Raw genomic sequence first — 55,862 nt, 5'->3', positions numbered from 1 at the left:
CCGCGTCGCCAGCTGCTGCAGCACCCCGTCCAGCGACTTGCCGCCGGTCGTTGCCCCGCGCAGCGCCGAGGTCAGCGCCGCCCCGAAGGCGTTCGCCTTGCCCGACAGGTCCCCCAGCGCCTTGTCGAACGCGGTGGTGTCCGCCTCGACCGCCACCGTCAGCGTCTCGTCGGCCATGGCTCACCTCGCCTCATCGGGAAATTGTTGCATCAGCGACGCCAGCCCGGCCCGCCCGATCGGCACGGGTCGCGCCGGCAGGAAGGGCGCGATCGCCCAGGCGAACTCGCGCGGCGTCATCCGCCAGAAGTCGGAGGGCGCCAGCCGCAGCACGCCGAGCCCGACCGCGATCACCGCGTCCCAGGGAAACGCCCCGCCATCCTCATCCGGCGCTATTTTCATGGAAGCGCCGGCGCGCCGCCGTCGCCGAAGGCCGCGCCGAGAAGATCGGCCACCACCCTCGCGGCACCGGCCGTGCCGCCCTCGATCCGCATCGCCGCCACCTCCGCCGCGCTCGCGCTCTCGCCGCCGCCGCGCAGGCCCGCCGCGATGATCAGGATCAGGTCTCGCGCCGCGAGCCGGCCAGAGCCGAAGCGCTGCACCAGCGCCGCGACATCCTCCACCGCGAACGCATCCTCGAGTTCGGCCAGCGCCCCGAGCGTCAGGCAGAGCACGCGCTCGCGCCCGTCGATCAGGGCGCCCACCTCGCCGCGCCGCCGGTTCGCCATCACAGCGCCACGAAGGCGAGCGCGCCCGCCGATTCCAGCGTCACCTCGAAGCTGACCTCGCCATTGTGCTCGCCGGCATATTCGAGTGCGGTCAGCTGGAACGGCCCGGTGATCCGGCCGAAATCCGGGATCACCGCCTGGAAGGCCGCGATCCGCGCCTCGAAGAAGATCTGCCGCACCGCCGCGTCGGACGCCGCGTCCTTGAAGATCCCGGCCCCCGACAGTGCCGCGCGCTGCACACCGGCGCCGCCGAGCAGTTCGCGCCATCGCCCGGCGCTCTCGGCATCGGTCACGTCCACCGTCTCGGTGTTGAAAGCGATCCGCCGTGTCCGCAGCCCCGCCACCGTCTCGAACGTGCCGCTGCCCGCCGCGTCGAGCCTCAGCAAAAGATCCTTGCCCCTCTGCGCCGCCATCTCAGCTTCTCCCAAAGAAAAAGGCGGCCCCGGGGGACCGCCTGTTGTCAGTGCTAATGTCTATTGTCGGAGCTAATGTCTGTCGTCGATGCTGTTGTCTGTCGTCTGTGCTGGAATTTCGGCCGCGGCCGATCGGCCTAGTCGGTTTCTGCTTACGCCACCGGCTCGGTCACCGCCCGGAACCGCAGGATCCCGTGATAGGTCGTCGACTCCGGCTCCTGCCGCGCCTCGGCGAACTGCAGCTGCAGGTTCACCAGCGTGTGGCCGGAAACCGGCAGGTGCGCATCGTGCAGCCTGTTGGTGACCTGGTTCATGATCTCGTAGGTCTCGGCCTTGCCGCCGCCCTTGCCCCAGACATGCAGCGTCAGCAGGTGTTCGGCGCCGTCCTCCGTGCCGGTCGACCAGTCGACCACGGTCGTGCGGCCGAAGGTCAGGTACGGAAACCGCGCCTTTTCCGGAATATGATCGAAGACTTTTGGCCCGCCGAGCAGCGCGGTCAGCGCCGGATCACCGGTCAGGGTCTGGAAAATGGTCGTCTGCAACTCGGCGCTCGCCTGCATCATGGTCAGAAACCTCCGGCATCACCCATCGTGTTGCATCAAAATATGCTGTGAGGCCTCTCGAAAGTCGATGCGCCCGAGCGTTAATTTTCGTCAATCTTTCCGGAGGCAGTCTCGGCCGCCGCTTCAGCCCCGCCGCGGGCGACAGGGTGCAGCAGCGCCGGCAGCATCGAGGTTCCCGGCAACCGGCCGATCCCCCCGCCGCCGCCCATGCCAGCACCGCCCCCACCGTCGATGCCGGCGCCGACGGATGCCCGCGCCGCGGCCCGCCGCATCGCCGCCCGCAGCCGTGGCTCGGGCAGCCGCACCCGCACGACGACCCTCACGTTTCCTCCCGGCAGCGACAGACGAGATAGCGCCCGCTCTCGTCGGGATCGCGGACATCCTCGACCACCAGCTGCCGCGGCCCGATCGCAAACGCCATCCCCCGCTCCACGTCGCCCCGCGCCCGGCAGGTCACCCGGTGCGTCACCGCGACATCGTTCTGTCCGAAGCGCTGCTGGCGATCGGCAGAGATCGGCTCGACATGCACCGAGACCTCCGCCACCTCGTGCCAGGCGGCCACCGCGCCACCGCTGTCGTCCGGCACGAGCTCTGCCGCCTGCAACACGGCGCGCCGGCGCAGGAGGCCGGGATCGATGAAGCTCAGCGCCATCAGAGCCGCACCTGCCGGAACGGCTGCAGCAGTGCGCGGGCCGAGGGCGGCACCAGCCCCGGCTGCATCGCCACCGGCACAGCCGCCCGCAGCTCGTAGGAGACCGCGACGATCCGCCGGATCGCCAGCTGCAGGTTCTCCGGCACCTCGCCCGGCGCGAAACCGGCCTCGATCTCGATCTCCACCCCGTTCGCGGCGGCCGCCACGACGCGGCGCGACACCCGCACCGCCTCGACGCCCAGCGCCCGCTCGATCACCGCCTCCTCCGGCCCGAAAGCCGTGGCAACGCCCGAAGCGTCATAGGCGACGATCGCCGACACCTCGTGCAGCGGATGCCGCTCCACCTCGATCCAGCCGTCGCGCGGCACGGGATCGACGGCGAGCCGGAACGGCCGCCGCACCAGCACCAGCCGCGTCTCCGCCTCGATGGTCTCGCGCGCGGCCTTCGCCAGGGCGGCGATCAGCCCGTCCTCGTCGTCCCGCTCGATGCGGCAGAAGGTCTTCAGATCGGCGATGCTCACCGGCTCCGCCAGCACGCCCCCGAGGTCGATCAACGTCATCACCTGCATCCTTCCTGAAATTCGAATGGTGTCGAAATGCGAAAGGCCGGACGTTTCCGCCCGGCCTTTCCTGTCGTCTGTTCCTGTCGTCTGTTCCTGTCGTCTGTTCCCGGTCGCCCGGGGCGCCGCCGGCACCTGTCGCCGGCGCCGCTTCCGGCTATGCGGCGAAGGCCAGCAGCTTCACCGCGTCGAAATCCTGCACCCCGCCGCCAACCCGCTTGGTGGTGTAGAAGAGGACGTAGGGCTTGGCCGAATAGGGGTCGCGCAGCACCCGCACGCCCTGGCGGTCGACGATAAGGTAGAAGCGCTGGAAGTCGCCGAAGGCGATCGCCTTGGAGCCCGCCGCGATGTCCGGCATGTCCTCGGCCTCGACCATCGGAAAGCCCATCAGCGTCGCCTTGGCGCCGGCACCGGCCGGCGGTAGCCAGAGATAGTTGCCGTCGGCGTCCTTCAGCTTTCGCACCGCACTCTGCGTGCGCCGGTTCATCACGAAACTGCCGTTCTGGCGGTAGCCGGCCTTCACGGCGTAGACGAGGTCGATCAGCGCATCGGCGCCGAGCCCCGGCAGGAAGCCGCCCGCCTGGCCGGTCGAGATGGCGCCGACCTTGCCCCAGACCCAGGCGTTCTCCGCCACCGTGTCGTAGGTCATGAAGCCTTTCGGCCGGGCGACCCCGTTGCCGGTGACGAAGGCCGAGGACTCCTGCGCGGCAAACGCCTGCTCGACCTCCTCGCCGATCCAGCGGTCGATGTCGACGGCGCTGTCGTCGAGCAGCGCGTTGGTCGCCGCCGGCATGGCGTAGAGCTCCATCGTCGGGAAGCTCAGTTCGGCCAGTGTCGGCGCCGCGGTGCCCGGGCGAATGTCGGTCTCGGCCACCCAGCCGGTCTGGGCGCCGGACACCGCGAACGGCTTCTTCAGCACCGAGGACGACACGGTGCGGACGCTCGCGATGGCGCGGATCGGCGAGATCGCCGCCAGCCGCCGGCCGATCTCGGTCTCCGTCTCCGCCGGCACCAGAAAGCCGCCATCGGCGCCGGTGACGCCCGACATCGCCTTCTCCTCGAGGCGCCGCACCTGCCGCTCGTCGCCGCCGCGGATATAGGCCTCGAACGCCGTCTTGTGCTCGCTCGGCCGCGCCTCGTGCCCCTCGCCGCCGCCGCCGCCGAGGGCCGGCCGCATCTGCTTCAGCACCAGCCGCTCCAGCCGCCGCTCCTGCTCGTCGAGCGCCCGGCCGATGCGGTCGACCTTCTCCTCGCTGACGACGTCCGCCGTCATCCGCCGCTCGATCTCCGACAGGCGTCCGTCGTTCGCCTCGCGAAATCCTTCGAACGCCTGCATGAACTGATCGAAGGCCTGGCCGACCTCCCCTGTCGCGGGCCCCATCTCCGTCTGAGCCTTGATCTCCGGTGCGCTCATGGTCTGCGGCATGTCTTCTCCTCCTTGGGTTGAAAACGTGTCTTTCGGCGGAGCGGGTCTCAGGGCCCGACCGCGATCTTTTGCGCGCCGTCGCGCAGCCGCAGCGCCAGGGGAGCCAGAGGCGCGGCCCCGTTGCCGACCGCCCGCACCCGGGCGCCTTGCTGCATCGGAAAGGTGACGACCGAGATCTCCCAGAGGTCGATCTCCACCAGCCGCCGCCTGGCGCCACCCGGCGCCGTCTCCCGCGCCGCCCGCGTCGTCCGGAAGCCGATCGACAGCCCGTCCACCGCCCCGGCCGCGATCAGCTGGAAAGCCTCGCGCCCGCCGCGCGTCTCCATCGCCAGCCGGCCCTCGACCAGCAGCCCCCGCGCATCCTCGGCGACGCGGGTCCAGACCCCGATCGGCCGCCCCGGCTCATGCTGCCAGAGCATCCGGATGCCGGCCGCGCCGCGCCGCGCCAGCGAGGCGGCGAACGCCCCCGGCAGGATGCGGTCGCCGGCGAGGTCCACCTGGTGGAACAGCGCGGCATAGCCCCGCACGGTCCCGGCCGCCGCCGCCGCGCTGTCGTCCCGCGCCACCGCAGGCACCGACGCCATCGCGCCGCTCGGCCGCCCGCCGAAGGCCCGGCCCATCCCACCGTTTGTGCGAAGGCCGACGCCCGGCGCGCCGACGGCCTTGGTCTGCCCCGCCACCAGCGCGGCCGCCTTCGTCTGCAGCGGCGCCGGCCGGCCGGCGGCAAGCTTCGTCTGCAGCGGCGCCGGTCGGCCGGCGGCAAGGCTCGCTGTCGCCGTGCCGGGCCGTGCCGCCGCCGTCTCCGGCGGCCGGGCGGCGCGCGTCTCCGGTTCGCCCTGTCGCGGTCCCGCGGGGCTTGCCATGCTCAGCCCTCCCCGCCGGCGGCGGCCCCGCCCTTGCCGGGCATCATCTGCGCCGCGAGGCGCGCGAGGATCCCCAGCGCCCACCAGGCGCAGAGGCTTGCCGCCGCCGAGCCCATCATGATCCGCTCGCCCGCCGACAGCGCCTCGTCGAGGCCGAGCCAGGCGGCGAGCGCAAGGCCCGCCGGCGCGCCGAAGACGAGGCCGGTGACGACGCCGATCATGAAGCGCGCCCCCGCCTCGCGCCGCCCGTGCGGCAGGAGGTAGGCGACCGAGATCGCCGACCCCGCCGCCGCCCCCGCAAGCTTTGCCACCCACACCGCCGCCGCGGTGATCGGTTCTACCGTCATGGCCGGTCTCCCCTTTGCTCGTCTGCCCAATGCCACCCGTCACCGCGGCCCGTAGCCGACGGCCGCACGCTTCTCGTCGTCGCTGAGGAAGTCCGCAGCGCTCACCCGCGCCCAGCGTGCCTCGCGCTCGGCGCTAAGGCCCTCGATGCGGTCGGCGTCGAAGGCGAGGCGCAGTTCCGGCTCACCGAAATGCCCGCCCAGCCAGTCGCCGATCGCGCCGGCGAGCCGCGCCAGCAGCGGCAGCACCGTCAGCCGGAAGAAGGCGCGGTTGGCCTCGGCATAGTTCGAATAGGTGTTGTCTCCGGGGATCCCGAGCAGCATCGGCGGCACGCCGAAGGCCAGCGCGATCTCGCGCGCCGCCTGGTTCTTCGCCTCGATGAAGTCCATGTCCTTCGGCGACAGGCCCATCGCCTTCCAGTCGAGCCCGCCTTCCAGCAGCATCGGCCGCCCGGCCCGCGCCGCCCCGGTATAGCCGCCCTCGAGTTCGGCCTTCAGCCGGTCGAACTGGTCCGGCGAAAGGTTGCCGGCCTCGCCCGGCTGGTAGACCAGCGCACCGGAGGGCCGCGCGGAATTGTCGAGCAGCGCCTTGTTCCAGCGGGCCGCCGCATTGTGCAGGTCGAGCGCGCTGCGGGCCGCCGACAGCGGCGCAAAGCCGTTGGCATCCGCCAGCGGGTGGAAGAGCTTCAGGTGCAGCACCCGCCCCGGCCGCTCCCTCCCGCCGTTTTCCGCTCCGCCGCCGTCCGCCCCGCCGCTGTCCGGCACCTGCGGGTCGAGGCCGATGCTCGCCGACCCGCCCTCGGCCGCGATCCGCCGGACATAGCTGCCGATGCGGTACTCGTAGGCCTCCGGCCAGCCGTCGCTCCCCTCCACCACCCGCACCCGGTCGGGTCTCAGCGCAAAGAGGGCGCGCGGCCGGTCGACCACGGACACTTCGAGAAAACCGTCGCCGGCGAGCAGAAGATGCCCGCACAGCGTCTCGATCAGCCCGGTCCCGTCCTGCATCCCGTTCGGCCGCCGCAGCAGCGCCAGCAGCGGATGCGCCTCGATCTCCCGGGTTCCGTCGTAAAGCAGCAGCGGGATCGCCGCGGCGTTCTCGGCGATCAGCCGGATCGAGCGGTAGACCACCGGGTTCTGCATGAAGCCGGCCTTCGCCAGGCCCTGGTAGCTCTGCTCCCCGAAAGCCCCGTCGGAGGCGTCGGTGAACACCAGCGTGCCGCCGCCGATGCTCTTGCCCTCGGCCGGCCGCGAAAGGGCCGCCGGCGGGTTCGTCAAGGCGCGCGTCATCATCCCCGCGAGCGTCGATCGCAGTCCCATGTCGGTCTCCCCGTGATGTCGGAATTGTCGAAGGCGCCGCAGCGCTTACCTAAAGCCCGCGCACCCGCGGCACTTGTTGCTGCAGCCCGCGCACCCGCGGCACCTGTTGCTAGAGCCCGCGCACCCGCGGCTCGGCGACCGGCGCGAGCAGCGCCGTCACCGCCCAGACCAGCGCGTCCAGCCGGTCGGGCGAGCGCCCGTTCGACAGCCCGTCCGGCCCGAAATCGCACATCTCGTCTTCCAGCGCCGCGAAGCTCCCGGCGTGCCGGACGCGGCCTTGCTCGTAGAGGGCGGCCACCGGCTCGGCCCGCACCCATTTGCCGCGCGTCGCCCGGACGCTGCGCACCGGCACTGCCGGCGAGACGGCGCGGATCACCGCCTCCACCATGTCGCCGCCCTGGTTCACCTCGGCGACGATCCGGTCGGCCTCCAGCCGCTCGTAGAGCGCCACCGCCGCCGCCGCCCATTCATGCGGCTTGGCGCCTTGCCGGCTGGCATCGGCGAGCACGTAGATCGTCCCGTCCGCCGCCCGGCCGGCGGCGACGATGCCGCAGGCGTCCGAGTTCTTCGACGCCGTCGCCGGCGGGTCGACGCCGACGACGATGCGCTGCAGCGGCGGAGCCGCCCGTACCCGCAGCCGGTCGATCGCCGCGCGGTCGAACAGCGCGTCCTCGCGGGCCGCGATGCACTCGCCCTCCAGCTCCTGCCGCGCCAGCCGCGAGCCGCCGTAGCGGGCCGCCATCGCCTCGACGAAACCGGCCCCGAGGTTCCCCGCATTCTCCGCCGTCCGCATCCGCGTCGCGACTGTCATCGACTTCAGCAGGATAGGCCGCGCCCCCACCGCTCCGATCTCCCCCCTTGAGGGGAAGATGGCCGGCAAGCCGGATACAGGATGGCCAGAGGGGGGTGCCTCACACGATACTCCGACCAACCCCCCACCAATCCCGCCCCCCAGCACCCCGGCCTCGACCAGCAACCGCTTCAACAGCGGCACCGGCCGCGGCGTCGTCGTGAACAGCGCCCGCGCCTGGTCGCCGAGCCGCAAGCCCATCTGCAGATTGTCGAAACAGGCCTCGGGATGTTTCCATTTCGCCAGCTCGTCGCCCCAGGCCGCATCGAACTGGTAGCCGCGCAGCGCCTCGGGATCCTCCGAGGAGAACACCTGCGCCACCGCGCCATTGCCGAACACCAGCCGCCGCCGCGTCGATTCATAGACCGGGCGGACACCGCCGACATTCGCCCGAAGCCCGCTCTCGCCCTCGATCATCACCTCGCGGGCATCGCCCAGCGTCTCCGCCACCAGAGCGATCCGGCCGTAAGGCTTTGCACCGGCATGCCCCTCGACCAGCGCCCGCACCCATTCCGCTCCCGCCCGCGTCTTGCCCGAGCCACGCCCGCCGATCAGCAGCCATTGCCGCCATTCACCCGCCGGCGGCAATTGCTCCGGCCGGGCAAGGCTCGCCCATCCCGGCATCGCCGCCGCAAGGACCGCCGGCGGGCAGTCCGCCATCGCCGCCCCGACGGCCGCCCAGAACGCCTCGTCATCCAGCGTCATCGCGGTGCCTTCCACCCGGCCCGTCAGGCCGTTTCCCGGGCTGCGGCCCCAGCGGACTGACCGAGATCCTCCCCCGCGAACCGCCCCTCGCCGTCGAACAGCATCGGCCCGCCCCGCCGCCGCGCGTCCAGCGACTGAAGCCGGCGCAGCATTTCGGCCCGCAGCCGTGCGGTCTCGCCGTCTCCGTCCTCGCCGCCGCGCGCCTCCAACACCTCCAGGCGCTTCAGCTCCAGCAGCTTCTCCAGCGTCCGCGTCATCTGCCCGACCGCCTCGATCCGCCCCTTGGCGCCGCCGGGCGGCCCGTCCCCGCACGCACACTCCGCCTCCAGCGCCGCCATCTCGCCCGTCAGCACCGCCAGCAACCGCTCCGACAAGGACGAACCCGCCATCTCCGCCATTCCCGCACCCTCCGGACATGAAAAAGGCGGCCGGACCAAAAGCCCGCCGCCACACTTTTCCGACTGTACCCGAAAGCTACCCGACCACCGTCACGCTGTCAAGGCATATTTTCTTATAGAGGATCTTTTTCTTACGCCATCGATACGGGCAGCGCAGCGGCCTGTTGGCGGAAGCTTCTACCGCCGCCCCTCCCCCGGATCGTCCCCCGGCCAGTCCGCCAGATGCTCCTCGAAATCCTCCATCTCCATCCCGTCCTCGGAGATCGTCCTGTCGCGGACGGAGATGCCGGCATGGTGCACCGTCTCCGGATCGCCGGAGACGAGGTGGTGCCACCAGTAGAGGTCGCGGCCCTCGCGCACGAGGCGGTAGGCGCAGGTCGGCGGTAGCCAGGCGATCTTCCTGACCGCCTCGACGTCGAGGCCGATGCAGTCGGGCACGGTGGCGCGGCGGTTCTCGTAGTCCGAACAGCGACAGCTGTGGCCGTCGAGCAGCGTGCAGGCGACATTGGTCCAGGCGATCTCGCCGGTGTCCCAGTCCTCCAGCTTGTTGAGGCAGCAGCGCCCGCAGCCGTCGCAGAGGCTCTCCCATTCCTGTGGGGTCAAGGCCTCGAGGGTGGTATCCTTCCAGAACGGTTTGTTGCCGAAATCACGCATGGGGAATTTCGTTCATAAGCTCAAGGTCTTCTTGTTGTCGCCGCATAATCCGGCCACTTAATCTCATCGAAGGGACTGCGGTGCTAGAGCCTTCCGAAAGACGGCTCCGGCCGCTGGAGAACAGGTCGAACGTGCCATCATCGTCACCCAAGACCCCGAAACGCTGGAACCCGTCGCGGCTGATCGAGCTCGACGCGTGGATCGATTCCAGCCTGTGGCGGTTTTTCCACGCCTTTTCCGCGATCTGGGAAAGCATTACCATCTTCTCCCGGCGGTTTCGCGCCACCGGCTTCAAGCGCTTTCTCGTCGAGCTGTCCTGCGAGGGGCTGACTCTCGGCCTTGCCGGCATGGTGCTGATGCTCGTCCTCGCCCAGCCGGCGATGAAGCTCACGGTCGACGGCTTGCCGCTCGAAACCGACTATTCCGTGTTGTTCCTCGACCGGCACGGCAATGAGATCGGCCGGCGCGGCGTGCTGCGCTCGGACGCCATCCCGATCGACGAGATGCCCGACCAGTTCGTCAAGGCGGTGCTGGCCACCGAGGACCGGCGCTTTTTCGACCATTGGGGCATCGACTTCTTCGGCCTCGCGCGGGCGCTGAGCGAGAATGCCCGGGCCGGCGGCGTTGTCCAGGGCGGCTCGACGCTGACCCAGCAGCTCGCGAAAAACCTGTTCCTGTCGAACGAGCGCACCATCGACCGCAAGATCAACGAGGCCTTCCTGTCGCTCTGGCTGGAATCCAATCTCACCAAGCGCGAAATCCTCGGCATGTATCTCGACCGCGCCTATATGGGCGGCGGCAGCTTTGGCGCGGCGGGGGCGGCCGAGTTCTATTTTGCGAAAAACATCCGCGAGGTCAGCCTTGCCGAGGCGGCGATGCTCGCCGGACTGTTCAAGGCCCCGGCAAAATATGCCCCCCACATCAATCTCCCGGCGGCCCGCGCCCGCGCCAACGAAGTCCTGTCCAACATGGTGCAGGCCGGCTTCATGACCGAGGGCCAGGTCGTCGCCGCCCGCCGCCAGCCGGCCACCGCCGTCGACCGCTCGGCCATCACCTCGCCCGACTATTTCCTCGACTTCGCCTTTGCCGAGGTGCAGCGCATCGCCGAGAAGATCCCGCACCGCAACTTCGTCGCCCGCACCTCGTTCGACGCCGGCCTGCAGCAGCTCGCCGACGAGTCCGTCGAGTACCACCTGCAGCAGTTCGGCAAGCCTTATGGCGTCGACGAGGCGGCGATGGTGGTGCTCGACGACGAGGGCGGCGTGCGCGCCATGGTCGGTGGTCGCGATTACGGCCTGTCGCAGTTCAACCGCGCCACCAAGGCACTCCGCCAGCCCGGCTCCTCGTTCAAGGGCTACGTCTACGCCGCGGCGATGGAGAACGGCTATAAGCCGCTGGACGTCATCTCGGACGGCCCGATCACCGTCGGCAACTGGTCGCCGCAGAACTACGGCCGCTCGTTTGCCGGCCGGGTGACGCTGGAGGATGCGATCGCCCGCTCGATCAACACCGTGCCGGTCCGGCTCAGCCAGAAGATCGGCATGGCCAAGGTTACCGCCCTGGCCAAGGCGATGGGCGTCGAGAGCCCCTTGCGCGGCGACAAGACCATGGCGCTCGGCACCTCCGAGGTCACCGTTCTCGACCAGGCGACCGGCTATGCCGTCTTCCCCGCCGGCGGCATGGATTCGCACCGCCATGCCATCCTGTCGCTCGCCGATGGCAGCGGCGACATCCTGTGGGATGCGAACCGCGACATGCCCCCCCGCCACCGCGTCCTGTCCGAGCAGGCGGCCAAGTCGATGAACGAGATGCTGGTGCAGGTGCCGATCAAGGGCACCGCCCGCAAGGCGCAGCTGACCATGACGCGCGCCGCCGGCAAGACCGGCACTACGCAAGGCTACCGTGACGCCTGGTTCGTCGGCTACACCGGCAACTTCACCGCCGCCGTCTGGTTCGGCAATGACAGTTTCCGCCCGACCAACAAGCTGACCGGCGGCTCGCTGCCGGTGCAGACCTGGCACCGCTTCATGGAGGCGGCGCACCAGGGCATCGAGCTGAAGCCGATCCCCTACATCGCCGACCCGCTGCCGGCGCCGTCCACCGCAAAGGTCGCCGCGGTCCCCGATGCCGCCCCGCGGCCGGTGCGCCCGCTATCGCTGAACAATGCCGCGCAGAAGCTGCTGCTCGACCTCGGACGCCAGTTCGAGACGGCCCCGCCGCTCGGGCCGGAAAAGGTCGCCGCCAACCGCCCGGCCGGTCCCGCGCCATCGCCGCAGTAAGCGCCGCACCCCGCCGGCGCCGCGGCGCTCCGGCTGGCGGCTTCGGGCTTGCCAGCGGCGGCGGGAAGTGAAATGAGCCGCATCGGCCCGCCCTGGAACGAGACCGTATGCGCTTCCTGATCCTTCTCGCCGTGTCGATCGCGATCGCCCTCGGCCTCGGCACCTGGAGCGCCAACTGGGCGCTGGGGGAAGCCGCCGATTTCGGCGCCGTCGAGGTCGGCCCGTGGCGCGCCAACCCGCTCGCCGGCTCGGTCGATGCAGATCCCTATTCCAAGGCCCGCCTCGCCCGCATCGGCAACCTGACGCTCGGCATCGGCGAGGGCATCCTGTTCCGCGCCACGCGCGACAGCGGCGGCGAGGTGCTTAGGCGCGAATGCAGCTATGTCCTGGCCGGCCAGACGCCGCCCGCCCGCATCTGGACGCTCGCCGCCTTCGCGCCGGCCGGGCAGCTGGTGCCGGCGGGCGAGAACCGTCCGGGCTGGCTGAGCTCGCGCGGCCTGATGCGGGCGGAGGACAACAGCGTCGGCATCGCGATCTCCCCGGTCGCGCAACCCGGCAACTGGCTCGCCGTCACCGGGCGCGGCGCCTATGTGCTGGCGCTGACGCTCTACGACACCCCCGCCAGTTCCTCGAGCGGCCTTGGCCAGCTCGACATGCCGAGCCTCGTGCGCGGAGACTGCCTCGATGGTTAGAGTGCTCTTCGCCCTTATAGCCGGCCTCATCGGGGCGGCGGCGGTCCACATCGCGGCGATCTTCGCCATCCCGGAGCTCGCCGAGAACAACGCCTGGGGCCGGCTGGCGCGGATTGCCGAGATCAACCTCGTGGCCCGCATCGACTCGCTGAGTGGCGAGGCAGCGGCCTCCACCGACAAGCCCGGCGTGCACGACTTCGCCTTCATCGACCCGAGCTTCGTCACCGCCGCCTGCCGCTTCTCTCTGGCCGAGGGTCCGGTCCGGCTCCTCGCGAACGGCCGGATCGATTTTTGGTCGGCCTCGATCTATTCGCGTTCGGGTGACAATCTCTACTCGATCAACGATCGCTCGGCCGTCGAGGGCCAGTTCAATCTCCTGGTGGCGACGCCCGAGCAGCTGACAGAGGCGGGAACCTCCGACGAGCGCGACGAGACCGCCATCCCCGTCGGCGTCGACATCGACGAGGGCTATCTGACGCTGCGCATCCTGGTCGACGAGGAGAGCAAGCGGCCGGAAGTGGACGCCTTCGTCCGTTCGCTCACCTGCGATCCCGTGCCGCCACCGAGCGACGAATAATGGGTTGGAATGTCTGCCTCCGGGCGGGTCGCCCGCGGCGACAGGATCAGGCTTGAAGCTGCTCGAGCAGGTCACCCGCCGCCTTGGCGCCGCCGGTCATCGGCTCGCGGCGGATGCACGGCAGGATCACCACCTCGGCGGTCGCGCCGGCTCGGCGTGACGGGGTCGCCATCGGCGGGCGCTCCGGAAAGCGAAGTACGGTTGCCATTGCCACGAACCCTTGCCTGCCCCTGACGAATGCTCGTCAGCCTCTGACCTCCGGCAGACTATGAGCAGCCTACCTTTCGCGGAGCTAACGCTACGTCGCCTCCGCACAACCCGCTGCCGGCCGGGTGTTTGCGCAGTTCCCAGGCCACATGGCTCCAGGCAATTGCGATGGTTCCCCAACCTTCCGGTGTCCCGTCATCGCGCCGAAACCCTCGGGAAAGCGATCATGCTTAACAGCTTGCTAAGACATCTTAGCTAATTGTTTGCATCTGACGTTCTGACCAGCCCACCGGAGTCCCATGAAGGACGAGAGCCCGCGCATCTTCCGCAATCTTGAAAAGACCGCCGGACGGGACGGCTTTGACACGATCGTCGGTGCGGCCGTGGCTTCCTACGGCTCGCTGCGCCTGCCGAACGACACGCAGGTGCGTGATTTCGGCCGTCTCGTCGATCCGCTGTGGACGAAGATCACCCCCGAGACCCGTCGCTCCGTGGCCGCCGCGCTGTCCAACAGCAGCCGCGTTCCCCGGGCGATCGTCGCCCGTCTCGTCGCCGAACCCATCGAGATTTCCGCCCCCTTCCTGATGTCCAGCCCGGTGCTGGAGCCCGCCGACCTCGACGTCCTCAGGGCAAGTTCCGACACCCGCATGCAGAAGATCGTCGAGGGCCGCAATCCGATCGCCCCGGCAGCGCCCGCCTTCATGACCGAGCCGGTCGCCGACGAGCCGGCAGCCAACGCCACAACCGCCGCCCCGGTGCCCGTCGCCGCGAAAGCCGCCACGGTGGCAACGTCGGCTGCCGCCCCAGTGGCAACGTCGGCTGCCGTGCACCCGGCAGCGGCCGCGCCATCCGCGGCACCCTCCCCCCGTCCCGCGCCGCCCGTCGAGGCGACGCCGGCCCCGCCGCTGCTGCGCGCCCGCAGCGCGCCGGTCGCAACGCCGCCCGCACCCTCCGCCACCCGCGCCGATCTGGTGCGCGAGACGCTGCGGCGCCTGGCGCTCGCCGGCCGCCAGGCCGGACCGACCGCCGATCCCGCCCCGAAGCTCGAGGACCTCGTCGCCCTCGCGGTGCAGCAGGACGCCGACCGCTTCTACACTGGCCTCCGCCGCAAGCTGATGCTGCCGATGGACATGCTGGGGAAGATCGTCGAGGACGAGACCGGCGACCGGCTCGCAGTGGCGCTGAAGGCGATGAACGCCGGGGCTGCCGACGCGCTTACCATCCTGATGATGATGAAGCCGCGCATCGGTCTCGACGTCGAGGCTTTCGGCCGGATGACCAAGTATTACCGCGCGCTGAAGGTCGAGGACTGCGCCTCTCTGACCGGCGCTGCACTGCGCCGCCAGACCGTCGCCGCCCCCAGCCTCGAGCCGCAATACCAGGATCTCGAGCCGCTCGAGCGCCAGGCCCCCCGCCCGATCTTCGGCCGCCGCGCCAGCCGCCCCGGCGAGACCGACAAGGGCAGCAAAAGGGCCTAAGGTTCTCGATAGGCGAGAAAACACTGTGGAAGCGCTGCTGCCGAAGACCGAGCTCGCCGCGACGTCTCATCGAGATTTCAGCAGGACACTTGAGCCACAGACTAGAGCGTCCTTGGCGCGTGCTTCCGGACGCATGGCGCTCGGGCGGCTTATTTCAGGCGCGGGCTACTGGTGAAATAGAGAACGGCAAGGCCCGTCACGACAACGGCCAAAGGCCCTATGAAAGCGACCGCCATATCGAGCGTCATCGGCTGAGCTCCCGCTTGAGATAGGCTCTGGCACACAGATGTAGCGCCACGCTACCGCCCATGCAACTGACTGGCATCAGCAGCAAAATGCTGGCCGTCGACAGCGCAGACGCGTTGGGCACCACGATGTTCATGATGGGGCCGATACCGCCGACGATGGTCAATCCGATCGCCAGGCCGTTCACATAGACCGCCGTCAGCTTAGCCGTTTCCTCTCGTGGTGATTTGCGATCCCGAAGGCTGAACATGGCGCGGTTTCCGCATGAAGGCTTGCGGGAAGGTTTCACGGGCCGAACGCGTGTGTCTATGGGCTGCCCATCAGTAGTTTCGTTGCCTGGACACAGGCTCTTCCCCCTATCCCTGCCCCTATCCCTGCACCGCGTCGGGATCGATGATCTCGAGATAGGTTTCGGGCGCTGCCGTCTCGATCTCCACCACCCAGAAGTCCGGATCGAACCGCGCCTCCTGCTCGAAGCGGCGGGTCAGCGCCGCGTCGTCGGTCACGGCCTCGGTCATGAAGCTGCGGTCGCCGCTGCCGGAAGACATCGTCTGGACGGCCGGACCGAACAGGCGGATCGAGCCGTCCCGGTTCCGGGCGATGATGTAGATCGCCCCGGCCGCCTCGGCGCCCCGGCGCTCGACCGCGGCAAAGCCGCCATCGGCAAACACCCGCCGCAGCAGCTGCGAGACGAAGAGGTCGCTGGTCACGCGCATGCGGTCACTCCTGCGGTGCCGGCGTCGCCGGCCTCAGGATCCCGCTCTACTGCACCGCGCCAATGGAGACCAGCCGCTCGAGGATGCGCTTGTCGGGATGGCCGGTGACCTCGAGCCCCTCCAGCGCCTCGAAGGTGCGGATTGCCTCACGCGTCCGTTCGCCGAGAATGCCGTCGGCATCGAGCTTGGCGACGTCGGCATGGGTCAGGCCGCTCTGGATCCGACGCACCAGCTCGCGCTCCGGCAGCGAGCCGGTGGTGCCGGGATCGCGCGCCTCGCCGTCGTTCGCGGTCGCGGCGGTGTTGCTGGCATAGCGCTCGGGCGCTGGCTGGGCGACCGGCACGGCGCCCGCCGGCGCCTCGGCGTCGGCGACCCGCATGTGCGCCTCGATCTGCCGCAGGAGCTGCGTCGAGGGCTCGCCGTCGACCCGCAAGGCGTATTCCGTCTGGAAGGCCTTGATCGCCGCGGTGGTCGCCTTGCCCGGCTTGCCGTCGAGCGCGGCGCTATAGTGCCCCGTCCGCGCAAGGAGGTTCTGCACCTCCAGCACCAGCGGCACCGCCATCAGGCTCTCGTCCACACCGGCATCGCTGGTGACCAGCGGCGCCATGTCGAGCGGGCCGCCGCGCGTCGCCATCATCGGCCGCGGGTGGCGGCTCGGCTGCGAATAGAACGCGTTGCCGGCCACGAAGGCGAACAGCACGACGACCCCGGCAATGCCGCCCGACAGCACGGGACGGGCCGCGATCGGGGCACCGATCTTGCCGAGGAGCGCGGTCGAGCCGCCGATCAGCCGCGCCGAGACGCTAGGCCGAACGACGCGTCTGCCGGTTGTCCTGCGCGGTGGTTGGGCTTTTTTTGCGGGCATCGGTGAGCGCTACGATCTTGTCGTTGGAGGTCTGTAGTTCTGCGATTCGGGCGGGACAGTCGAGCGGAATCCGGACGCTGACGGTGGTGCCGCGGCCGAGCGCACTGGCGATCTCCATCGACCCGCCGTGCAGCTCGCTCAGCGCCTTCACCAGCGACAGGCCGAGACCCGTGCCCTGGTAGCGCCGCGCCGGGCCGGTGGAGGCCTGGACGAAAGGCTGGCCGAGGCGCGGGATGTCGGCGTCGGCAATGCCGATGCCGGTATCGGAGACGCGGATGAGGAGCGCGCCGTCGCGCCGCTCCGCCTCGAGCGCGATGCTGCCGCTGTCGGTAAACTTCACCGCGTTCGACAGGAGGTTGAGGAGGATCTGGTGGCAGGCACGGGGATCGGCGACCATCTCGGCCGCGCCCGATCCCAGCCTGACGTCGAAGCGCAGGCCCTTGCGTTCGGCTTCCGGCCGCATCAGGTCGACAGCCGCCTTCAGCGCGGGTTCGATGCCGAAAGGCTCGAGGTGCAGTTCGTAACGGCCGGCCTCGATCTTGGAGATGTCGAGGAGGCTGTTGACCACCGAGAGCAGGTGCTCGCCAGACTGGCGGATCAGACCGACATATTCCTTCTGCCGCGGGTTTTCGAAGCTGCCAAAGAACTCCTGGTCGAGCACGTCGGAGAAGCCGATGATGGCGTTGAGCGGCGTGCGCAGCTCGTGGCTGACCGAGGCGAGGAACTGGCTCTTGGCGTCCGAGCTCTTCTTGGCCAGCGCCAGGGCGTCGCTGAGTTCGGCGGTGCGCAGCCGGTCGGCGGTGACGTCGCGCGCCAGGCACAGCACCGCCTGCAGCGCACCGGCCTCGCGCAGCGCGATCAGCTTCATGACGATGTCGGAAAACCCGCCGCCGGTCGCACGCTGCAGCCGCAGCTCGGTGCAGACCGTGTCGGCACCCGCCTTGATGTCGCCGAAGGCCTTCAGGTAGCGCACGCGGTCGGTGACGTGCAGCTGCTGGAAGATCGTGGCATCGTCGAGCGGGCTGCCGCCGAAGAGGCTTTCCGCCGCCTTCGAGGCAGAGACCAGACGGCCGTCGGCGGCAAAGCGAAGCACCGCATCCGACAGAGCGTTCTCGATCAGCACGGTCTCGGCCGATTCCAGCGCGCGCACCCTCTGGCCGGCGCTGCGGGTCCTGGCGAGGCGGAGCGTCTGCAGGCCGGTGAAGGCGAGGCCGAGGACGACGGCGAGCGGGGCTTCGGCGGCAAAGCCCGCCCCGGCGATCGCGCCGCTCCACTCGGCCAGCGCGACACCGCCAAGGGTCAGGCACGCCATGCCGCCGGCAAAGCCTGCCAGCGAGCGGCGTCCGGCGACCAGCGCCTCGACCGGGGCCAGCAGCAGCAGCCAGAGCAGGGGCGAGGCAAGCCCCGCGCCGAGGCCGGCGACAAGGCCGAGCAGCACGGCAAGGCTCGTGATGGCGCAGGAGAGGACGAGACCGAGGCGACCTGTCGAGGCAAGGAGCCCGGCGAGCGCAAGGCAAAGGCCGGCGACGATGATCGGCAGCACGACGCCGCGGGTGCCGAGTTCGGCAAGACTTGCAAAGGGCGACAGCAAGGCGGCGGCGAGCCCGGCTGCGACCAGCGCGCCGATGGCCTTGGCCTGCGTGCGGCGCGCGTCAGCCTCCAGGATGGCGGGCGCGACGAGGCCCTCGAAACGCCCGAGGAGAACTTTTGCGAGAGACCCGGCACGCTTGGCCGTCCCCCTGCTGTCTGCCCCGTTCAATCCAGTCATTCACAACCCGCGTCCGCTTCGATGCCGGGCCGGGTTTCCGACTCCACGTGAGTCGAGGCGCCCTCCCCGGTTGAAACGATCATGGCCCCGAACGGTTTAAGGAAGGCATAAGCGCTTGCCGATTGCCGCCCGCCCAAACCCCGCAGCGCGGCCCTCGACAAGGCCATCAAGCGCCAAGTGCAATCATGGTTAACGCGGTCTAAAGACGCCCTTCGAAACGCCAAGCCTTTGACTCAAATGCGTTTCGAGCTTTCCCTTTTGCCGCGATCCTCGAAATCCCTCGCATTTGAATCAAATTCGTCCACCGTTTTGAACGCCGCTTTCGCGTGGGCTCTGGCATGGTCCGTTTCACAGGGCAGACAGACGGCTTTTGCGGGCCGGACGATCCCCGGCAAGGCGCCGGCGGACGGCTCGGGGAAAGGGGCACACCGATGCGGTTCATCTTGAAGGCGGCGTTCTTTCTCGGGCTGATCGCCTTCTTCATGCCGTTCGGCGGCGCGCCGAAGGAAGCCAATATCTCGATGCTCGGCGCCTTCGTCGGCGCCCAGCAGGCGATCGCCGACCTCACCGGCTTCTGCGACCGTGCACCGCAGGCCTGCGACACCGGAAGGGAGCTGGCGGTCTTCGCCGGCGAGCGGATCACCGACGGTGCGGCTTTCGCCTACAGCCTGGTGCAGGAGAAGGTCGAGGGGCGCGACGCCCCGATGGTCGCCGCCACCTTGCCGACCGATCCGGTGAACACCGGCGCCGTGCCCGGCGCCGCGCTGCCGGCGATCCCCGCCGAGGCTGCCGCGCCGAAAGGCCCGCTGCCCTACATGCCGCCGAAGCGGATGACGGCAGAGGCGGACATCGATGCCGCCGCCGCGATCGCCGAGACGCCCGCGCCCGCCATCGGTGCCCGGCCGCACCACGCCGTCATCCCGGCCATCCCGACCCCGGCCCCGCGGGTCTGACCCCTGACAAGCCGGGCGGAACCGCCTATATCCGCCGGAGCACCTTCAGTGGCGGACACGGCATGAACAGCATCGACGACATCGAGGCGGATTTCGAACTTCTCGACGACTGGGAAGACCGCTACCGCTATCTCATCGAGCTCGGCCGCCAGCTGCCGGACATGCCCGAGGCAACCCGCAACGACCAGAGCAAGGTGCCGGGCTGCGTCAGCCAGGTCTGGCTGACCAGCGAGACCGAGGCGACGACACCGCCGCGGCTGACCTTCAAGGGCGAGTCCGACGCGCATATCGTGCGCGGCCTCGTCGCCATCACGCTGGCGCTGTTCTCCGGCCAGACCGCGCCCGACATCCTCGCCATCGACGCCGAGGCCCGCTTCGCCAAGCTCGGGCTGCAGGAACATCTGACGCCGCAGCGCTCCAACGGCCTGCGCTCGATGGTCGGCCGGATCAAGGAAGACGCGCGGAAGGCGATGAGCCCGGCCTGAGCCGCACACCGGCCGACGCGAAGTCCGCCCGGCCTCAGCCGCCGCCGACCGTCGGGCGGTAGTCCGCCGACCCCCAGCGCCTGATCTTGCCCTCGCCGGATCCTCCGGCCTCGGCGGCATAGCCGTAATGCCGCGACAGCGCGCCGAGCCCGGCCTTCAGGAGGAGCTTGGCGGACCGCGCCGGCCACTGCCGTTCCCGCTCGACCAGTTCCAGGCCCTTCAGGAAACAGCAGACGTCGAGGACGACGCCGGCAAGCTCCGGCCCAACCGCATCGAGCGCTTGGAAGACGCGCGCCTTGGCGTCGAGCGCGCTGTCGGAGAGATCGCCCGCGCCGCCTGCGGTCCCGGAGGCGCGCGGCGTCAGCGACCAGCGCTGGGTGACGCTCGGGGTCAGGCCGGCGCGGGTAAAATCCACCCGCAACCGCTCCCCCGCCATCGCTTCCGCCGCGCCGAGAAACGGGGCCCCGTCCTTGCCGCGCCGGGTGGCGAGCCGGGCGAGCGGCGATTCATCGGCGTTGAAGCCGGGAGCGGCAGGCGGCCGCGGGCTCAACGCAAGCCTCCCGCCAGCTGGTCGCGCAGGGCTTCCGCTTGCCGTTCGTGCCGGGTCAGAAGCGCATCGAACCCGCCATCGTCGCGCCGCGCCTCGACCTGCCGCACGGCATAGCCGACCGAACTGCGGTGACGCCCGAACCCCCGGGCGACGGCCCGAAGCGACAGCTGGAACACGACATGCGCGAGATACATGCCGACGTGCCGCGCGGCGCAGATTTCCTGCTGCGACCGGCCGGGCGCGGCGAGCGCCGCAGCGGGAACCCGCAACATCATCCCGGCGACCGCCCGGGCGAGGTCGCAGCGGCGGCCAACGGCGTCGTCGCCAGCACTCGCCGGCGAGACGGCGTGACCGCACGGCGCGGGGGACGGACGACAGCCATCCTTGGGGCGAATGTTCGATATCGGAGGGGTGCGGCGTGACGGACGGATGCCGTCCGACGGGCGGGGAAAGGTGTGCGACATGGGACCTCCTGGAGAATCCCAGGCAGCATGCACCCAATCCGGCGATATAGGAATAATATCTTTTACAATTTTTGCAGGTCACACCTAACTACCATGATACGGCCGTTCAGGATCGACGCCCCAATAAGATGCAAGGATAGTTTTCCTCCACCCCTCCCCACCGGTGCATGCTCGTCCGACCACCACCGGCGAGGACAGCATGGACGAGATCGAGAAGATGGAAGCGGCACTCCGGGCGGCCGTCCTGGCGCACCGGGTCGCGCTGCGGGCGCGTCTCCAGTCGGAGACCAAAGGGTTCGAGCTGCGGTTCCTCTGCGCCCGGCTGGGCTTTGCAGCTGAGGACCTCGACGCCATCGCCGCCAGCCCGGACGCCGCGCGGCTGCCGCCGGCGTTGCGGGAAACGCTGCGGCAGCGGCTGGCGGCCGAGGCGACGCGCCTTGCCCGGCTCGCCCGCGCCGCAAGCCCCGGCTACGACCTCAACCGGCACATCGCGGTGCGCCGGGCGATCGCCTGGACCGAGGCGGTACCGCCCCCGCCAATGCCCGGCGCCCCGTGCGACAAGCGCTCCGGCTGGATGTTGAACGGGCGTTTCCGCCGGTCTCACAGGAGCCGCCGTCATCCGCCGCATCGCCCCGCGCCGGAAGGGATGCCGGCACCGCTTGGGGGCGGCTAGTCCTTTCGGATGATCCCACGGCCTATCGTGCCGTCCCGCCTTGACAGGTTTTGCCGCACCGGCCCAAATCCCGGGGGAATGCGGGCCAGGCGGAAGAGGAAAACCTCACGCCGGCCAGAGGGATCTGGGAGGATCGATATGCGCCACCACACCGCCATGCTCGCCGCGACCGTCGCAGCGCTTGCTCTCGGCCCCGTCGGCGCTTCGGCGCAAGCGGTCTCGAACGACGTCGTGAAGATCGGCATCCTCAACGACCAGTCGGGCGTCTACGCCGATTTCGGCGGCAAATGGTCGGTCGAGGCGGCGAAGATGGCGGTCGAGGATTTCGGCGGCACCGTTCTCGGCAAGCCGATCGAGATCATCGACGCCGACCACCAGAACAAGGCCGACATCGCTTCCAACATCGCCCGCGAATGGTACGACGTGCAGAATGTCGACGCCATCATGGAGCTGACCACCTCCTCCGTCGCCCTCGCCGTGCAAGGCGTTTCGAAGGAGAAGGAGAAGATCGACATCGTCACCGGCGCGGCGACGACCGAGCTCACCGGCAAGCAGTGCAGCCCCTACGGTTTCCACTGGGCCTACGACACCCATGCGCTGGCCGTCGGCACGGGCGGCGCGCTGGTCAAGGCCGGCGGCGACAGCTGGTTCTTCCTCACCGCCGACTACGCTTTCGGCTATTCGCTGGAGCAGCAGACCGGAGATTTCGTCAAGGCGAATGGCGGCACCATCCTCGGCTCGGTGCGCCATCCCCTCTCCTCCACCGACTTCTCCTCCTTCCTGCTGCAGGCGCAGAGCTCCGGCGCGAAAGTGATCGGCTTCGCCAATGCCGGGCTCGACACCGCCAACGCCATCAAGCAGGCGGCCGAGTTCGGCATCGTGCAGGGCGGCCAGCAGCTGGCGGCGCTGCTCTTCACCGTCGCCGAGGTGAACGGCCTCGGGCTAGAGGCGGCGCAGGGCATCAACCTCACCGAGGGCTGGTACTGGGACCAGAGCGACGAGAACCGCGCCTTCGCCGAAAAATTCATGAAGCGCACCCAGCGCATGCCGAACACCATCCAGGTCGGCACGTACTCAGCGGTGCTGCAGTATCTGAAGGCGGTGGACGCGGCGAAGACCGACGCCACCAAGCCGGTCGCGGCCAAGCTGCACGAGATGCCGGTCGAGGACGTTTTTGCCAAGAAAGGCACCGTCCAGGCCAATGGCCGCATGGTCTACGACATGTACCTCTTCCAGGTGAAGGCGCCGGCGGACTCGACCAAGCCCTGGGACTATTTCAAGCAGGTCTCCGTCGTGCCGGGTTCGGAGGCGTATTTGCCGGTGGACAAGGCCGGCTGCGACACCGCGAGCTTCCCGAAATAGACGGCCGCGCGATGACCTCTGCTGCAGCCCCGGTCTCCCGCCCCGCCCCGTCCGGCGGGGCGATCCTGTCGGCGCGCGGGCTGACCAAGCAGTTCTTCGGCTTCAACGCCGTGCGCGACGTCGACCTCGACATCCACGAGGGCACCATCCACGCGCTGATCGGCCCGAACGGCGCCGGCAAGACGACGGTGTTCAACCTCCTCACCAAGTTCTTCGCGCCGACGTCGGGCACCATCATTTTCGCCGGCCGCGACATCACGAGGCTCGCACCCGCCGAGGTGGCGCGGCTCGGGCTGGTGCGCTCGTTCCAGATCTCGGCGGTCTTCCCGAACCTCACCGTGCTCGACAATGTCCGCGTCGCGCTGCAGCGGCCAGAGGGCCTCGCCACCCAGTTCTGGCGCTCCAACCGCGTGCTGCGCCGGCTCGACGAGCGGGCGATGGAGCTGCTCGAAGCGGTCAACCTGGCCGACAGCGCCGACCTTCCGGCGGTCGAGCTCTCCTATGGCCGCAAGCGCGCGCTGGAGATCGCCACCACGCTCGCCCTCGACCCGCCGATGATGCTGTTCGACGAGCCGATGGCCGGCATGGGCGCCGAGGACATCGGCCGCATCTCCGCCCTCATCCGGCGCATCGCCAAGGGGCGCACGGTGCTGATGGTTGAGCACAACCTCAACGTCGTCGCCGACCTCTGCGACCACGTCACGGTGCTCGCGCGCGGCGAAATCCTGTCGCAAGGGACCTATGCCGAGGTCAGCGCCGACCCGCGCGTCCGCGAAGCCTATCTCGGGACCGAGCATGAATAGCGCCGCCGTCTCCGCCTCGCCGGTCACCCGCCAGCCGCTCCTGGAAGTGCGCGATCTCGACGCCTGGTACGGCGAGAGCCATGTGCTGCACGGCGTGTCGCTCGATCTCTTCGAGGGCGAGACCATCACCCTCGTCGGCCGCAATGGCGCCGGCAAGACGACGACGCTGCGCGCCATCATGGGGCTCCTGTCCAAGCGCCGCGGCACCATCCGCATGGCCGGCCGCGACATGACGAAGGTGCCGCTGCACCGCACCGCGCATGCCGGCATCGGCTACGTGCCGGAGGAGCGCGGCATCTTCGCCAGCCTCTCGGTCGAGGAAAATCTGATGCTGCCGCCGAAGGTCGCCGAGGGCGGCCTGTCGGTCGAGGAGATCTATACGCTCTTCCCGAACCTTGCCGAACGACGCGCCTCGCCTGGCACGAAGCTCTCCGGCGGCGAGCAGCAGATGCTGGCGATCGCCCGGATCCTGCGCACCGGCGCGCGCGTCATCCTCCTCGACGAGCCGACGGAGGGCCTCGCCCCGGTGATCGTCCAGCGCATTGGCGACGTGCTGGTGCAGCTGAAGGCCAAGGGGATGACGCTGCTCCTCGTCGAGCAGAATTTCCGCTTCGCCCGCAAGGTCGCCGACCGCTTCTTCCTGATGGAGGACGGCCACATCCTCGAAAGCTTCGCGACCGCCGAGCTCGACGCCAAGATGGACCGGCTGCGCCAGGTCGTGGGGGTGTGACGCGATGACCATGATCTTCGGGGTCCCGCTCCCGGCGCTTGCCGGGCAATTGCTGGTCGGGCTGATCAACGGCTCGTTCTACGCGCTGCTGAGCCTTGGCCTTGCCGTCATCTTCGGGCTGCTCAGGGTGATCAACTTCGCCCATGGCGCGCAGTACATGCTCGGCGCGTTCACCGCCTACCTGCTGCTGCACCATGGCGGCATCGGATTCTGGCCGGCGCTGGTCGTCGCACCGGTGATCGTCGCGGTGATCTCGGGCGTCATCGAGCGGACCATGCTGTCGCGGCTCTACGGGCTCGACCCGCTCTACGGCCTGCTCTTCACTTTCGGGCTGGCGCTGATCCTCGAGGGCCTGTTCCGCTGGCAGTTCGGCGCCGCCGGCCAGCCCTATGCCGCCCCGGCGCTGCTTGCCGGCGGCACCAATCTTGGCTTCATGTTCCTGCCGAACTATCGCGGCTTCGTCATCCTCGCCTCGCTGGTGATCTGCCTGTCGACGTGGTTCCTGATCGAGAAGACCCGGCTCGGCGCCTATCTCCGCGCCGCCACCGAAAACGCCCCGCTGGTACAGGCCTTCGGCGTCAACGTGCCGCTGCTGCTGACGCTGACCTACGCGCTCGGGGCGGGCCTTGCCGCCATCGCCGGCGTTCTGGCGGCGCCGATCTACCAGGTCAGCCCGCTGATGGGGACGAACCTCATCATCGTCGTCTTCGCCGTGGTGGTGGTCGGCGGCATGGGCTCGATCATGGGCGCCATCGTCACCGGCTACCTCCTCGGCCTCTTGGAGGGGCTCACCAAGGTGTTCTACCCCGAGGCTTCGAACATCGTCATCTTCGTCGTCATGGCCGTGGTGCTGATCGCCCGGCCTGCCGGCCTGTTCGGACGGGAAGCCTAGATGTCCGCTGCCGAAACCGCCCCGGCCGTCCCCGCGACGCCCCCGTCCCGCCGTGCCGGCCAGCGGCCGCTCGGCCGTATCGGCCTTGCCATCGCCTTGCTGGCGCTGGTCGGGCTCGTCGCCGCGCCTTTCCTCGTCTACCCCGTCTTCCTGATGAGCGTGCTCTGCTTCGCGCTCTTCGCCTGCGCCTTCAACCTCCTCATCGGCTATGCCGGCCTCCTCTCCTTCGGCCACGCCGCCTTCTTCGGCGGCGCCGCCTATTTCACCGCCCATGCGGTGAAGGAATGGGGTTTCGAGCCGCTGTCGGCGATCCTCTTGGGCACCCTGGGCGCGGCCGGCATCGGGCTCGTCATCGGGCTGCTGGCCATCCGCCGGCAAGGCATCTACTTCGCGATGATCACGCTGGCGCTGTCGCAGATGATCGCCTTCATCTTCCTGCAGACGCCCTTCACCCATGGCGAGGACGGCATCCAGAACATTCCGCGGGGGCTGCTGCTGGGCGTCATCGACCTCAACCAGCCGCTCGCCATGTACTTCTTCGTCCTCGCCATCTTCCTCGCCGGCTTCGGCGCGGTCTGGCGCATCGTCCACTCGCCATTCGGCCACATCCTGCAGGCGATCCGTGAGAACGAGAACCGCGCGGTCTCGCTCGGCTACCGCGTCCACCGCTACAAGCTCGGCGCCTTCGTGATGTCGGCGGCGCTCGCCGGTACCGCCGGCTCGACCAAGGCCCTGGTGACGCAGATCGCGACGCTCACCGACGTGCAGTGGCAGATGTCGGGCGAAGTCATCCTGATGACGCTGCTCGGCGGCATGGGCACCATGCTCGGCCCGGCCGTCGGCGCCGGTCTCGTCATCCTCCTGCAGAATTATCTTGCCGCGGTCGGCTTCCCCGTGACCGTCTTGATCGGCATCATCTTCGTCCTCTGCGTCCTCGTCTTCCGGCGTGGCATCGTCGGCGAAGCCATCCGCCTCCTGAAGCGCTGATTGCGCTTCGTCTTCCTCTTCGAAGCGTCGATGGCGCTTCCAGCCAGAAAGCACATCTCATGACCACGATCGGTTTCATCGGGCTCGGTTTCATGGGCCACGGCATGGCGAAGAACATCGTCGAGAAGGGTTTTGCCCTGCAGGCGAAGGCCAACACCAAGCGCGAGGCGATCGAGGATCTCATCGCGCGCGGCGCCACGGAGAACGCCGACATCGCCGCCATCGGCGCGACCTCGGACCGGGTGGTGCTGTGCCTGCCCGGCTCCGACCAGGTCGAGGCGGTCATCGCCGGCGCCGGCGGCCTGCTCACCGACCCGAAGCCCGGCCTGATCATCCTCGACAGCTCGACCTCGAACCCGGTCTCGACCCGGCGCCTGTTCGAGCTCTGCGCCGAGAAGGGCGTGACACTCATCGACGCGCCGCTCGGCCGCACGCCGAAGGAGGCCATGGCCGGCACGCTCGACACCATGGTCGGCGCGACGCCCGAAATGTTTGAGACGGTGAAGCCGCTGATCGAGACCTGGTCGGGCAAGATCGTCCACACCGGCGGGCCCGGCTCCGGCCACACGATGAAGCTTCTCAACAACTTCGTCTCGCTCGGCTACGCCGCGCTCTACGCGGAAGCTTTGGCGATCGGCGCCAAGGCCGACATCTCCGCCGAAACCTTCCACGGCGTCCTCTCCGGCGGCCGGATGGACTGCGGCTTCTACCAGACCTTCATGCAGTACGTCGTCGGCCGCGACCGCGACGCGCACAAGTTCACCTTGAAGAACGCCCACAAGGACACCCGCTACCTCGTCTCCATGGCGAACGAAGCCGGCATCGCCAGCCATGTCGCCAGCGCTGTCAAGAACAGCTTCGCCACCGCCGAAGCGATTGGCAGAGGCGACGATTTCGTGCCGATGCTGTCGGACATCGTGGCCGAGCTGAACGGGATCAAGCGGGCGGAGTAAGAGCGCCGGGGCGGATGAAAGAAGGGCGCTCGTTCGACGGGCGCTCACCCGTCAGTTTCGTCATCCCGGACTTGATCCGGGATCCATTCCTCAGCGCTCGCGCCGCTCTCCCTATCAGAACGGGGCGTTGTTGAAACAGGAATGTCCACCCAAGCAGTCATACCCGGTGGTTTGGAATGGATCCCGGATCAAGTCCGGGATGACGAACGTCGAGGGATACCAGAGCTGGACAGGCTGCACCGCAAGGCGGCGACGACGCACACGCAGACGCAGACACACCCAGACGATCGAACCCACCGGGATGACGAAGCGCCGAGCCTCGCCTAGGCTCCCCCGAGCATTTCTCCCCACCCGCAGGACGCCCCATGCAGCTCTTCTTCGATCCCGCCCAGGCCGACCACCGCCCCACCCAATACGGCGTGCACGGCAAGTTCATCCGGCCGTTGGAGAACCCCGACCGGGCGGCGACGCTGGTCGAGGGGCTTGCCAAGCTCGGCCTCATCCACGAGACGCCCGCCGACCATGGCCTCGGGCCGATCCTGAAGGTGCATGCCGACCACTACGTCGCCTATCTCCAGGAAGCCTTCGCGCTGTTCCAGCAGCTGCCGAATGCCGGACCGGAGGTGTTTCCGAACGTCCACCCCTACGTCTCCTCCGGGCCTGACTTCGCGCCGCGCGGAAAACCCCGCACCACCGGCATTCTCGGGCGGACCGGCTGGTACATCGGCGATCTCTCCTGCGCCATGATGGAGGGGACCTGGCGGGCCGCCTATGCCTCGGCGCAGACGGCGGCGAGCGCGGCCGAGAGCGTGCGCGCGGGGGCGGCGGCAAGCTTTGCGCTCTGCCGCCCGCCCGGCCACCACGCCTATGCCGACCGGGCCAACGGCTTCTGCTTCCTCAACAATGCCGCGATCGCCGCCGAGCACCTGCGCCAGCGGTTTTCCCGCGTCGCCATTCTCGACTTCGACACCCACCACGGCGACGGGACGCAGGCGATCTTCTACCGCCGCAGTGACGTGCTGGTGGCCTCGACCCACACTGATCCGACCGCCTACTACCCGCATTTCGCCGGCTATGCCGACGAGACCGGCGCCGGCGAAGGCGAGGGCTTCAACCTCAACGTGCCGCTGGCGCAGGGATCCGCCGACGCCGAGTTCCTCGCCGCCGTGGAAGCGCTGGCAGCCCGGGTGAAGAGCTTCGGCGCAGAGGCGTTGGTGATCTCGGCCGGCTGGGACGCGCACCGCGACGATCCGCTGTCGAAGCTTGCCGTCACCAGCGAGGCCTACAGCGAGGTCGGCCGCATCCTCGGCGGGCTCGGCCTGCCGACGGTGATCGTCCAGGAAGGCGGGTATTCGCTCGCCGCCGTCGCCGAGGCCGCGCCGCGCTTCGTCGAGGCGTTCAGGCAAGCGCACCCGTAGACGCTACTCCACGAACACCCGGCTGGAGGCGGCAGCCCCCTTGGCGTCGACCACCGAGATGTCGACGAAGCCCGGCTCCCTCGGGCGCCATGCCGCCTGGCGGTCGTAGAGACCGCGCAGCACCGGGGCGCCGTCGATGTACCAGGTGAAGGGCGGCGCGCCATTGCGCACCTTGAGCGAGAGGTCGGCGGCGAGGCCCTCCGCCAGGCCGAGCTCGACATGGGCGGCGTCGGGCGGAAAGGTGATCTCCGGCCGCGGCCCCTCGCCCGGCCGGCCACCGATAGCGCCGACGCGGCGCAGCGGCGGCGGCAGCGCTTTGCCGGTGGCGGCGAGAATGCCGGGCGGCGGGCCGGGCAGCCTCACGCCGGGGCCGATGCGGGCGAAGACGTCCGACATCACCGGCACCGCCGCATCCTGCCCGACGAGGCCCGCCACCGGCGCACCGTCGGGGCGGCCGAGCCAGACGCCGACGACATGGGCGCCGTCATAGCCGATCGACCAGGCGTCGCGGTAGCCGAAGGAGGTGCCGGTCTTGTGCGCGATGGTGCCGGGCGAGCCCTTCACCGTCGCGGTCGCACCGGCGAGGATCGAGGTGACGTACCAGGCGGCTTGCTCTGTGAGGACGCGCGCGCCAGGTTTGGCCGAGAGGATCGCGGCCGGATCGGCATCGAGCCGCAGCGGCTTGGCCATGCCGGCATTGGCGATGCCGGCATAGATCGCCACCAGATCCTGCAGCGAGAGCCCGAGGCCGCCGAGGCCGATGGCGAGCCCTGGAATGGTGCGGCTGCCGAGCTCGGGATCGGCGCCGGCGCGGCGCATGCGCTGCACCAGCCGCGAGGGGCCGACGGCGCTGAGCAACTCCACCGCCGGCAGGTTGCGCGACAGCTGCAGCGCCCGGCGTGCGGTGATCAGCCCCTCGAAGCTGTGGTCGAAGTTCTGCGGGGTGTAGCCGGCGAAATCGGTCGGCCGGTCGTCGACGAGGCTCTCGGGATGGGCCACGCCGCGCTCGAAGGCGAGGCCGTAGATCAGCGGCTTCAGCGTCGAGCCGGGCGAGCGCTGCGCCAGCGTCAGGTCGACGAACCCCTGCCGCTCGGCGTCGAACAGGTCGGGCGAGCCGAGGCTGGCGAGGATCTCGCCGGTGTGGTGGTCGGCGACCATGAAGGCGAGGCTCACCGGCTTCACCATGACGGCCACCCGGGCGCGGGCATAGGCCTCGAGCCGCTCCTGCAGCGGCTTGTCGATGGTCAGGCGGAACTGGCGCACCAGCGGCTGCGCCCGGTGCAGGCGGTCGGCGGCATGCGCGGCGAGCATCGGCATGGCGCGGCGGCCGGCCGGCATCGGCTCGGCGATGCCGCGCTGCGCCTCGCCGGGGGTGAGGATGCCGAGCTCGGCCATGCGCCCGATGACCTTGTCGCGGGCGCGTTTCGCGCGCTCGGGATGAAGGTCCGGCCGGTAGCGCTCGGGCGCCTGCGGCAGCGCGACGAGGAGCGCGGCCTCGGCCACCGTCAGCCGCCGCGGCTCCTTGCCGAGCCAGGCAAGGCTTGCCGCCCGGATGCCCTCGATATTGCCGCCATAGGGCGCGAGCTGCAAATAGAGCTCGAGGATCTCCGGCTTGGTGCGGGCCCGCTCCAGCGCGAAGGCGAAGAGGATCTGCTCGGCCTTGGCGGTAAAGCTGCGGGTCGGCAGGCCCCGCATCATCCGCGCCACCTGCATGGTCAGCGTCGAACCGCCGGAAACCAGCCGCAGGTGCCGCACCGACTGCCAGGCCGCGCGCAGGAACGCCTGGCCGTCGACGCCGGAATGCGTCTGGAAGCGCTTGTCCTCCCAGGCGGTGAGCATGGCGACGAAACGCGGATCGACCTCGGCCGGCGTCACCTGCAGCCGCCAGCGCCCATCGGCATTGGCGAAAGCCCGCAGCAGCTGGCCGTCGCGGGCGTTGACGACGACGCCGGTCTCCGGCTCGGCGATGGCGGCAACACGGGTGGCGATGGCGGCGTCGAGCCAGCGCTCGGCAGCGACAAAGCTGGCTGCGGCCAGCAGGATGAGGGCGGCGGGGAGGACGAGGCGCTTACGCATGGGACCGACGGCATGATGCCGAGCGGGGTGGCGCCCACCCCCCTCTGCCTGCCGGCATCTCCCCCTCAAGGGGGGAGATCAGTCTCACCGCCGTCTGCGACAAGCCGATCTCCCCACCTGAGGGGGAGATGGCCGGCAGGCCAGAGGGGGGTGCGCCGAGACGTCCTCGGCTGAACATCGGCTTCCCGCCCCTACCGCAACGCGCCGACCACCGTCACGCTCGACTGGTCGGTGCTGCCGCGGCGGTCGGGGCGGTACATGTCTTCCACCACCGCGGCGGGGTGGACGAAGGTGCCGGGCGAGATGGCGCGGACGATGTAGGCAAAGCGCATCGCCGCCGTCGCCCCGCTTGCCTTGTTGACCGAGACGATGAACCGGTCGGCGCGGAACTCGGTGTGCGCGGCCGTCCCCGTCAACTCCAGGAAGTCGAGCGCCGCGACATCGCCGCCACGCAGGATCGCCGGGTTGTCGATCTCGAAGCCGGCCGGCAGCGGATCGTTGACGATCAGCCGCGCGGCGTCGCCGTCCGTCGGCTGAACCTCGATGAGCGCGACGAGGCGGTCGCCCTGGCCGACCGTCGTCGGATCGGCCTCGGCGCCGTCCAGCGTGTAGTAGCTGCGGGTGATGGCGTAGCCGCTGGTATCGGCCGGCGGCGCGACCTTCGGCACGCCGGCAAGCGTCATCTCGGCCGACACCTTCTCGGCGCCACGGTTGACGAAACTCTTCGGCACCGTCAAGGCGGCGATGTCGTAGGCGCCGGCGAAGGCGCCCTCGCGGTCCTCGCCATCGATGGTGAGGCTGGGCGGCCGGCTGGAGAGCAGCGCATGGGCGGCCATCAAGGACCAGGCGTCTTCCTGGGTCGAGGTGTAGCGCTTTTCCGACCGCTTCAGCCCGACCTGCCGGACCAGCCCGGCGAAGTCGACGCCGTCGATCTGGCTCTCGACGCCAAGGGTCAGGACCGCGGCGCCATCGCGGAGCGCCGTGCCGTAGTCGCTGCGGATGGCGCGGGCCGGGTCGCTGTCGTTTTCGGCCGCGCCGACCGCGGTGCGGAAGACGCTCTCGGCCCGCACCCGGTCGCCGTAGAGGGCGAGCGCTGCGGCGAGGTGCGCCTTGGCGAGCGGCGTCGCGAAATTCTGCACCTCGTTGTCGGCGTAGTAGCGGAGATCGCCGATCGCCGCGCGGCCATTGCGGGCGAGCACGTAATAGGCGTATGCGACCGGCCCGAAGTCCGGCTTCTCCGGCAGGTAGTTGATGCTGTTCTTGAGGTTGTCGAGCGCCAGCGTGAAGCTCTCGGCGGGCACGGCGTAGCCGGTCTCGCGGGCGCGGGTGAGGAAGTCGGTGACGTAGGCATCGAGCCAGAGATCGCCCGAGTCCGGCTGCCAGAGACCGAAGCCGCCGGAGGACGACTGGTTGGCGAGAACGCCGGAGATGGCGTCGTTGACCCGCTTGGCGACATCCTCGCCGCCGGAGAGGCCGGCCGCGAGGATGGTCTGGTCGAGGTAGACCAGCGGCATGGCGCGGCTGGTCAGCTGCTCGGTGCAGCCGTAGGGATAGCGGTCGAGCGCCCGCACGACGCCGGCGACGTCGAAGCCGCCGAGGCCGGTGATCGAGACCGTCGCCCGCGCCGTATCCGGCACGAAGTCGGCGAAGATGTCGTCGCCGAGCGTCAGAGTGCCGCCTTTGGCGGCCAGCTCGAACGCTGATTTCGCCACCGTCTCCGGCGCGATGGAGCGCACCGGCAAGCCGAAGTTCTTGGTGAGGACGGTGCCGTCCGGCGTCGTCATCGCCAGCGTCATGCCGGCATCGCCGACCGTCTCGGCGGTGACCGGCACGAGGATGCGCTGGTGGCCCTTTTCGCCGAGAGTAATGTCCGCCGTGGCATTGGCCTCGAGCTTGACGATGCCGTCACCCCCGGTGAGCGCCAGCCGCACAGCGCCGACCGGGCCCTCGACATGGGTGATGTCGATGGAGATGCGCGAGGTGTCGCCCGGCGCGAGGAAGCGCGGCTGGCTGACCTGCATGACGATGGGATCGCGGACCACCATGTCCTGGCTCGCCTGGCCGACGCCGGTCTTCGACCAGCCGACGGCCATCAGCTTCAGCGTGCCGTTGAAATCGGGCACGGTGACGGGAATGCTGGCCTTGCCGTCCGGCCCGATGGTGACGATGCCGGAGAAGATCGCAACGAGGTCGTCCATTGGCGGCGGCGAGACCATCGAGGCGCCGGCGTCGCCGCCCGAGCGAACCGCGCCGGGCGCGCCTTGCATGCGGTCGATCAGCTTCGAGTAGAGGTCGCGGATCTCGACGCCGAGGCGGCGCTGGCCGAAATAGAACTCCTGTGGCGATGGCGCCTCGAAGCTGGTGATGTTGAGGATGCCGACGTCGACGGCGGCGAGCGTGACATAGGCGGTGTCGCCCGGCGAGACGCCCTCGACGGTGAGGCCGACATCGATCGTCTGGCGCGGCTCGATCGTCGCCGGCGCGGTGAGCGAGACGGCCAGCGCCCGTGCGCCGGGATCGACGGCGGCGTGCGTCAGGCCGATCGCCCGGCCCGGCATGCGCTTCTCGGTGATGTCCATCGGGCGGTAGAGCACGGCGGCGACGTAGACGCCCGGGCCCCAGTCGCGGGTGACGTCGAGCGTGACGTCGCCGCCCTCCGCCGGAATATCGGCGCTCTGCATGGCGATGACGCGCTCGTCCATCACGAGCACCTCGACCTTGCCGGCAAAGCGCGGCTCGACATGGACGACGGCCTTCTCGCCGATGGCGTATTTCGGCTTGTCGAGCGAGACCTTCAGGATATCCGGCGTCTCGGCGGTAGCGGCGGCGACGTACCAGCCGGCGTCGAAGGCGACGCTGGCCGGCAGAGCGTTGCCCGCGGGGTCGGTCAGCACCAGCTCATAGCCGCCCCACTTCACCGGCACGGCGATCCGGCCGAGCTCGGCCTTTGTGAGGTCGAGCGTGCCGCTCGCCACCCGTTCCTCGGTGCGGACCGGCTCATAGTTCCAGCGGCCATTGGTCTGGTACCACTGGTAGTCGAGGTTCACCTTGTTCAGCACCCAGGCGACCTTCGGCAGCGCGGCGCGCTGCATCGCCGGGTCGAGCGCCACCACCTCGAACGCCGCCTCGGCGCCTTCGCCTACCGCGCCGTCGAACAGCGGCTTCACGCCGATGCGCGGCTTGGTGCCGGCGAGCGGCAGGTCGAGGCTCTGCTCCACCGGCCGGCCGCCGGCATCGGTCACCCAGACCACCACCGAGGCCTCCAGCGGCCGCGTGGTCGAGGGTGCCTCGAAAGGCGCCACGGCGAGATCGGCATGGCCCTCATCGTCGGTCGTCCCGGCGTCGAAGGACATGCGCGTCGCGGTCGGGGCGTCGTCGGCAAGGCCGAAACTGTATCCGGCAAACCCCGCGATCCCGCTCGCCGGCTGGATGACGGCGTCGGCGGTGACCTCGAGGCCCGGCGCCACGGCACCGAAGAGATAGCGCACGTCGACCGAGGCGGTCGGTGGCGCGGCGGGGTCGAAGACCTCTGCGTCGAGCCCGAGGTCGAACGCGATCTTCTGCGGCTCGAAATCGTCGACGAGCACGGTCTTCTCGGTCAGCGAGGGGCGCTTCGGATCGGTGTAGAGCGCCATCTTCCAGGTGCCGCGCATGGCGTTGTCGGGGAAGACCACGGTCCAGTCGAAGCCGCCGGCCGCCTCGTCGACGATCTGCTCGCGCGAGAACTCGACGCCGTCGGGGCGGGTCACGATGCCGGTCAGCGTCAGGCCGGTGACGCCCTCGCCGCGCGCGTCGCGCATCATGCCGGTGAAGAAGGCGGTGTCGCCGGTCCGGTAGATGCCGCGGTCGGAGGTCAGGAACACGTCCAGCGCGCCGGCGGGCGCCCTGCCCTCGACGCCGCGGTCGGTGAGGTCGAAGGGCGTCGCAGTGAGGTCGAGGAAGGAGAAGTCCGCGGCATCCTTGCCAGCGGCGTCCTTCCCGGCGGCGGTGAGGACGGCGGGCCGGTCGCCGGCGGTGCCGCGCATCAGCCCGGCGGACAGCCGCGCATAGCCCTTGTCGTCGGTGGTGACGGTGCCCAGCACGTTGTTGTTGGCGGCGATGAGGTCGAGCTTGATGCCGGCCAGCGGCCCGGCGGTGCCGAGCGAGCGGGCGAAGACATGGAAACCGTCCTCGGCGGCAAACGTCGTCAGGCCGATGTCGGTGAGGACGAACCACTGCGTCGCCTGCGTCTCATAGGTCTCCTTACCGTTGCGCGCCTTGGCAGACAGCAGGTAGACGCCGGGCTTCAGGTCCTTGACCAGCGCCGAGACGGGGATCGCGGTGACGACCTCCTCATTGGTCTTGCGGGCGACGTCGACGACGCCCTTCCAGACTTCTTCGCCCTGGTTCTGGGCGATGTCGTCGACCTCGTAGGACGAGAACTGCTGCAGGAAGCGGCTGTCGGTGATGGTGCGGGCGAGCTGGCGGTCGCCGACCCGCATCAGCCGGGCCTCGATCACGTCGGTGTTGACGGTGGTGACGGGGATCGACGCCTCGCCGCCGGCCGGCAGGACATAGGCGTTGGAGGCGAAACGGGCTGTGGGATCGCGGTCGCGGACGTAGACGGAGATGTCGGCGGGCTTGGTCAGCATCTCGCCCGAGGCGGCGAGGATGCCGCGGCGGGCGAGGATGCGGTAGCGCGCGCCGTGGGTGACGCCATCGACGCAGATCTGCGAGCCGGTGGCCGAGACCGGCAGGCTGTCGCCGCCCTCGACCGAGATGAAGTCGCCAGCGGTTTCCGAGTTGATCAGCGACGGCGCCAGCGGCTCGGAGAAGATCAGGCAGATGCGCGGATGCGCGGCATTGTTGTCGACGGTGTTCTCGGAGATGCGGAAGCCATGGCTGCCGATCGCGTCGGCGAGGCGCTTCTCGGCGCCAGCGTCGGCGACGAGCTTGACGCTGGCGCGCCAGCTCTTGATCGCGCTGACCCAGTCCTCGCCGATCGCCTGGCCTTGCGCCAGGAGGTCGAGGGCCGCGGCCTTGCCCGCGTCATCGGCCGCGGTGACGTAGGCGTTGATGGCGGACGGGCCGCGCAGCGCGTCGTTGTCGGATTTCTGCTGATAGTCGTCGGAGGTGAAGGCGAGCGTCGCCCGCGCGAGGCCGGTCCAGGCCTCGGACTGCATGGCATCGCGCTTCAGCGCCTCGCGGTAGAGACGGGCGCGCTCGCCCGCATCGCCTGCAGCCGCGGCATCGGCGAGCAGCGAGGCATCGTCGAGGCTGGTGTCCTTCTCCTCGTCCACCACCGCGAGCCGAAGCTGCGCGGCAGCCTCGATCTGCGGACGCGGCAGGAAGGCGAGCTCTGCCTCGCGCTCGGCGACCTGGTCCTCGGAGACCGCGACGACAGCGGCGATCCGGCCGGACGTTGCGCCCTCGGAAAAGCGCAGCTCGCCGATCGATTCCTTGAGGAAGCACCATTTGGTCTTGGTGTTGAGGGTGAACGCCTGGCAGCGGTCGTCGGCAAGACAGGCGGTCTCGCAGATGTTCGCGTCGACATTCTTCAGGACATCGTAGTCGCCGCCGAAATAGTCGGACTTCGGCGCCGCGATGATGCGGCGCTCGGTCTCCTCGGCCTTGGCGGCACTGGCCGACAGCAGCAGCAGGCCTGCCACGAGAGACGCCCCGACGCGCAGGCCAGCTCTGCCGCAGATGTCCCGAATGACCCGAAGCCCCATGACCTATCCCCCGCCCCCGCAGACTGTTCCCCGGCGGAAAGTTAGTCTGCTTCCCCGTCGCATACCAGCGGTTTGATGGGCGGTCGGCAGAGCTCCAGCCGGCCGTGCGTCGACCCTCTTCCCTGCCAAGGCGGGCGCCAGAGCGCCGTGCGGCGGCAGGTGTTTCAGTTGCCGGTGGCGCCGGCCGCGACCGAAACCAGCGGTAGGCCGGGCGCGGTGGCGGGGCCGTCAGGGCGGAAGTTCAGCAGGAATTCCGGCAGATCCTTCAACGGCTTGGGTGTCGAGAAGAAATAGCCCTGCATCTCCTCGCAGGACTCGCCGAGCAGGATGTCACGCTGCTCTGCGGTCTCGACGCCCTCGGCGATGACGGCGATGCCCATCGCCTTCGACAGGCCTATGACCGCGCGCACGACCGCAAGGTTCTCGCGCTTCGACAGGTCGCGCACGAAGGACTGATCGATCTTGACCTTGTCGAACGGAAATTTCGATAGGTAGCCAAGGGAAGAATAGCCGGTGCCGAAATCGTCCATCGAGATGCGGATGCCGAGTTTGCGGAACGCCGTCAGCACCGAGAGGACGCCGGCGGTGTCGTGCAGCAGGACGCTTTCGGTCACCTCGAGCTGCAGCCGGTTGGGCTCGAGGCCGCTGGCAAGGACGATGCGGCGCACGTCGGCAAACAGCGTCTGGCTGCGGAACTGCACCGGCGACAGGTTGACCGACACCGAGAGGTTGGCGGGCCATTCCGCCGCATGCCGACAGGCGGTCTCCAGCACCCAGAGGCCGATCGGCTCGATCAGCCCGACCTCCTCGGCGATCGGGATGAAGTCGGCCGGCGAAATCATGCCGCGCGTCGGATGGCGCCAGCGCAGCAGCGCCTCGAAGCCGGAAACCAGGTGCCGCCGCACGTTGACGAAGGGCTGGTAGGCCAGCTCGAGCTCGTTCTGCTCGAGCGCCTTGCCGAGGTCGATCTCGGTGGCGCGGCGTAGCCGGATCCGCTCGTCCATCGCCGGCTCGAAGAAGCAGTAGGTGTTGCGCCCGCGGCTCTTGGCGGCATAGAGCGCAAGGTCGGCGCTCTTCATCAGCGAGAAGCCGCCGCTGTCGCTGGTGTCGGTTACGCCGCGCGGCGCGGCGCCGGCGACGACGATGCCGATCGACACGCCGATCGAGATCCGGTGGTGCTCGATCTGGAAAGGCTGGCCGAGGGCGGTGGTCACCTGCTGGGCCAGCGCTTCCGCCGCGATCGGCTGCAGCTTGCCGACCTGGACGATGGCGAACTCGTCGCCGCCGATCCGCGCGACCAGATCCTCGGCGCCGGTGGATTCGAGCAGACGCTCGGCTACGGCCCGCAGCAACTGGTCGCCGACCGGATGGCCGAGCGTGTCGTTGACGAACTTGAAGCCGTCGAGGTCGAGACAGAGCACGGCGGCGGGCGGGCCCTTGCCGGTATCGCGGTCGACCTCCTCCAGCCGCTCGCGCAGACGGGTGCGGTTGGGAAGGTCGGTCAGGGGATCGTGGTTGGCGAGGTAGGTCAGGCGCTCGGCGGCGTTGTGGCTCTCGGTGACGTCCTCGAAGGTGAAGACCTGGCCCCCGGCGCTGATGATCTGGCGCGAGACGGCAAGCATGCGGCCGCCCTGCATCTCGCGCGTGACAAAGCCGCCGTTCGCCGCAGTGAGGACGCCGTCGAGGTTCGGGTGCCGGGCGATCGTCGCCAGCGGGAGGCCGAGCTCGAAGCTGCCGAAGAGCTCGGTGAAGCGGCGGTTGACGACGACCAGCCGGGCCTTGTTGTCGAACATGCAGAGGCCCTGCGTCATGTTGTTCAGCGCCGCCTCGAAGCGGACGTTCTGGATGGCGATCTGTCCGTCGTAGACGTCGGCCTGCGTCGCCACCTGCGTCTCGATCTTGCCGAAGTGCTGGGAGATGCTGTCCTGCATCACGGCGAGCGCGGTCAGGAGCTCGGCGGTCTCGCTGCCGCCGCTCGGGGTGATCGTGTTCTGGAAGTTGCCGGCGGCGATCGACTTGGCGATGGCGAGGGCGTTGCGCATGGCCGGAACGATGGTGCGCGAAAGGCTGTAGGAGATCGCCACGGCGATCAGCATCGCCAGCCCCATCGCCATCCAGGTCCGGTCGACGGAGACCGCGATGAGACGCTCGACATTGTTGCGCACGCCGTAAGCGTCGGCCGCGAACACCCGCACGGCGGCCTCGACCTCCTCGTTGGCAGCGGCGAGCTCGCGCAGCAGCATCCGGCCGGTCAGCGCGCCGTTGCTCGCCTTCAGCCGCATCAGCCGGCGCTGGATGGCGTCCGTCGCCGCCCTCCCGTCCTCCGAGATCGAGCCCTCGCCGGCGACCGAGAGATCGGCGATGACGGCGGCGATCTCTGAACTGAAATACTGGCTCTGCGCGGGGGTGAGCGGCGTCGCGTCGTTCTCGCCCTTCTCCCGCCGGAAGACGGCGTCGAGCTGGACCATGTGGTTCTGCGCCGAACGAAGGCCGTTGCTGGACAAAAGCGCGTCGTCGTAGATCTGCACGGCAAGATCGCCGATCCGGATCTGCGAATGCTGCGCGAACATCCCGACGACGATCGTCACGATGGTCAAGCAAAGACATCCGAGCAGGAGCTTGAGCTTTATCGACATGCTGAGACTGCCGGCACCGTCACCACGCCGCGGCACCCTGTGCGTGCGCGCGCCGATACTGCTGCAGCCCCAGGCGCATCAGTATTGATCCGGTCGTCGCGGTCTGGTTGCATGCCTGGTCCGATTTCGGGCTTAGTCGGCAGAACCATGCGGTCAAACCCCCCAAGTTTCCCTTAATAGACTTTAGCCGGGCAAAAGCTTTCGACAGCAAGCCTACTGCTCTCTGACCTCATCGCCAGTTTTTTCCGGACGGCCCCAGGCGGTATCTTCTCAACCGGCGAAAGGAATGATCTCGTTCCGGTGCAACCGCCCGTGCGTGAGGATGCTTTACGCCCGGCCCCGGCTGTGGTCAGGAAAGCCTTTTACGTCAACAGGATCGCTCCCCTGGAAACCACCCTCTCCGCCCCCGTGAAGACCTTCCTCGAAACCCTCGGCTTCACCGTCAAGGGCGAGGTCGGCAGCTGCGACCTGATGGGTCTCAGCAGCGATGCGCCGCCGCTGGTCGTCGTCTGCGAGCTGAAGATGAGCTTCAACCTCGAGCTGGTCCTGCAGGGCGTCGAGCGCGCGGCGGTAGCCGACGAGGTCTGGCTGGCGGCGCGGCTGTCGAAGAAGGGCAAGGGACGCGAGGGCGACAAGCGCTTTCGCAACCTCTGTCGGCGGCTCGGCTTCGGGCTGCTCGGCGTCACCGAGGCCGGCGCGGTAGAGGTGCTGCTCAGCCCCGACGCGGCGGCGCAAAAGCGCAATCCGCGCAAGCGCTCGCAGCTGATCTCGGAGCACCAGCGACGGCGCGGCGACCCGGTGCTCGGCGGCGGCACGCGGGCGCCGGTGATGACCGCCTACCGGCAAGCGGCGCTCACCTGCGCGGCGATGCTGGAGGCCGGGCCCTTGCGGCCGCGCGACATCACGCCGGTGGTGGAGAAGGCGCCGACGATCCTCCGGCGCAACGTCTATGGCTGGTTCGTCAATCCCGCGCGCGGGATCTACGCGATCACCGAGGCCGGCCGCGCCGCGCTGCAGCGCTGGCCGCAGGCGCCGGAGGCCACACCCGGCGAACCGCCCGCGCCATAACGAGCCCGGTGCGGACAATGCGCCCGGACAATGCGCCCGGGCCGGGGGAAAGCGTTCGTGCGACCGGCTGCCAGGATTAGCCGAACTGGCTGAACATCGGCGTTGCCGCCTGCACCTGTTCGGGCAACTCGGCCTCGGCCGCCGGGCGGGCGCCGAGATAGTCGAGCTTGCCGAGCGGCACGCCCTCGGCGCGCAGGATGCCGTAGGCGATCGAGACGTGGAAGAAGAAGTTCGGCAGCGCGAACTGCTCGAGATAGTCGGCGCCGCGGAAGCTGCGGATGGTGCCGCCCGCCTTCAGCTCGACGGTGCGGTCGGCGCTGGCATCCACTTCGGCGCGGTCGACGCTGCCGATGAAGGCGATCGTCTTGGCGATCCGCTCCTTGAGTTCGGCCATCGTCGCCTCGGTGTCGGCAAAGCTCGGCGCCTCGACGCCGGCGAGCCGGGCACCGGCGCCCTTGGCGCTGTCGCTGGCGAACTGGATCTGCGCCGACAGCGGCTTCATGTCGGGCGCGAGGCAGGCGGTGACATAGCTGTTGGGGTCGATGCCGTTCTTCTCGGCATGCGCGACCGCGAGATCAAGGAGCGTCGAGAGGTTGCCGAGCATCCGCGTCATGATGCCGACACTGGCGCTGTGGATCGAAAGGGACATGGAAATCTCCTGCTGAGGGACGGAAAACGAGGGATCGAGGGCGCCCGGGCTCGCGGCGAGCCCGGTGGATGTCAGCGGGGCGCGGGCCCGCCGGGGGAAGGCTGGCCGGCCGGGGCGGAGACCGCCGAGCGGGTCTCGCCGAGCAGCAGCACGACGACGCCGGCGGCCAGCAGCGCCATCACGCCACCGAACAGCATGGCGCCGGAGACGCCGATGCCATCTACCACGAGACCGCCGAACAGCGCACCCGACGCGATCGAGATCTGGAAGGTCGAGACCAGCAGCGCCGAGCCGCTCTCCAGCGCATCGGGGGCCGCCTTGAACATCCAGGTCTGCACCGAGATCGGCACCGCACCGAAGGCGAGCCCCCAGAGCGCGACGAGACCGATGGTGGCGGCCGGCACGTGGCCGAAGGCCGCGGTGGCCAGCAGCGCCGTGCCGAGCATCAGCGTGGTGACGAGGAGGCCGGCGCGGACGTTGCGCGCGACCAGCATGCCGCCGAGGAAATTGCCGGCGATGCCGGTGGCGCCGTAGGCGACCAGCACCAGCGTGATCGTCGACGGGTCGAGCCGGGCGATCTCCTCCAGCAAGGGCGCGAGATAGGTGTAGGCGGCGAAGTGGCCGGTGATCGCGAGCGCCGTCGCGACGAGGCCGAGACGCGCCTTGGCGACGCGGAACAGCGCCAGGAGGTCGCTGGTGCTGACCACGCGCAGCGCCGGCAGCCGCGGCAGGCAGGAGATCTGGACGAGGAGCACGACGGCTGAGAGGACCGCAGTGAGGATGAAGGCCATGCGCCAGCCGAAGGCATCGCCGACGAGCGCCCCGGCCGGGACACCGCAGACGGTGCCGAGCGAGATGCCGGTGAGGATGACCGCCGTCGCCCTTTCCGCCGAGGCGGTGTGGACGAGCCGCAGGCCGAGGCTGACGGCGAAGGACCAGAAGCCGCCGATGCTGAAACCGAGCAGGATGCGGCCGGCGAGGAGGATCGTCAGGTCCGGCGCGAAGGCGACGATGAGGTTGGAGACGATCACCAACGCGGTGAGGAGACAAAGCACCAGCTTGCGATCGAGCTTGCCGGCGGCGACGGTGAGGAAAGGCGCGGCGATGGCGCCGAGGATGCCGGGCATGGTCACCATCTGGCCGGCCGCCCCGGCGCTGACGCCGAGATCGGCGGCGATCCGGGTCAGGAGGCCGACCGGCAGGAACTCGCTGGTGACGAAGGCGAAGGCGCCGACGGCGACCGACAGGACGGCGAGCCAGGAGCGCAGCAGCGATGTCGCCGGCAACGGCGCGGCGACGCCGTCCTCAGGGATGCAGGTCACAGACATGGGCCGTCTCTCTGGGATAGGGGAGCTCGAAACGCCTGCGGCAGTGCGCAGGCGAGCCAAGGACACCCGTGGACCGCTGCTGGAGGTAGCGGTCCACGGGCAGAACGGCTCCAGGCCGGGTCGCACGCCTCGGGCCATTGGCCAGCCGAGGCGGTGAACTCCGGCAAGGGCCGAGGCGAAAAGGATCAGACGATAAATACCGCCGGACGAACGTCGGGACGGCGACAGGCACCGATTTGTTTTGTACTCATCGGTATATATCTAGGGAGAGGCGGCGATGTCAACGGCGGATGCGCCGTGGGCGGTAATTTGTCCGCGGCTCCGGCCGCAGCTAGACCAGCCCGTCCCCGTCGCGGCAGCCGGTCAGCTCGGCCAGGCGCGGAGCGTCATCTCGGCCACCTTGTAGAGCGCCGCACGGTCGGCGCCGGCGACGGCCTGGACGGCCATGCCCTGCGCCACGGTCATGACGTAGCAAGCGAGATCGACCGGGTCTGAGTCGGCTGGCAGGTCGCCCTCCTCCTTCGCCCGCGCCAGCCGCTCGGCCAACGCCTGCTCGCCGAACTTGCGCTTCTCGATCACCGCGCGCTGCACCTCGGCCGACGCCTCGCTGCAGGCCATGGCCGCGTTGATGCCCATGCAGCCGCCGGGGTTGCAGGTGGCCGTCAGCGCGTCGACATAGGATTGCAGCATGAACTCGACGACGCCGCGCGAGGTCGGCTTGTCCATCGCCACGCGGAAGAAGCCCATATAGCCTTGCTCGTAGCGCTCCAGCGCCTTGCGGAACAGCTCTTCCTTGTTGCCAAAAGTGCCGTAGAGGCTAGGGCGGGTGATGCCCATGCCCTCGGTCAGGTCCGTGAGCGAGGTGCCCTCGTATCCCTTGCGCCAGAACAGCACCATTGCGGCTTGAAGCGCCTCGTCGACGTCGAACTCGCGGGGCCGGCCCATTGTCTTGGTCTCCTAAAAGAAAATTACTGACCGGTATATAATAGCGGTTGACAGGGTGTACCAGAGGCACCTATCTGGGACCTATACCGACCGGTATGAAACGTCAACTAAACGTTCCGTAACCGGTCGACGCCGCCAGCGAGGAGCATTCTCATGACCCATCGGCCCCTTTTCCGCAACGTTCTTCTCGGTGGCGTCGTGCTTGTCGCAGCGCTTGCGGCCGCACCATCGGTGTTCGATGTCAGCGCCATCCTCGGCTCTGCCGCCACGCCCGCTGAGGCCGCGGCGCCGGCGGCGATGCCGGCCATGCCGGTCTCGGTCGCGGTCGTCACCCGCCAGCCGATCACGCCGTGGAACAGCTTCTCCGGCCGCCTCGAGGCGGTCGATCATGTCGATCTGCGCTCGCGGGTCGCCGGCGCCATCGACAAGGTGAACTTCAAGGAAGGCGCGCTGGTCAACAAGGGCGATCTCCTCGTCACCGTCGACCCGCGCCCTTACGTCGCAGAGGTGGCCCGCGCCAAGGCCGCCGTGACCGCCGCCGAGTCGCGGGTCGCCTTTGCCCGCAGCGAGCTCGACCGCGGCAAGAAGCTGGTGCAGTCGCGCACCGTGTCCGAGAGCAATTTCGACCAGCGGATCAACACCGAGCTCGGCGCCATCGCCGACCTCGAGGCCGCCAAGGCCGGGCTGCAGACCGCCGAACTCAACCTCAGCTATACCGAGATCCGGGCGCCGATCGCCGGGCGCGTCGGCAAGATCGAGGTCACCGCCGGCAACCTGATCGAGGCCGGCCCGTCCTCCCCGGTGCTGACGCGGCTGGTGTCGCTGAGCCCGATCTATGCGAGCTTCGAGGCGGACGAGGACGTCGTCGCCAAGGCGCTCTCGGGCCTTCCAGAAGGCCCCAACGCCCGTGACTTCGTCGGCAGCATCCCGGTGCAGATGGATGCGGGCGGGCGCACCGGCGTCGTGGGCCGGCTGCAGCTGATCGACAACACGGTGGACGCCGCCAGCGGCACGGTCCGCGTGCGCGCGGCCTTCGACAATGCCGACGGCAGCCTGATGCCCGGCCAGTTCGCGCGGCTCTCGATGGGACGCGCCCACGACGAGGACGCGCTGCTGATCTCCGAGCGCGCCGTCGGCACCGACCAGGACAAGAAGTACGTCTTCGTCGTCGGCACCGACAACAAGGCGCAATACAGGGCCGTCGAACTCGGCGAGCGGGCCGAGGGCCTGCGCATCGTCACTGCGGGCTTGAAGCCGGACGAGCGCATCGTCGTCAACGGCCTGCAGCGGGTGAGGCCGGGCGCCGAGGTGGCGCCGGAAGTCGTCGACATGCGCGCGGCCGAGCCGGCCGAGTTGCAGGTCTCCGAGGCGACCCCGCCGAAGTAGCCCCGCTTTTCGACCGCCCGGGGCGATCCGGGCGGTCCAAGCCAGCGACATCAGACTGCCAGAGCGCCCTCCCCGTCCCGGGAGGCTTCGCGCTCCGAGGGACCTTGCGCCATGAACATCTCCAATTTCTTCATCGACCGGCCGGTCTTCGCGGGCGTCCTGTCGTTCATGATCTTCATCGGCGGCTTGCTGTCTTTGACCGCGCTGCCGATCTCGGAATATCCGGAAGTGGTGCCGCCCTCGGTGGTGGTGCGCGCCAACTACCCCGGCGCTAATCCGAAAGTGATTGCCGAGACGGTGGCGACGCCGATCGAGGAGGCCATCAACGGCGTCGAGGGCATGCTCTACATGGGCAGCCAGGCGACCACCGACGGGCTGATGACGCTGACCGTCACCTTCCGCATCGGCACCGATCCCGACCAGGCGCAGCAGCTGGTGCAGAACCGCGTCAGCCAGGCCGAGCCGCGGCTGCCCGAGGAGGTGCGCCAGCTCGGGGTGACGACGATCAAGAGCTCGCCCGACCTGATGCTTCTCGTCCACCTTACCTCGCCCAAGGGCCGCTACGACGTCACCTATCTCCGGAACTACGCCCTCCTCAACGTCAAGGACCGGCTCGCCCGAATCGACGGCGTCGGCGACGTGCAGCTGTTCGGCTCCGGCGACTACTCGATGCGGATCTGGCTCGACCCGCAGAAGACGGCGGAGCTTGGCCTGTCGGCCAGCGACATCGTGACGGAAATCCGCGCCCAGAACGTCCAGGCCGCCGCCGGCACCGTCGGCGCCTCGCCGGGCGAGCCGGACGTCGACCTGCAGCTCTCGGTGAACGCGCAAGGCCGCCTCGCGACCGAGGAGGAGTTCGGCGACATCATCGTCAAGACCAGCCCGTCCGGGGCGATCACCCATCTCCGGGACGTCGCGCGGATCGAACTCGGTGCCTCCAGCTATGCGCTGCGCTCGCTCCTCAACAACAAGCAGGCCGTCGCCGTGCCGGTGTTCCAGGCCCCCGGCTCCAACGCCATCGATATCGCCGACAAGATCCGGGCGACGATGAAGGAGATCAAGGCCGGCATGCCGGAGGATGTCGACTACGAGATCGTCTACGACACCACCCAGTTCGTCCGCGCCTCGATCGAGGCCGTCGTGCACACGCTGATCGAGGCGATCATCCTCGTCGTGCTCGTCGTCATCCTGTTCCTGCAGACCTGGCGGGCCTCGATCATCCCGCTGATCGCCGTGCCGGTGTCGATCGTCGGGACGTTCGCGGTGATGCATCTCTTCGGCTTCTCGATCAACGCGCTGAGCCTGTTCGGCCTGGTGCTGGCGATCGGCATCGTCGTCGACGACGCCATCGTCGTGGTCGAGAACGTCGAGCGCAACATCGAGAAGGGGCTTAACCCGCGCGACGCCACCTACCAGGCGATGCGCGAGGTCTCCGGGCCGATCGTGGCGATCGCGCTGGTGCTGGTCGCGGTGTTCGTGCCGCTCGCCTTCATCACCGGCCTCACCGGCCAGTTCTACAAGCAGTTCGCGCTCACCATCGCGATCTCGACGGTGATCTCCGCCTTCAACTCGCTGACGCTCTCGCCGGCGCTGGCAGCTCTCCTGCTGCGCAGCCACGACGCGCCGAAGGACCGCCTGACGCGGGGCATGGACTTCCTGTTCGGCTGGCTGTTCCGCGGCTTCAACAAGGTGTTCGCGCGCGGCTCGAATGCCTATGCGAAGGGTGTCGGCGGCGTCATCTCCCGGAAGACGCTGATGATGGGCGTCTATCTCGTGCTCGTCGGCGCGACCGTCCTGATGTTCCGCACCGTGCCCGGCGGCTTCGTGCCGCCGCAGGACAAGCAGTATCTCGTCGGCTTCACGCAATTGCCGGACGGCGCCTCGCTCGACCGCACCGAAGAGGTGATCCGCCGGATGAGCGACATCGCGTTGAAGGTGCCGGGCGTCGCCAACGCCATCGCCTTCCCCGGCCTGTCGATCAACGGTTTCACCAACTCGTCGAACTCCGGCATCGTCTTCATCGGCCTCGCGCCGTTCGAGGAGCGCACGACGCCCGACCTTTCGGCCGGCGCCATCGCGATGACGATGAACCAGAACCTCGGCGCCATCAAAGAGAGCTTCAGCGCCATCTTCCCGCCGCCGCCGGTGTCGGGTCTCGGGGCGATCGGCGGCTTCAAGCTGCAGATCGAGGACCGTGGCGGCCTTGGCTACGACGCGCTGGACACGGCCGTGAAGGGCTTCCTTGCCAAGGCGCAGACGGCGCCGGAGCTGGTCGGCCTGTTCTCGTCCTACCAGGTGAACGTGCCGCAGCTCTATGCCGACGTCGACCGCACCAAGGCGCGGCAGCTGGCGGTGCCGCTGCCGGAGATCTTCAACACGCTGCAGATCTATCTCGGCTCGCTCTACGTCAACGACTTCAACAAGTTCGGCCGAACCTATTCGGTCCGCGTGCAGGCGGATGCCGCGTACCGGGCGCATGCCGAGGACATCGGCAGACTGAAGGTGCGCTCGACCTCCGGCGAGATGATCCCGCTCTCGGCGCTGTTGAAGGTCACCGAGACGGCGGGGCCCGAACGGGCGATGCGCTACAACGGCTTCCTCTCGGCCGACGTCAACGGCAACACCGCGCCCGGCTTCTCGTCCGGCCAGGCGCAGGAGGCGGTGTCGCGGATCGCCGCCGAAACGCTCCCGGCGGGCATCAGCTTCGAATGGACCGAGCTGACCTACCAGCAGATCATCGCCGGCAATTCCGCGGTGCTGATCTTCCCGCTGTCGATCCTCCTGGTCTTCCTCGTCCTCGCCGCGCAGTACGAGAGCCTGGCCCTGCCGATCTCGATCGTGCTGATCGTGCCGATGGGCCTCCTCGCCGCGCTGTTCGGCGTCTGGCTGACGGGAGGCGACAACAACGTCTTCACCCAGATCGGCCTGATCGTGCTGGTCGGGCTGTCGGCGAAGAACGCCATCCTGATCGTCGAGTTCGCGCGCGAGCTGGAGTTCGAGGGGATGACGCCGATGAAGGCGGCTGTGGAAGCCTCGAGGCTGCGTCTCCGGCCGATCCTGATGACCTCCTTCGCCTTCATCATGGGCGTGCTGCCGCTGGTCTCCTCGACCGGGGCCGGCGCCGAGATGCGGCACGCGATGGGCGTCGCGGTGTTTTCGGGCATGATCGGCGTCACCGCTTTCGGCCTGTTTCTGACGCCGGTGTTCTACGTGCTGGTGCGGGCGCTCGGCGGCAACAGGCCGCTGAAGAAGAGCGGCGACGCGCCGCCGGCGCATGCGGCGGTGCCGATGGCGCTGGCGCATGCCGACAGCGGTCCGGCCGCAGGCCACTAGGGCATCCTGCGATTGGGTGGATTCACCCCATCAAAGAAAGATGCCCAAGATTCGAAGAGATAGAGCGTCCTTTGCGCGTCGTTACGGACGCACGGCGCTCTAGGGCTCCGCGCCCTTCCCCTTCGCACCGGCCGATCCCCCCCCAGGCCGGTGCGGACAGAAGGCGCGTGCCGCAAGGCGCGCGCCTTCGCCGTTTTCAGGCAGCCAGCGCTTCATGCCGGCAGGGCGCCGAGACGCCGGTACCCGGCCCCCGCTGCAGGGCTACAGGGGCTTCAGGAGCTCCGGCGCTGTCGAGCTTCAGATGGCGGAGCACACACCGGAACGCCCGGTTGGCTCGCGCTCAGTCCATCGCCTTGCCGCAGGCGAATTTTCTGAGATCCATCGCCCGCACCGGGAACGGGCGGAAGAAATCGCCGAGCTGGGCCGTCGGCTTCAGCCCGGCAAAGCCGTTGTCGAGCAGCGCCGCGGCCTGGTCGCCGCGGGCCTTGCCGCTGGGCGCGCCGAGGACGACGGCCACCAGATGCCGGCCACCGCGCGCGGCGGTGGCGACGAGGTTGAAGCCGGAGGCGCAGACATAGCCGGTCTTCATCCCGTCGATGCCGGGATATTTGCCGATCAGCGGGTTGGTGTTCTTCCAGCGCTTGCCGTCGACGCTGACGCCCGGTGCGGCGAACATGTCGAGATAGCGCGGATGGCCGCGCTGGATGCTGATCGCCAGCACCGCCATGTCGCGGGCGGTGGTCACCTGTCGCTCGTCGTGCAGGCCGTTGGCGTTGACGAAATACGTCGCATCCATCCTGAGCCGCACCGCCTCGGCGTTCATCGCCTGGACGAAGCGATCCTCCGACCCGCCGCCGAGCGTCTCGGCGATGGCGACGGCGAGATCGTTGGTCGAGTGCACCAGCATGATCCGCAGTGCATCCTCCAGCCGCAGCTGTTCGCCGATTTTCAGGCCGAGCTTCGAGGGCGGCTGGGCGGCGGCGAGCGCCGACATCACCACCGGCGTATCGAGGCTGGCGCGGCCGGCTTCGATCGCGGTGAGCGCCAGGTGCGCCGTCATCATCTTGGTCAGCGAAGCCGGGTGCCAGGAGGCCGCGGCATCCTCGGCATAGAGCACCGCGCCGGTCTCGGCATCGACGAGGATGCGCGGCGTCGCGAGAGCCGGCAGCGCGACAGAACCGGCGATCAGCGCCGCGAGCGCGAGCCGCACGGCCGCATGCCGGCGGCGAAGGGGCGTCTGCCCCGGTGTCAGAACGGTCAAGCTGCAACTCCCGCGGCGGGATCGGCCGGCGCGCAAGCGGGCCTTCTGGGCCATGGTCGATCGGTCGGCGCACCATCACGCCAGTTCGCGGCGCGCCGCAAGCGCCCTTCGCCGCCCCGCGCCCGGCACCGCCGCGAATGTCGCGCCGCTGATGACGCAAGGCCACACCCCGCGCCCACGAAATGCCGGCCGCACCGCCCTTCCCCCGGCGCCATCCCCACCCTTCGAACGGTCGCGATCCTCAAACGCCAGCTTCTTCTTGACAGCCGCGCCGCCCGAACCCTATATCCCGCCCGGTCCGACGCAGTCGACGCCGGGGCGGGGTAGCTCAGTTGGTTAGAGCAGCGGAATCATAATCCGCGTGTCGGGGGTTCAAGTCCCTCTCCCGCTACCAAATCATCGTCTGAAGCTGATGAGGCAGTGAAGGTGGCTTTTGGCCGCGTATCGCCGTCATTGCATTCCAGACGTTGACCCGAGCCGAGTTCCTGCCGCTATTCTTTCTGCGGTCTTGGAAAAAAAGCCTGTCTCTTCACGCAGCTTGATCAGCGGTTGCAGTCTTACCAACCGTATCAGGTCCAGTCTGCCAGCTTGCCCATGCCGTTGCGTGGCAGCTCGGCGCCGAAGCGGTAGGTTTTCGGGCGTTCGACAGGGGTGAGTTTTGTCGACGCGACCTGTTCCAGAACCTCCTGAAGATCAGCCGGCGTAAGATGGGTGTCCGGAACGACGAATGCTTTCAGGCGGCCATTCTTGCCGAGCCTTACCGCGACATCTGCAACGCCATCGGTTTCGCGGAGAACGGCGGCCGCCCGGCCTGGCCAGACATTCAGCCCGCCGATTTTCACCGCACTGTCACGGCGTCCAGCCGGTCTGATGCGGCGCGGTCCCAGTTGCTCGATGTGATCGGGCAGCGCGGCGGTGAGGCCGTTCCGATCGACGATCTGGAATCCATCACCGCCCGCCAGGAGTTCCCAACGCGGCAGAAGCGCGTATCCGGCGGCGGGCGCGTCGCGCATGGCAATCGCCCCCGTTTCGGAGGAGCCGTAGACATCGACGACCCGGCTGAAGCCGGCCTCGAGCAGGTCGGCCGCCATGCTGTCCGTCAGGACGCCGGCAGAACTGATCGCGACGCACCCGGCAGGCACGGCTGGTTTCAGTCTGAGGAACGCCCCCCACTGCGCGGGCACTGCGACGACCAGATCGCCCGGCATCAGACCGAGCGAACTGCCCAGCGCACGGTCGGCCCGCGGAACACCCAAGGACGCCGGCAGCAGGACCGTCCAGATGATTCCATAGAGATGGCTCGCCGGTACCAGTGCGACGACCCGGCGGCAGTGCGGAAACCCGGTTGCGAGATATTCCGCCTCGTCGACGAGGTCGGCGACATCGTGCAGGCAAGTCTTGGGTACGCCGGTCGACCCGGAGGTTTTCACACAAAACGAGTTTTTACCCGCCTGCCGACCGCGCTCGAGCCAATCGAGCCAGTCACCTACCCTCGCCGGGGTTGTCTCCGAAAGGAGGTCGTCGCCGAGCAGGAAGGTCTCGGCCAGGGCGCCCAGCGCTCCCAGCTGCTCCAGCGAGTCGAGACCTAGTCCGTCGTCTCCGATTGCCATCTCGTCCGCCCAGTCGCCCGGAGGGAGATGGTGCGACGAGCCGCCCCGCAACCGTTGCACTTCCGCCCGGACAACGGCGCCGAGAAGGCGGCGGAGCGCCGACCGCGCCGACATTCGCGCGGTCACGCGGCAGTACTGACAGCGTCGATATCCAAGGGTTGAACCCGATTGCGGCCAGCCTCTTTGGCTGCGTACAAACGTCGATCCGCGAGAGCGATCAGCTCGTCGGTCGAGCCCGATGCCTCATCCAGCGCGGCACAGCCAAAACTGGCGGTCACCCTTAGAGCTCCGCCTTCGAAGATGACTTCGAGGGCCTCGATCGCTCCCCGCAGCAGTTCGGCATATCTGAACGCATCGGTCAGTCGGCACTGCGGTAGAAGGACCGCAAACTCCTCGCCGCCGAGACGCGCGAACAAGGAACGCTGCGGCAACAGGCCTTTGCAGAGCTCGGCCACGCGCTGTAGGAGAATATCGCCAACGGGATGGCCATGGGTATCGTTGACGGCTTTGAAGTGGTCGAGGTCGAGCACGACAAGGCCCAGCGGATGCCGGAGCTGTTCCCAGCGTTTGCGTTCACGCTCCAGCGTCTGACTGAAATGCATCCGGTTGGCGGCGCCGGTGAGGTGGTCGCGCGTGAGAAGGCGTCGCAGATCGTCGGATGCCGAGTCGCGATAGGGAACGTCGCGCAGGATAACCCGGAAGCTCACCGGGGCCTCGGCTTCTCCGTCGCGCCGAGCGACGACAAGCCGCTGGCACCAGAATCGCTGTCCATCGAGACGCATCTGCCAGCTCTCCTGAAGATGCCAGCCGTCTCTGGCCGCAAGCTCCATCTGGTCTCTCAGCGGCAGGATCTCGTCTGCGGTATTATAGCCAAGCGCCGCCGCGAGCGATCGTCCAATAAGCTCGTCGCGGTTCTGACCGAGTTGCGTGAGGAAGGCGTCGTCGAACGTGACGATCATTCCCTCCGGCGTGATGGTCACCACGGAGTAGTTGTTGATCTTATCCAGGAGCGTCGAAAACCACGCGTTCGCCTGGCTCAATCGCTCTTCCTGTGCGACTTGCCGGCTGATGTCACTCAAGGTGATCATATGCCGGTTTGGTCCGAGCTTGATGATCGCGCAGTCGAGCACGACCGGCTGGCCGCCAATCCGGCCTTTGCCGAGATCAACGACGATGCGGTGGTTCTCGCAAACCCGCCCTGCCTGCTTTGGAAAACTGGTGACGAGGTTGCGCAGTTCGGGCGCGTGTTGCTCGAAGGCTGCAAAGAGGTTGCCGACATCGCGTTGCGCGGCCACCGGCAGCAGAAGCTGCATGGCATGCGGATTGATCATCACGATCTCGCCCTTGCCGTCGCACTCGATGAGCCCGACGGGGCAGGCGTACAGGAACTCGAGCAGTTTCTCTTCGTCGGAAGCCAAGCTCGTGATCCTCAGTCTCAGCGCTCAATCAGTATGTAGCGGCGCGGATGGTCGGCCGAGGCGAGAAGCCGAAGCCTCACGCGCGTCGGACGCATGCGCAGGGTCAGGACATAGGGCACGATCGCATCGAGTTCGGGTTCATCCTCAAACCGCTGAGCGACCATGAAGTTGTTCATGCACTGACCAACTGCCTCGAAGAACGGAACACCCATAACGGTTTCCGCATCGAGCCCGGCCATACGAGCCTCCGCGGCATTATAGACTTCGACAGCTGTATCGGCGGCAATTCCCACGACCCCGAAGCTGAGTGCGTTGCACTCAGCTGTTCCCATGGTTTCAAGATCCGTCAGGGTGACCGTCTCGAATGTCCTGTCCTGCAAAGCCAAAGTCCACTCTCCCTGTTCTCCGTAGGCTACAGTAAGTTTGCTAAGGAATGACTAGCGGGTCGCGCTCGTTCGACAGGCCAAGTTGGGGGGCGGTGATCGGCCGTGGCGGCAGGTCGGCGCTGCAAACCGTGACGCGGCCGGCAGTCATGCCCTGGCGCCCTTGTGGTCGGGCCGCGCGCGTGGTCGATGGGCGGGAACGGCGCGCAATCGCAGCAGAGGACCTGGCGGATGGGGAACGACGCGGCTGCGGTTACCTTCCTGGCGCGCGCCCGTCTTGCGATACCGCTGGCGCTTTGCGGGCTCTGGGCGATCATCATTGCCGGCGGGCTCGGCGGGCTGATCGTCGGGAAAGAGCAGTTCAGCCTCTGGCTGTTCCTGCGGCAGGATCTGGCCGTCCTGCTGACCCTCGGTATATTCCTGCGTTTCAGCCTGAAGGCCGACACGCCGGAAGGCGAGAACGCCTGGATAACGGCCGTGGCGCGTCACCCCTTGATGCTGGCTTTCGGTCTCGGTCTCCTCTGCTGGGGCGGCCATACCGTGGTGCTCGCCGGCTACGACCTGACGCGCGACGAACAGATGGCGAGCTTCGATAGGCTGGTCTTCGCCGGCGGCCGGCTGGCCTTCCCGATTCAGCAGGCCTGGCAGCCGATGGCCGAGGCGCTGAACCAGTCCTTCGTTCTGCCGATCGCCGAGCGTCAGGCCTGGATATCGGGCTATCTGCCGGTCAATGCCGCCGCCCGAGTCCTCGCCGGCTGGATGGGCGACCCGAACCTTGCCAGCCCCGCCTTCACCGCGGTCGGCGCGCTGGCGCTGTGGCGCATCACGGTTCGGCTCTGGCCGGACGATGCCGGCGCGCGGGCCGTCGCCCTTCTGCTCTATGCCGGATCCTCGCAGGTCATCCTTCTCGGCATGACATCCTATGCGATGGCCGGGCATCTGGCCCTCAACCTCGTCTGGCTCGCGTTGTTTCTCGCCGGCGGCTGGTGGCATGCGGCAGCGATCGGCATCGGCTTCCTCGCCACGGGCCTGCACCAGCCGCTGTTCCATCCGCTCTTCGTGCTGCCGTTTCTCGTTGGCCTTCTGGTCGGGAGACGCTGGGCGCTGGCGATCCTCTATGCCGGTGCCTACCTCGCCATCGGCCTGTTCTGGCTGAGCTGGCCGCAACTCGTTGCGCACACGGCGGGCGGCGCCATGGAAACCCTCTCGGCCACCGGCGATCGCTTCGGCTACATCGATCGCGTCGCCGGGATGCTCCAGCAGACCGGTCTCGTCGCCCTCCCCGTGATGGCGATGAACCTCCTGCGCTTCGTCGCCTGGCAGCATCTGCTGCTGCTGCCCTTGCTCATGGCCGGCTTCTGCCTTTGTTGGCGCGCGCCGCTGGTGATGCCGCTCGCGGCCGGCATCCTTGCCACCATCGCCGTCGTCGGCTTGCTGTTGGCTTATCAGGGCCATGGCTGGGGCTATCGCTACCTGCACGGGCTGATCGGCAGCGCTTGCCTGATCGGCGGCCATGGCTGGCGGGCCCTGCGCGGTGTCTGGCCGGGGCGAAGGCTATGGGCCCTCGCCAATGCGGCGACCTTCCTGCTGCTGCTGCCGCTCCACCTCGTGATGGCGTCCCTGTTCACCGTGCCCTATGCCGATGCCGCCGCGGCGATCGCCCGCCTGCCGGCAGCGATCGCGGTGATCGACGAGGGGGCCGCGGCCTTCGCATCCGATCTGGTGATCAACCGGCCAGACCTGTCCAATCGCCCGATCCGGCTCCTGGCAGGCAGCCTAACGACAGAACAGGTCGCCCGGATGTGCTCGAGTGAGGACGTCGCCTTCGTCGGCCGGGCCGAGCTGACGGGGATCAACCAGCGGATCGCCATGTCACCCGGCGACGACAGCCATTTCAGGGCGCTCGAGCAGGCCTGTCACGAGGACGCGCAGCCGACAGCTTCTCCGCCAGCATCGCGCTGATTGCCTCCGCCATCGCCGACCAGCGGTAGGTGTCTTCGGCATATTCCGCCATCCTCCGGCGATCGGCAGCGGCCATCGGCGGTGCATTGAGGGCCCGCATCACCGCCTGGGCATTGATCTCGGGACGGCCCGGATCGATCGGCAGCCCGGTGAGGAAGCCTTGCGCGCCGGGATCGGCCCGGCGGCTGTCGAGGCCGCAGATGACCGGCAGCCCGCAGGCCATCGCCTCCTGGATCACCAGCGGAAAGCCTTCACCGACGCTCGGCAGCAACAACTGGTCGGCTGCCTGGTAGAGCTCGGCCAGCGCCCGTCCGCTGACGCCCCGCACCACAAGGACATTGGCGAGTTTCCAGGCGGCCGGATCGATCGGCCCCCTGCCGGCGAGAACGATGGAGAGGTCCGGACGGGCTCTCGCGAGCGCCTCGATCGTCGCCAGCCCCTTCTTCTCGACGAAGCGGCCGACGAACAGGATCATCCGCTGCCCGGCAGGGAGGCCGAGGCGCCGGCGCAAGACGTCCCGGCTTTCGGACGTGGCGCGGAAGACCGTCGTGTCGACGCCATTGAACAGCAGCCGGGCCGGCGCCCGCAGCCGCACACGGGAAAAGTGGGCCGCCGTGGTCGCGCTGATGAAGACCACGCGGTCCGCCGCGGCCAGCATAACGCGGCCGACGACACGGTTGCCGAGCGCGGCAAGGCCCCGCAGAAGACGGTTGCGGAAAGGCAGGTCTCCAACGTGCTGCACCAGCAGCACCGGCCTTCGCCGCAGCCAACAGGCGAGCATTGCCGCGACGGAGGTGAGGTAGAGCGCGTCGTGGATGACGACGCCATCGCAATAGCCGACCGCGCGCCAGAGCCGCGCCAGCGCCCGGGGCCCCGGGACCGGCATCGGCAAGCCGGTGCCGCGCTCGATGCCGTTCCACGATGGCAGCTGGATGGCGGCGACATTTGCCTCGGGCAAGCCGCTCGCGGCCCAGGCCGCCTGATGCCCCGCTGCCTCGAAAGCGCGGCAGAGATGGCCGGCAACCCGCTCGATGCCGCCGCCATGCGGCTCGAAGAAATGCGTTACCGTCAGGATCCTCATGGAGATCAGGCGGGCTCCCAGCGCATCGTCGTTTCCAGCCGGTTGGGAAACAGCGCGCTGTAAAGCCCGTGCCGGTAGCGGCCGCAGGTCTCGGTAGCGATGCGAAAGCCGCTCGCCGACGCCAGGTGGTCCCAATCGGACCGGGACAGATAGAGCGCCTTCACCATGCCGCCGAAGGGGATGTTGCCGATGGCATCGAGCAGCCCAAGCCGGGCGTGGTCGAGGCGGTTCTTCGCCAGATGATCCTTGATATAGAGCGGGCCGGCGACGACACGGCGGATCTCGCGAAACAGCTGCACCCGCGAGGCCACCGGGACATGGTGGACCACGTTGTGGAGCGCTGCGGCGTCGAATTCACCATCGGAGAACGGCAGCGTTACCCCGTCGAAAACCCGGTGGGCGATCGAGAGGCTGGCACAGAAGCGATCGACCACATCGACCGACAGG

Annotated in this window: 52 protein-coding genes and 1 tRNA gene (2 of these 53 only partly in view); 19 read left to right on the top strand and 34 right to left on the bottom strand. The window is 68.8% G+C overall.

Features of this window, described 5'->3' with window-relative positions:
• From ACZL02_RS03355 to ACZL02_RS03285, 15 genes are all read right to left on the bottom strand, one after another.
• A protein-coding gene (locus tag ACZL02_RS03355) for a phage tail tape measure protein (RefSeq protein WP_472938762.1) crosses the window boundary here: on the bottom strand, positions 1 to 177 show its beginning. 402 nt of this gene lie to the left of the window's left edge; only the first 177 of its 579 coding nucleotides appear in the window; the start codon lies at positions 175 to 177; its stop codon lies off the left edge, out of view.
• A gap of 3 nt (positions 178 to 180) precedes the next feature.
• Entirely contained in the window at positions 181 to 399 is a 219-nt protein-coding gene (locus ACZL02_RS03350) for a rcc01693 family protein (RefSeq protein ID WP_472938761.1), read from the bottom strand.
• Positions 396 to 725 (bottom strand): gene transfer agent family protein, encoded by a 330-nt coding sequence (locus ACZL02_RS03345; RefSeq protein ID WP_472938760.1) that lies wholly within the window; start codon positions 723 to 725, stop codon positions 396 to 398. Before ACZL02_RS03345 ends, ACZL02_RS03350 begins: the two co-directional genes overlap by 4 nt.
• On the bottom strand, positions 725 to 1,138 hold the full coding sequence (locus ACZL02_RS03340; RefSeq protein ID WP_472938759.1) for a phage major tail protein, TP901-1 family: 414 nt from the start codon (positions 1,136 to 1,138) through the stop codon (positions 725 to 727). Before ACZL02_RS03340 ends, ACZL02_RS03345 begins: the two co-directional genes overlap by 1 nt.
• Positions 1,139 to 1,290: 152 nt before the next feature.
• Positions 1,291 to 1,701 (bottom strand): DUF3168 domain-containing protein, encoded by a 411-nt coding sequence (locus ACZL02_RS03335; RefSeq protein WP_472938758.1) that lies wholly within the window; start codon positions 1,699 to 1,701, stop codon positions 1,291 to 1,293.
• Positions 1,702 to 1,781: 80 nt separating this feature from the next.
• Positions 1,782 to 2,024: a hypothetical protein gene (locus ACZL02_RS03330; RefSeq protein WP_472938757.1), complete on the bottom strand. Its 243-nt coding sequence runs from the start codon at positions 2,022 to 2,024 to the stop codon at positions 1,782 to 1,784.
• Entirely contained in the window at positions 2,021 to 2,353 is a 333-nt protein-coding gene (locus ACZL02_RS03325; protein ID WP_472938756.1) for a phage head closure protein, read from the bottom strand. Before ACZL02_RS03325 ends, ACZL02_RS03330 begins: the two co-directional genes overlap by 4 nt.
• On the bottom strand, positions 2,353 to 2,913 hold the full coding sequence (locus ACZL02_RS03320) for a head-tail connector protein (RefSeq protein WP_472938755.1): 561 nt from the start codon (positions 2,911 to 2,913) through the stop codon (positions 2,353 to 2,355). Before ACZL02_RS03320 ends, ACZL02_RS03325 begins: the two co-directional genes overlap by 1 nt.
• A gap of 157 nt (positions 2,914 to 3,070) precedes the next feature.
• The gene (locus ACZL02_RS03315; protein WP_472938754.1) at positions 3,071 to 4,339 is read right to left on the bottom strand and encodes a phage major capsid protein; all 1,269 of its coding nucleotides are present in this window, start codon (positions 4,337 to 4,339) and stop codon (positions 3,071 to 3,073) included.
• A 47-nt stretch (positions 4,340 to 4,386) separates the two neighbouring features.
• Entirely contained in the window at positions 4,387 to 5,202 is an 816-nt protein-coding gene (locus ACZL02_RS03310; protein WP_472938753.1) for an HK97 family phage prohead protease, read from the bottom strand.
• Positions 5,203 to 5,204: 2 nt separating this feature from the next.
• Positions 5,205 to 5,549, bottom strand: a complete 345-nt coding sequence (locus ACZL02_RS03305; RefSeq protein ID WP_472938752.1) for a DUF6107 family protein — start codon at positions 5,547 to 5,549, stop codon at positions 5,205 to 5,207.
• Positions 5,550 to 5,588: 39 nt separating this feature from the next.
• The gene (locus ACZL02_RS03300) at positions 5,589 to 6,833 is read right to left on the bottom strand and encodes a phage portal protein (RefSeq protein ID WP_472939098.1); all 1,245 of its coding nucleotides are present in this window, start codon (positions 6,831 to 6,833) and stop codon (positions 5,589 to 5,591) included.
• Positions 6,834 to 6,972: 139 nt separating this feature from the next.
• Entirely contained in the window at positions 6,973 to 8,418 is a 1,446-nt protein-coding gene (locus ACZL02_RS03295) for a DNA-packaging protein (RefSeq protein ID WP_472938751.1), read from the bottom strand.
• A 23-nt stretch (positions 8,419 to 8,441) separates the two neighbouring features.
• The gene (locus tag ACZL02_RS03290) at positions 8,442 to 8,807 is read right to left on the bottom strand and encodes a hypothetical protein (RefSeq protein WP_472938750.1); all 366 of its coding nucleotides are present in this window, start codon (positions 8,805 to 8,807) and stop codon (positions 8,442 to 8,444) included.
• Between the two features lie 186 nt (positions 8,808 to 8,993).
• Entirely contained in the window at positions 8,994 to 9,470 is a 477-nt protein-coding gene (locus tag ACZL02_RS03285) for a YcgN family cysteine cluster protein (protein WP_472938749.1), read from the bottom strand.
• Positions 9,471 to 9,601: 131 nt separating this feature from the next.
• On the opposite strand from ACZL02_RS03285, the gene ACZL02_RS03280 reads away from it, so the two are divergent.
• From ACZL02_RS03280 to ACZL02_RS03270, 3 genes are all read left to right on the top strand, one after another.
• Positions 9,602 to 11,749, top strand: coding sequence for a transglycosylase domain-containing protein (locus ACZL02_RS03280; RefSeq protein ID WP_472938748.1), 2,148 nt, complete (start codon positions 9,602 to 9,604; stop codon positions 11,747 to 11,749).
• Between the two features lie 107 nt (positions 11,750 to 11,856).
• Positions 11,857 to 12,441, top strand: a complete 585-nt coding sequence (locus ACZL02_RS03275) for a DUF1214 domain-containing protein (RefSeq protein WP_472938747.1) — start codon at positions 11,857 to 11,859, stop codon at positions 12,439 to 12,441.
• Positions 12,434 to 13,018 (top strand): DUF1254 domain-containing protein, encoded by a 585-nt coding sequence (locus ACZL02_RS03270; RefSeq protein WP_472938746.1) that lies wholly within the window; start codon positions 12,434 to 12,436, stop codon positions 13,016 to 13,018. The genes ACZL02_RS03275 and ACZL02_RS03270 overlap by 8 nt, the downstream gene beginning before the upstream one ends.
• A gap of 46 nt (positions 13,019 to 13,064) precedes the next feature.
• Here the strand turns inward: ACZL02_RS03270 and ACZL02_RS03265 are convergent, their stop codons facing one another.
• Complete coding sequence (locus tag ACZL02_RS03265; RefSeq protein WP_472938745.1) at positions 13,065 to 13,226, bottom strand: hypothetical protein; 162 nt, start codon at positions 13,224 to 13,226, stop codon at positions 13,065 to 13,067.
• A gap of 298 nt (positions 13,227 to 13,524) precedes the next feature.
• On the opposite strand from ACZL02_RS03265, the gene ACZL02_RS03260 reads away from it, so the two are divergent.
• Positions 13,525 to 14,703 (top strand): hypothetical protein, encoded by a 1,179-nt coding sequence (locus ACZL02_RS03260; protein WP_472938744.1) that lies wholly within the window; start codon positions 13,525 to 13,527, stop codon positions 14,701 to 14,703.
• A gap of 244 nt (positions 14,704 to 14,947) precedes the next feature.
• Here ACZL02_RS03260 and ACZL02_RS03255 read toward each other — a convergent pair whose 3' ends face one another.
• The 4 genes from ACZL02_RS03255 to ACZL02_RS03240 form a co-directional block, all read right to left on the bottom strand.
• Positions 14,948 to 15,199, bottom strand: coding sequence for an amino acid transporter (locus ACZL02_RS03255; RefSeq protein WP_472938743.1), 252 nt, complete (start codon positions 15,197 to 15,199; stop codon positions 14,948 to 14,950).
• Positions 15,200 to 15,317: 118 nt separating this feature from the next.
• The gene (locus tag ACZL02_RS03250; RefSeq protein WP_472938742.1) at positions 15,318 to 15,665 is read right to left on the bottom strand and encodes a DUF1491 family protein; all 348 of its coding nucleotides are present in this window, start codon (positions 15,663 to 15,665) and stop codon (positions 15,318 to 15,320) included.
• Positions 15,666 to 15,711: 46 nt separating this feature from the next.
• Positions 15,712 to 16,530 (bottom strand): peptidoglycan-binding domain-containing protein, encoded by an 819-nt coding sequence (locus tag ACZL02_RS03245; RefSeq protein WP_472938741.1) that lies wholly within the window; start codon positions 16,528 to 16,530, stop codon positions 15,712 to 15,714.
• Entirely contained in the window at positions 16,469 to 18,298 is a 1,830-nt protein-coding gene (locus tag ACZL02_RS03240; protein WP_472938740.1) for a PAS domain-containing sensor histidine kinase, read from the bottom strand. Before ACZL02_RS03240 ends, ACZL02_RS03245 begins: the two co-directional genes overlap by 62 nt.
• 431 nt (positions 18,299 to 18,729) lie before the next feature.
• Here ACZL02_RS03240 and ACZL02_RS03235 point away from each other — a divergent pair, with 431 nt between their 5' ends.
• Both ACZL02_RS03235 and ACZL02_RS03230 read left to right on the top strand, forming a co-directional pair.
• On the top strand, positions 18,730 to 19,251 hold the full coding sequence (locus ACZL02_RS03235; protein ID WP_472938739.1) for a DUF5330 domain-containing protein: 522 nt from the start codon (positions 18,730 to 18,732) through the stop codon (positions 19,249 to 19,251).
• A 62-nt stretch (positions 19,252 to 19,313) separates the two neighbouring features.
• Entirely contained in the window at positions 19,314 to 19,736 is a 423-nt protein-coding gene (locus ACZL02_RS03230) for a SufE family protein (RefSeq protein ID WP_472938738.1), read from the top strand.
• Between the two features lie 34 nt (positions 19,737 to 19,770).
• Here the strand turns inward: ACZL02_RS03230 and ACZL02_RS03225 are convergent, their stop codons facing one another.
• A complete protein-coding gene (locus ACZL02_RS03225; RefSeq protein ID WP_472938737.1) occupies positions 19,771 to 20,286 on the bottom strand; it encodes a DUF6456 domain-containing protein in 516 nt (171 codons plus the stop codon).
• Complete coding sequence (locus ACZL02_RS03220; RefSeq protein WP_472938736.1) at positions 20,283 to 20,750, bottom strand: helix-turn-helix domain-containing protein; 468 nt, start codon at positions 20,748 to 20,750, stop codon at positions 20,283 to 20,285. The genes ACZL02_RS03225 and ACZL02_RS03220 overlap by 4 nt, the downstream gene beginning before the upstream one ends.
• Before the next feature lie 199 nt (positions 20,751 to 20,949).
• On the opposite strand from ACZL02_RS03220, the gene ACZL02_RS03215 reads away from it, so the two are divergent.
• The 8 genes from ACZL02_RS03215 to ACZL02_RS03180 all read left to right on the top strand — a co-directional run bounded on the left by ACZL02_RS03215 (position 20,950) and on the right by ACZL02_RS03180 (position 28,568).
• Positions 20,950 to 21,423 (top strand): hypothetical protein, encoded by a 474-nt coding sequence (locus tag ACZL02_RS03215; RefSeq protein ID WP_472938735.1) that lies wholly within the window; start codon positions 20,950 to 20,952, stop codon positions 21,421 to 21,423.
• Between the two features lie 138 nt (positions 21,424 to 21,561).
• Complete coding sequence (locus ACZL02_RS03210; RefSeq protein ID WP_472938734.1) at positions 21,562 to 22,785, top strand: ABC transporter substrate-binding protein; 1,224 nt, start codon at positions 21,562 to 21,564, stop codon at positions 22,783 to 22,785.
• 11 nt (positions 22,786 to 22,796) lie between these two features.
• Entirely contained in the window at positions 22,797 to 23,588 is a 792-nt protein-coding gene (locus ACZL02_RS03205) for an ABC transporter ATP-binding protein (RefSeq protein ID WP_472938733.1), read from the top strand.
• Positions 23,581 to 24,318: an ABC transporter ATP-binding protein gene (locus ACZL02_RS03200; RefSeq protein ID WP_472938732.1), complete on the top strand. Its 738-nt coding sequence runs from the start codon at positions 23,581 to 23,583 to the stop codon at positions 24,316 to 24,318. Before ACZL02_RS03205 ends, ACZL02_RS03200 begins: the two co-directional genes overlap by 8 nt.
• A gap of 4 nt (positions 24,319 to 24,322) precedes the next feature.
• Positions 24,323 to 25,210, top strand: a complete 888-nt coding sequence (locus tag ACZL02_RS03195; RefSeq protein WP_472938731.1) for a branched-chain amino acid ABC transporter permease — start codon at positions 24,323 to 24,325, stop codon at positions 25,208 to 25,210.
• Positions 25,211 to 26,197, top strand: coding sequence for a branched-chain amino acid ABC transporter permease (locus ACZL02_RS03190; protein ID WP_472938730.1), 987 nt, complete (start codon positions 25,211 to 25,213; stop codon positions 26,195 to 26,197).
• Between the two features lie 59 nt (positions 26,198 to 26,256).
• Positions 26,257 to 27,150: an NAD(P)-dependent oxidoreductase gene (locus ACZL02_RS03185; RefSeq protein ID WP_472938729.1), complete on the top strand. Its 894-nt coding sequence runs from the start codon at positions 26,257 to 26,259 to the stop codon at positions 27,148 to 27,150.
• Between the two features lie 365 nt (positions 27,151 to 27,515).
• A complete protein-coding gene (locus tag ACZL02_RS03180) occupies positions 27,516 to 28,568 on the top strand; it encodes a histone deacetylase family protein (RefSeq protein ID WP_472938728.1) in 1,053 nt (350 codons plus the stop codon).
• A 3-nt stretch (positions 28,569 to 28,571) separates the two neighbouring features.
• Here the strand turns inward: ACZL02_RS03180 and pbpC are convergent, their stop codons facing one another.
• From pbpC to ACZL02_RS03165, 3 genes are all read right to left on the bottom strand, one after another.
• Positions 28,572 to 30,644 (bottom strand): penicillin-binding protein 1C, encoded by a 2,073-nt coding sequence (gene pbpC, locus ACZL02_RS03175; protein ID WP_472938727.1) that lies wholly within the window; start codon positions 30,642 to 30,644, stop codon positions 28,572 to 28,574.
• Between the two features lie 191 nt (positions 30,645 to 30,835).
• Complete coding sequence (locus ACZL02_RS03170; protein WP_472938726.1) at positions 30,836 to 36,355, bottom strand: alpha-2-macroglobulin family protein; 5,520 nt, start codon at positions 36,353 to 36,355, stop codon at positions 30,836 to 30,838.
• Positions 36,356 to 36,519: 164 nt separating this feature from the next.
• Complete coding sequence (locus ACZL02_RS03165; RefSeq protein WP_472939097.1) at positions 36,520 to 38,943, bottom strand: putative bifunctional diguanylate cyclase/phosphodiesterase; 2,424 nt, start codon at positions 38,941 to 38,943, stop codon at positions 36,520 to 36,522.
• A gap of 393 nt (positions 38,944 to 39,336) precedes the next feature.
• Between ACZL02_RS03165 and ACZL02_RS03160 the strand changes: the two genes are divergently transcribed.
• Complete coding sequence (locus ACZL02_RS03160) at positions 39,337 to 40,059, top strand: DUF2161 domain-containing phosphodiesterase (protein WP_472938725.1); 723 nt, start codon at positions 39,337 to 39,339, stop codon at positions 40,057 to 40,059.
• 76 nt (positions 40,060 to 40,135) lie between these two features.
• Here ACZL02_RS03160 and ACZL02_RS03155 read toward each other — a convergent pair whose 3' ends face one another.
• The 3 genes from ACZL02_RS03155 to ACZL02_RS03145 form a co-directional block, all read right to left on the bottom strand.
• A complete protein-coding gene (locus ACZL02_RS03155; protein WP_472938724.1) occupies positions 40,136 to 40,708 on the bottom strand; it encodes a DUF1993 domain-containing protein in 573 nt (190 codons plus the stop codon).
• 71 nt (positions 40,709 to 40,779) lie between these two features.
• Positions 40,780 to 42,036: an MFS transporter gene (locus ACZL02_RS03150; protein ID WP_472938723.1), complete on the bottom strand. Its 1,257-nt coding sequence runs from the start codon at positions 42,034 to 42,036 to the stop codon at positions 40,780 to 40,782.
• A 363-nt stretch (positions 42,037 to 42,399) separates the two neighbouring features.
• Positions 42,400 to 42,981 (bottom strand): TetR/AcrR family transcriptional regulator, encoded by a 582-nt coding sequence (locus tag ACZL02_RS03145; protein ID WP_472938722.1) that lies wholly within the window; start codon positions 42,979 to 42,981, stop codon positions 42,400 to 42,402.
• 153 nt (positions 42,982 to 43,134) lie between these two features.
• On the opposite strand from ACZL02_RS03145, the gene ACZL02_RS03140 reads away from it, so the two are divergent.
• On the top strand, positions 43,135 to 44,367 hold the full coding sequence (locus ACZL02_RS03140) for an efflux RND transporter periplasmic adaptor subunit (RefSeq protein ID WP_472938721.1): 1,233 nt from the start codon (positions 43,135 to 43,137) through the stop codon (positions 44,365 to 44,367).
• A 111-nt stretch (positions 44,368 to 44,478) separates the two neighbouring features.
• Positions 44,479 to 47,700: an efflux RND transporter permease subunit gene (locus ACZL02_RS03135; RefSeq protein ID WP_472938720.1), complete on the top strand. Its 3,222-nt coding sequence runs from the start codon at positions 44,479 to 44,481 to the stop codon at positions 47,698 to 47,700.
• Positions 47,701 to 48,040: 340 nt separating this feature from the next.
• Here the strand turns inward: ACZL02_RS03135 and ACZL02_RS03130 are convergent, their stop codons facing one another.
• Positions 48,041 to 48,961 carry a D-alanyl-D-alanine carboxypeptidase family protein gene (locus ACZL02_RS03130; protein WP_472938719.1) on the bottom strand — a complete coding sequence of 307 codons (921 nt, stop codon included), beginning with the start codon at positions 48,959 to 48,961 and terminating at the stop codon, positions 48,041 to 48,043.
• A gap of 317 nt (positions 48,962 to 49,278) precedes the next feature.
• Between ACZL02_RS03130 and ACZL02_RS03125 the strand changes: the two genes are divergently transcribed.
• Positions 49,279 to 49,355 (top strand) — tRNA-Met (locus tag ACZL02_RS03125).
• Between the two features lie 175 nt (positions 49,356 to 49,530).
• On the opposite strand, the gene ACZL02_RS03120 is transcribed toward ACZL02_RS03125, so the two are convergent.
• From ACZL02_RS03120 to ACZL02_RS03110, 3 genes are all read right to left on the bottom strand, one after another.
• Positions 49,531 to 50,571, bottom strand: coding sequence for an AMP-binding protein (locus ACZL02_RS03120; protein ID WP_472938718.1), 1,041 nt, complete (start codon positions 50,569 to 50,571; stop codon positions 49,531 to 49,533).
• Between the two features lie 122 nt (positions 50,572 to 50,693).
• Positions 50,694 to 51,989 (bottom strand): sensor domain-containing diguanylate cyclase, encoded by a 1,296-nt coding sequence (locus ACZL02_RS03115; RefSeq protein WP_472938717.1) that lies wholly within the window; start codon positions 51,987 to 51,989, stop codon positions 50,694 to 50,696.
• Between the two features lie 17 nt (positions 51,990 to 52,006).
• Entirely contained in the window at positions 52,007 to 52,375 is a 369-nt protein-coding gene (locus ACZL02_RS03110) for a hypothetical protein (protein WP_472938716.1), read from the bottom strand.
• Positions 52,376 to 52,603: 228 nt separating this feature from the next.
• On the opposite strand from ACZL02_RS03110, the gene ACZL02_RS03105 reads away from it, so the two are divergent.
• Positions 52,604 to 54,334, top strand: a complete 1,731-nt coding sequence (locus ACZL02_RS03105) for a hypothetical protein (RefSeq protein WP_472938715.1) — start codon at positions 52,604 to 52,606, stop codon at positions 54,332 to 54,334.
• Here ACZL02_RS03105 and ACZL02_RS03100 read toward each other — a convergent pair.
• Together ACZL02_RS03100 and ACZL02_RS03095 are read right to left on the bottom strand one after the other, a co-directional pair.
• On the bottom strand, positions 54,267 to 55,415 hold the full coding sequence (locus tag ACZL02_RS03100) for a glycosyltransferase family 4 protein (RefSeq protein ID WP_472938714.1): 1,149 nt from the start codon (positions 55,413 to 55,415) through the stop codon (positions 54,267 to 54,269). The genes ACZL02_RS03105 and ACZL02_RS03100 overlap by 68 nt on opposite strands.
• A 5-nt stretch (positions 55,416 to 55,420) precedes the next feature.
• Positions 55,421 to 55,862, bottom strand: partial view of a class I SAM-dependent methyltransferase gene (locus ACZL02_RS03095; RefSeq protein ID WP_472938713.1) — the 3' portion only. 233 nt of this gene lie beyond the right edge of the window; 442 of the gene's 675 nt are visible here — the last part of the coding sequence; the start codon falls outside the window, past its right edge — the gene reads right to left on this strand; its stop codon occupies positions 55,421 to 55,423.

The sequence above is a fragment of the Mesocryomonas fontinalis genome (genome assembly GCF_055730125.2).
This window is presented reverse-complemented; position numbering and strand designations above follow the sequence as displayed.

Coding starts and splice junctions, on each gene's coding strand:
- ACZL02_RS03120 (WP_472938718.1), bottom strand. CDS start 50,571: ATGGCAATCGGAGACGACGGACTAGGTCTCGACTCGCTGGAGCAGCTG.
- ACZL02_RS03105 (WP_472938715.1), top strand. CDS start 52,604: ATGGGGAACGACGCGGCTGCGGTTACCTTCCTGGCGCGCGCCCGTCTT.
- ACZL02_RS03220 (WP_472938736.1), bottom strand. CDS start 20,750: ATGTCGCACACCTTTCCCCGCCCGTCGGACGGCATCCGTCCGTCACGC.
- ACZL02_RS03265 (WP_472938745.1), bottom strand. CDS start 13,226: ATGGCAACCGTACTTCGCTTTCCGGAGCGCCCGCCGATGGCGACCCCG.
- ACZL02_RS03260 (WP_472938744.1), top strand. CDS start 13,525: ATGAAGGACGAGAGCCCGCGCATCTTCCGCAATCTTGAAAAGACCGCC.
- ACZL02_RS03150 (WP_472938723.1), bottom strand. CDS start 42,036: ATGTCTGTGACCTGCATCCCTGAGGACGGCGTCGCCGCGCCGTTGCCG.
- ACZL02_RS03350 (WP_472938761.1), bottom strand. CDS start 399: ATGAAAATAGCGCCGGATGAGGATGGCGGGGCGTTTCCCTGGGACGCG.
- ACZL02_RS03285 (WP_472938749.1), bottom strand. CDS start 9,470: ATGCGTGATTTCGGCAACAAACCGTTCTGGAAGGATACCACCCTCGAG.
- ACZL02_RS03205 (WP_472938733.1), top strand. CDS start 22,797: ATGACCTCTGCTGCAGCCCCGGTCTCCCGCCCCGCCCCGTCCGGCGGG.
- ACZL02_RS03135 (WP_472938720.1), top strand. CDS start 44,479: ATGAACATCTCCAATTTCTTCATCGACCGGCCGGTCTTCGCGGGCGTC.
- ACZL02_RS03320 (WP_472938755.1), bottom strand. CDS start 2,913: ATGACGTTGATCGACCTCGGGGGCGTGCTGGCGGAGCCGGTGAGCATC.
- ACZL02_RS03255 (WP_472938743.1), bottom strand. CDS start 15,199: ATGTTCAGCCTTCGGGATCGCAAATCACCACGAGAGGAAACGGCTAAG.
- ACZL02_RS03340 (WP_472938759.1), bottom strand. CDS start 1,138: ATGGCGGCGCAGAGGGGCAAGGATCTTTTGCTGAGGCTCGACGCGGCG.
- ACZL02_RS03185 (WP_472938729.1), top strand. CDS start 26,257: ATGACCACGATCGGTTTCATCGGGCTCGGTTTCATGGGCCACGGCATG.
- ACZL02_RS03295 (WP_472938751.1), bottom strand. CDS start 8,418: ATGACGCTGGATGACGAGGCGTTCTGGGCGGCCGTCGGGGCGGCGATG.
- ACZL02_RS03300 (WP_472939098.1), bottom strand. CDS start 6,833: ATGACGCGCGCCTTGACGAACCCGCCGGCGGCCCTTTCGCGGCCGGCC.
- ACZL02_RS03250 (WP_472938742.1), bottom strand. CDS start 15,665: ATGCGCGTGACCAGCGACCTCTTCGTCTCGCAGCTGCTGCGGCGGGTG.
- ACZL02_RS03145 (WP_472938722.1), bottom strand. CDS start 42,981: ATGGGCCGGCCCCGCGAGTTCGACGTCGACGAGGCGCTTCAAGCCGCA.
- ACZL02_RS03310 (WP_472938753.1), bottom strand. CDS start 5,202: ATGGCAAGCCCCGCGGGACCGCGACAGGGCGAACCGGAGACGCGCGCC.
- ACZL02_RS03155 (WP_472938724.1), bottom strand. CDS start 40,708: ATGTCCCTTTCGATCCACAGCGCCAGTGTCGGCATCATGACGCGGATG.
- ACZL02_RS03275 (WP_472938747.1), top strand. CDS start 11,857: ATGCGCTTCCTGATCCTTCTCGCCGTGTCGATCGCGATCGCCCTCGGC.
- ACZL02_RS03215 (WP_472938735.1), top strand. CDS start 20,950: ATGGACGAGATCGAGAAGATGGAAGCGGCACTCCGGGCGGCCGTCCTG.
- ACZL02_RS03170 (WP_472938726.1), bottom strand. CDS start 36,355: ATGGGGCTTCGGGTCATTCGGGACATCTGCGGCAGAGCTGGCCTGCGC.
- ACZL02_RS03290 (WP_472938750.1), bottom strand. CDS start 8,807: ATGGCGGGTTCGTCCTTGTCGGAGCGGTTGCTGGCGGTGCTGACGGGC.
- ACZL02_RS03305 (WP_472938752.1), bottom strand. CDS start 5,549: ATGACGGTAGAACCGATCACCGCGGCGGCGGTGTGGGTGGCAAAGCTT.
- ACZL02_RS03195 (WP_472938731.1), top strand. CDS start 24,323: ATGACCATGATCTTCGGGGTCCCGCTCCCGGCGCTTGCCGGGCAATTG.
- ACZL02_RS03270 (WP_472938746.1), top strand. CDS start 12,434: ATGGTTAGAGTGCTCTTCGCCCTTATAGCCGGCCTCATCGGGGCGGCG.
- pbpC (WP_472938727.1), bottom strand. CDS start 30,644: ATGCGTAAGCGCCTCGTCCTCCCCGCCGCCCTCATCCTGCTGGCCGCA.
- ACZL02_RS03245 (WP_472938741.1), bottom strand. CDS start 16,530: ATGCCCGCAAAAAAAGCCCAACCACCGCGCAGGACAACCGGCAGACGC.
- ACZL02_RS03235 (WP_472938739.1), top strand. CDS start 18,730: ATGCGGTTCATCTTGAAGGCGGCGTTCTTTCTCGGGCTGATCGCCTTC.
- ACZL02_RS03335 (WP_472938758.1), bottom strand. CDS start 1,701: ATGATGCAGGCGAGCGCCGAGTTGCAGACGACCATTTTCCAGACCCTG.
- ACZL02_RS03230 (WP_472938738.1), top strand. CDS start 19,314: ATGAACAGCATCGACGACATCGAGGCGGATTTCGAACTTCTCGACGAC.
- ACZL02_RS03315 (WP_472938754.1), bottom strand. CDS start 4,339: ATGCCGCAGACCATGAGCGCACCGGAGATCAAGGCTCAGACGGAGATG.
- ACZL02_RS03100 (WP_472938714.1), bottom strand. CDS start 55,415: ATGAGGATCCTGACGGTAACGCATTTCTTCGAGCCGCATGGCGGCGGC.
- ACZL02_RS03190 (WP_472938730.1), top strand. CDS start 25,211: ATGTCCGCTGCCGAAACCGCCCCGGCCGTCCCCGCGACGCCCCCGTCC.
- ACZL02_RS03240 (WP_472938740.1), bottom strand. CDS start 18,298: ATGACTGGATTGAACGGGGCAGACAGCAGGGGGACGGCCAAGCGTGCC.
- ACZL02_RS03345 (WP_472938760.1), bottom strand. CDS start 725: ATGGCGAACCGGCGGCGCGGCGAGGTGGGCGCCCTGATCGACGGGCGC.
- ACZL02_RS03180 (WP_472938728.1), top strand. CDS start 27,516: ATGCAGCTCTTCTTCGATCCCGCCCAGGCCGACCACCGCCCCACCCAA.
- ACZL02_RS03325 (WP_472938756.1), bottom strand. CDS start 2,353: ATGGCGCTGAGCTTCATCGATCCCGGCCTCCTGCGCCGGCGCGCCGTG.
- ACZL02_RS03140 (WP_472938721.1), top strand. CDS start 43,135: ATGACCCATCGGCCCCTTTTCCGCAACGTTCTTCTCGGTGGCGTCGTG.
- ACZL02_RS03200 (WP_472938732.1), top strand. CDS start 23,581: ATGAATAGCGCCGCCGTCTCCGCCTCGCCGGTCACCCGCCAGCCGCTC.
- ACZL02_RS03210 (WP_472938734.1), top strand. CDS start 21,562: ATGCGCCACCACACCGCCATGCTCGCCGCGACCGTCGCAGCGCTTGCT.